Source organism: Alteromonas gracilis (genome assembly GCF_043642145.1).
In the GTDB taxonomy this organism is placed as follows: Bacteria; Pseudomonadota; Gammaproteobacteria; order Enterobacterales; family Alteromonadaceae; genus Alteromonas; species Alteromonas gracilis_B.
The window spans coordinates 899659-955604 of sequence record NZ_JBHZRZ010000001.1; the positions used below are offsets into that span (position 1 = coordinate 899659).

A 55946-nucleotide genomic window follows, 5' to 3' on the forward strand; every position below is an offset into this window, starting at 1 on the left:
ATATCCTGCGTCTCCTCATCTTCACGTAAATCCGCCTCCGCCATATGCGACTGCAATGAACGCTTAAGGAGCTCAGGAATAGATTTGCTATCCATTTCCCAACCCTTCAATAGAATAAACTTTGACACTCTCAAAGATACTATCGACCAGATGGGAATATACTTAACAAATAATTCCTCAATATTTCGAATTAAATGCTAGGCGAAGTAGGGAATAAATTAGAGGCCTTGATAATGTGTGACCAAAGTGCCTTTATGCTCACTTAATGAATATTTTATGACAGCAATTGAAGCGGTGGAAAATAAACTGGTTGTGTAAGATTGGCACAGTTCATCTACTAAATAGCTAACCAATGGCATATGGCTTACCACAAGGAGCTTTTTGATGGGCTTTTTAGAATTAATCGCTGCGTGCAGCAGACCATCAATATAATCGCTTACCAATCTAGGTGAGCCTTCAGGGACGATATCTTCATTACTTTCAACTTTGTCCGCTAAGATATCTAGCGAGACCATATCGTGTGTTTGTTTGGCCCTGCGGTAAGGGCTAACAAGCGCTAAGTCGACCACACCTTTACTGCAATATTGCTTTTTTAACCATAGTGCTGCGGTTTTGGCTTGCTCTCTCCCCAAAGGAGTAAGTTGTCTGCTTTTATCATCGAGTCTAGGCGCTTCTGCTTCACCGTGACGCATAATGAAAAGATAAATGTCGTCGTTGCTACTTTGACCTGACATAACATTGCGCATAGTATTAATGAAATTGTGCTAACGATATCAGAGAGCTGATACTACGCCTAGCGGTAAACCGCGAATAGTGAGAATTTTTGTACATTATTTAAGGTTTATTTACGATTCTCTTTAAAGATGCTCCAGCTGTAAGGTGCCCATGACCAAAAACGAGACAATGTGAACAACACCATCAACTTAGAAAACGCGCACCACGTTACGTTGCCCAATGGATTGGGTGCTATGTTATGTCACACACCAGACACAAGTGAATCATTCGTTTCTCTGGCAGTCAGGGCCGGACACTTTTACGACCCAGCTGATTGTCAAGGGTTAGCCCACCTTCTTGAACACATGCTATTTATGGGTAGTCGACATTTGCCCAAGCCAAACGCAATAAACGGCTTTATTGAGCAACATGGCGGCACAATAAACGCGTGGACAGGGACCGAGTATGCAAATTACCATTTCAGCTGCAGTGGCGATGCCATAGCACAAACATTGCCAGCGTTTGCAGACATGATTCGGCAACCTTTGTTTGAAGAAGACGCACTAAACAATGAAATAAATAGTATTCATGCAGAGTTCGAATTTAAGAAAAAAGATGATCTTCGCCGCCTTTATCAAATTCATAAAGAAACCTGCAACCCTCAGCATCCGTTTGCCAAATTTTCTGTTGGCAACAGCGATACGTTTTCTCAACATGAGTGCACTGAACTAAAACAACGGTTAAAAGCGTTACATCAGACTTATTATTGTGCGGAAAACATGAAACTTTGCATTGCCAGCCCAATGCCTACTCAACAACTAGAGGCGTTGGTATTTCAATGTTTTGGCACACTCCCATCTGGCGAATTGGCTCCAGATGATTGGCCGGAACTCTACACTGAAAATGAGCTTGGCATTCAGATAAACATTCATCCACTTCAAAGTGCGAAGCGAATGATTGTTACTTTCGTACTGCCAGCTCTGCAAAATGACTATGAAACTAAACCGCTAAACTATATTAGTCATTTAATTGGCGATGAAGGTGAAGGAAGTTTACTAGCATATTTGAAAGACAAAGACTGGGCGCTAAATCTTATTGCAGGTTCGGGTATTGAAGGAGATAAATTCAAAGACTTCAACGTTAGCTTTCAGCTCACACAGAAAGGCCTAATGAACAAAAACTCGGTGTTAGAAGCGCTGTTTAGCTATATAGAACTAATTAGAGACGCCTCAAAAGAAGAGTGGCGCTTTCACGAAAAGTCTAAATTAAATGCGTTAGCTCTTGAGTATGAAGAAAATGTCAAACCTCTGGGGCTTGTGACCGAGTATGCGCAGCACCAGTTTATATTTGAAGCGCACGAATTAAATAAGCTGCGCTCTACCATTGGTAGCTATGATAAAGACATCATCGAAAATGCGCTGTCTTTCTTTGTGCCCAGTAATATTCGCCTGAAAGTTATCTCGAAAGACGTGAAAACCACTCAGGTTTGTGCTTTTTATGAAGCCGAATATAGCGTTGAGAACATCGATGAAGCGTTGCTTCAATCACTTGCATCACCAAAGAGAATATCAGCGCTTAACCTCCCCCCGCCTAACCCTTATTTAGCGAATGAATACACACTTATTTTACCAGAGCCTGGCTTTAGCACTCCCAACAAGCTTGAAGACAACAAAGGCTATCGCTTTTGGTTTGCTCAAGATCAGCAATTTCACAGCCCGAAAGGTGACATCTATATATCGTTTGACGCAGCTACATTCTCAGACTCTTTAACATCTGTTGCCGCAAAACGAATTTGGCTAGGCGCTTTGAACGATCACCTTCAGGCAAAATACTATCGTGCAGAAATAGCTGGTCTACATTACCGTATTTATGGACACCAAGCGGGCTTCACACTGCATACCAGAGGCTTTACTAATCAACAAACTTTATTGGCAATTCAACTTCTGGATGCAGTTTTAAAATTCACGCCCGATCAAAGAGCATTCGAACACCACAAAGCACTTCAAACTCAAAGCCTTCACAATGCTTTGTTGAATAAGCCTACGAACCGTCTTTTCTCTCGCTTAAGTGTACTGATTCAGCGAAACACACAAGCCCCTGTTGAGCTGTTGGATATAATAGAAAACATTTCTTATGAAGAAATGCTGAACTGCAGAAATACCGCTTTTGAGCATTACTTCGTAGAAGCATTTATGCATGGCAACTGGGAGAGCGAAGAGGCAAAATCATTTTCGACGACGCTTCGCAATCATTGTATTAACGCAAAAGGTGCTCCGCTTTCTCGTGCGGTATCTAAATTACCAGTGGGCGGGCCGCTTTATCACGAAGTATTGTGTAATCACGATGATTCCGCTGTTGTGCTTTATTTGCAAGCCCCCTCACCTAGCCTCACAGACACAGCGCTTTGCATGGTATTAGAACAAATGTTGGCTGCACCATTTTTTAACTCATTAAGAACAGAGCAGCAGCTAGGTTACATTGTGGGTACAGGTTATGTACCGCACAATCAGCATCCAGGAATGGCGTTTTACGTTCAAAGCCCCCAGCGCAGCCCTAAGCACTTGCTCGACGCTATGACTGGCTTCCTATTCCAACAACTAAACGAAATAGAATTTTATCGTTTCTATTGGCCCACCATTCAGCAAAACCTGATAAAGCAGCTAGAAGAAAGAGACCTAACATTATCAATGAAATCACAGCGGCTATGGGTAAGTTTAGGCACTCAAGACTTAGGATTTAACCGAAATACCATGCTTGCAGAACGCATTAAAGCAATAAGTTTTGAAGAGATTCAAGATTACGCACAGCAGCTTGCTAAACGAGAGCGTTGTGGCGAGCTTGTGCTCTTCTCGCGAGGCAAGTTTGAAACTTTACCCACTCCAGAGAAACGCACAATTAACTGCATTTCCCAATTTAAAAAGGAAATTCCTTACTACTAGGGCTTGCTAACAAGGCAAGCCCTAATTCAGCCAACTACAATGTCGTTATTGTTATGGTGGTAAACCTCCACAGGCAAACTCGCACGCTACTTCACATGTTCTAGATTGACACACAAAACGCTTTGCTTGAAACGAGTGAAATTAACCTACTTCTATAGACTGCGTTAAGATTTTAATCAATCAGCCGATAAGAAATCGTATTCGTAAGCATGGTTGGTTAATAAGTAAACCATCATTCTTGTTATTTCTAAAAAGTCCTTGTAGAGGCTTAGTTAATTCGGCATATTTATTATTCTGGTCGTTAGGGATGCTGCCAGTAAAATAAAAAATAATAAATGGCGTATGCCAAAGGTGTGTAGGTGCGCTCAACCCTAATTTATTCAATATGTCTTCTTGTGTTGGTTTTGTCTGAAGTTTTTGTTTCTTCAGCAAAGGCGATAGAGGTTTCTGATCTTCATTTTACAGAGTTAAATAAGCAGCATGGGCTCTCTGACACTGCCGTATTGGATATCGTTGAAGACAATAAAGGATATATTTGGATAGCAACCTCCAATGGTTTAAATCGCTATTCCGGTTATGAGGTGAAGCAATACCACCCTTCAGATGTTGACCACAACTCACTTCCGTCCGGTTATACTCAAAATCTCTTCTTAGATTCTCATGGTGATTTATGGGTAGGAACACAAGCAGGTCTTGCCAAGTATCAACCTGAAAGCGACAACTTCAAAGTTTTCAATAGAGAAAATAGTGTAATTAAAGTTGATTTTATTACTGGCATCGGAGAGTCATATAATGGTGACATTCTATTCGCTGATCTGAAGTTTCTTTACAAGTTATCTAAAGAGAGCCATCAAATTGAGGTTGTAAAACAGATACATAGAGACCAGAGTTTTATTAAGGTCATTCATGATGAAGCGAACCGCACCTGGTTAGGTTCAAATGAATTTGGGCTTTCGCTTATAGACAAGACTGACGAATCACTTTATTCCGCAACAAAAGTAAATCCATGGGGAATAAACTTGGATGTTCGTTCTCTTCACGACATCAAGGTAATCAACGGTAATTATTGGCTTGCAACTAATGAGGGCATCTATGTCATAGCTGCTTCGGGTAAAATACTTCAGCATTTCAAAAACACATTCACTTCAAAGTCTGATGAAGCACTCAACATCCTGACAATATATGAGAAAGATGAAGACATTTGGATAGGCACTCAAGCAGGCCTATTCATTTTCAGTGATGCAGCAACGTCAGAGATAAATGGCGGCTTCCAGCCAAGGGTCATCTTCCTTGATCACGATAATCAAGAACTGACAGGCTTGCCTACAGCAACAATCATGAACCTAGTAACAGACAGAGTCGGTGGTATCTGGGTTACAACAATAAAGAGCGGTGCATTTAGGTATCACCCAGACTACGCTACGACTAGATATAAATCTGTTTTTAATTCTTCAAACTTATCCGAGGATGACTACTCCTCAATATGGGGCTTTGCAGAAGATTCCGCCAACGACATATATGTTGTTTCTCAACAGAGAGGACTTGGTGTAATTAATAGATCTAGCGGAGAAGTAAAGTTCTCGGAAGCTTTCTCTGCTCTTGCGAACTCAATAACTTACTGGGATGTTGAAATAGATACCAAAGGCACATTCTGGGTTGCATCCTCTAATGGCATCTATGTTTTGAGGCAAGTAGAAGGAAAGCTTCAATTAATAGATCACGTGTTCGAAGGGTTATTTATCGATTTTCTCTACACCAAAGGGGACGAAGTTTGGATCTGGGAGGATACAAAAGGACCGGTAAAATTATCTCTTGGTTATGATTCGTTTAAAGCATCCGTTGAGCCAATAAAAATAGCGATAAACTCATCTCGTCTAGTTCCAATTTATAAAGATAATGATAATCGACTTTGGCTGAGAAGCGAGTCAGGTGTGAGTATATACTCGTTGAAGGACAGAGAGTTAATCAAAAGCCTAGATCAGAACAATGGTTTCGATTCACTCGTTTACGGCGTTTACGAAACATCAAATTCATACTGGTTAACGACTCGTTCGAAAGGAATTTTGGAAGTCGACAAACACTCTCTTGAATTTGTCAAAAGGCAAGTTCGTACAGAAAACTCTGGGCTAATAATATCATCCGTAGGTATCGATAACAGCATTTGGTATGCAGATACTACGGGAGTTCACCAGATCAAACTTCCCGAACTTGAGGAAGTAAGTTCAGTTCCAAATTCAGAGCTCAACTACAACTCTCTAGGCGAGAGTTCAGCTTTCGCATCCTCAGAAAAAACTATCTATTTTGGTGGAATGACTGGTTACAACATAATAACTAGTAAGAAAATTAGCTCAAATGATGATTCGACGAAAACACTTATCCCTGAGGTTTCTGAATTAAAAGTTTTTGGCGTATCTAACAATAGGTCAAACGTAATTCAGAGGGAAAACAGTGGTGAAACAAGTTATTTTTCATCTGCACAAAATATAGGAAGTAAAAAGTCGATTGCTCTAGATTACAATGAGTCTAGATTCAGCATATCTTTCAATTTACTCAACTCTGTTTACCCGCAACACGTTGTTTACCGATATCGGTTACTTGGTTTTGACGACAACTGGATTGATAACGCAGACGACAGAGTTGCTCAATTTAATAATATAAGCTTTGGGAATTACGTTTTCGAGGTACAGGCTAAAGCACCAGGTAAGGCGTGGTCTGATAGTAAAAAACTATCTTTACACATTGCAAGACCACCTTGGCTTCATACCGTTGCTATCGTTTTTTACTGTATTGTCGCATTCGCTATTTTTGCATTCATCGTTCGCCAATATCAGATTAGAAAGGTAAACCAGCTCGCCATCAAAGAGTCGGAAGAACGCCTTAAACTGACTTTATGGAGTTCCGGAGATGAGCTATGGGACTGGGACGTTTATCGCGGGCAAGTATATCGCGCTAATACCTGGGGTACGTTGGACTTCCCTCAGGATGATATACGCACAACAGGCGCGTATGACGCCAATATTCACCCTAACGATATAAACAGAGTTAAAACCGCGCTACGAGAGCACCTGGAAGGTAATAGCGACTTCTACGAATTGGCTTATCGTGCGAAGACTTTTAAAAATCAATGGATTTGGATACTCGATCGCGGCAAGGTGGTAGAAAGAGATCACAACCAACAACCTGTTCGTATGACAGGAACGCTCAAAAACATCCATCACTTGAAAGAAGCAGAAGAGCAGCTCAACTTATTTAAGCGCTCAATTGAAAACATTTCTGAAGGTGTATTCATAACAAATACACAGTTCAAGTTTATTAGCGTAAACAATGCATACTGCGGGTACACCGGTGAGACCCGAGATCAGGCTTTGGCAACGTACATGCATTTCCATCTGTACCCTGATGCTTTCACTGAAGAAATTAAGAAAACGCTTAAATCTAAGGACAACTGGTCGGGTGAAGTAGAAAGCGTGCGCGTTAATGGTGAACGCTATGAAATGGAACTAAATATTGATGCGGTGCACGACGAAGATGGAAAAATTAGCCATTATGTTGGGGTATTCAGCGACATCACATCAAGAAAGAGCACCGAAAAAGAACTGCTAAAACTGGCTAATACAGACCCGTTAACAGAGCTTCCTAATCGTTCATTCTTCCAAGCAAGCCATCAGAATTTGGTAAGGAAAGGTGCTCAGCATACCCTGCTTTGCCTGGACATGGACAACTTTAAGAAAATTAATGACTCGTTAGGCCACCAAACTGGCGACATATTAATAAAACAAATCGCGAAGCGACTTCAACGTATTACAGGTAAAAGCGCGACATGTTACCGATTAGGTGGTGACGAGTTTAGCGTATTAATGGAAGATAACGCAGATATTCACACCGTTACACACTACGCACAAAATTTGCTAGATACTCTATCTCGCCCGTTTATTATCAATAAGCAAGAATTTGTGCTAGGCGCGAGTATAGGTATCGCGTTCTTCCCTGATGATGGCGCCTCGCCTCAGGAAATGCTGAAAAACGCTGATACCGCTATGTACTTTGCCAAAAATAACGGCGGCAATAGTTATCAGTTCTTCAGCGGCGAGATGAATCAAAATGCCGTACGACAACTACAAATCGAAAACCTGATTCGTCAAGGCATTAAAGACGATTTATTCACTGTTTACTACCAGCCAAAAGTTGATATTGCTTCTGGTAAGTTAGTCAGCATGGAAGCCCTTGTACGCTTTGAACACCCTCAAAAAGGCATTGTGAGCCCCGGTCAGTTTATTCCACTTGCTGAGCAAACGGGCCAAATTATTGAAATTGGCGAACAGGTTTTAAGAAAAGCCTGTGCAGATACAAAGCGCTGGGTAAACCAAGGGCTGTTTAGCGGCCGTGTTGCCGTTAACATCTCTGCCAAACAATTCGAACTACCAGACTTAGATGATCGGATTAACAAAATACTAAGTGATATTGGGCTTTCTCCGCTGCACCTAGAGTGTGAGATAACTGAGGGTACGTTAATGGAAAGTCCAGAAAATGGACTTCAAATGATGACGCGCCTACGAGAGAGAGGCATCCATTTAGCATTGGATGATTTCGGTACAGGCTATTCTTCTTTGGCCTATCTAAAACGGTTCCCTCTGAACACGCTTAAAATTGATAAAGCCTTCATCGACGACATTGCAAAGAGTAATGTAGACCGCCACATGGCCGCAGCGATTATAAGCATTGCACATAACCTTGGCCTTAAAGTTGTAGCTGAGGGTGTGGAAGAAGAAGAGCAGCTGGATATTCTGCGTCGTTATGATTGTGAAATGTTACAAGGCTTCCTATATAGCCGCCCGCTTAACGCAGAGCGCTTTGAAAAGCTACTTACTGAAAACCAAAAGCTTCACACCCTGCTTGGCCACTCGAGCTTCTAGTCGCCCTTTCCAAATATAATATCAAAGGGCGCCTTTCTTCCCTTTATTAAAGATACTTCTTTTCAAAGAGACAGCGCCATGCCTCTTGGGCCTTTGTTTATCTAACTTAAGTGCCATTAAAATGACGTCCCCTTCTATTCTAATCTTTCCTGCTGTATCCAGTCCATACAAAAACAACATAAATTATTGATAAATAACATCTTTTAAAAATATATTAAATTTTGGCACGCATCTCGCAAAACCAATATACCGATAAAAAATAAAAACAATCGGTTTTGTTTGTTCGTTCAAAATTATCAGAGGAAATCAACATGTTAAAAGAGTACGCAGTTGCACTAGTACTTTCTACCGCTACCCCTGTGGCAGCCGATAAGCAAGAAGGCGCAAAACAAGCTCCTGAGTCACAAAAGGAGACCGTAACTCAACCACAAACAGTTCGCCCAAAGACGGGTGGTGGTGGCTACGGTATTGGTCTTTAAGAGATACCTTAGAATTCCCAAAAAGAGAGAGCTATGCTCTCTTTTTTTATATCTTCAGTTTGTCTTCCTACACTCAATCATAAAAAGCGCTAAAATCACTCTACGCAGCAATATACAAATTATTGAACCCTACCGCATTGCGCCAGTGTATGTGACGAGATATAGAGAACATAGGAAGTAATACAGGGCCAAAAACGAAACCTGCAAGCGCCCACTTTTTAGCATTCATTCCCCATTTAAATGCTTCTACATAAAAATAAAGAGAGAAGATAACGCTTACTACAAAAAGTGAAATCACACTGCCTCCGTCTTTTTTAATTGCGTGTTTTAATTAGCTTACCCATGTTAACTGTCAAGATGCGCAACTGATAATTGACGCCAACAATTTGACACGTTCATTTTTTTTAACGCGCAGATTTTACCCAAAACAGAACAATAAACCAGCAAAAATAAGCGTTAGACATAAAAAAACCGGGCCAAGCCCGGTTTTTTAACATTTTATAAACTTAGCTATAAAAAGTTTGATCTTCTTCTGCCATTTTCACTAGCACATCAGCAGGTGCGAATTTATCACCAACTGCGGTTGCGTAATGGTTCAAACGCGCAACAACATGCTTAATACCCAGCGTGTCCATATAGCGGAATGGGCCGCCTAAGAATGGAGGGAAACCGATACCGAAAATAGCGCCAATATCACCGTCACGGGCATTGCGGATTACACCTTCATCTAAACAACGTGCCGCTTCGTTAAGCATCATTAATACACAACGCTCAGCCACTTCTTTTTCGCTCAGCTTGGCAGACGGCGACAAACCAAGTAATTCGTAGATTGATTCATCCACTTCCTTACCAGGCTTTTTACCCTCGTAAGAGTAAAAACCTTTTTGGTTTTTCTTACCCTTTCTGCCATCTGCAAGCACTTTGTCAAAAGCACTTGGCGCAGTGAAACGCTCACCAAACGCGTCTACAAGGAATGGGATGATCTTAGTACCAACATCAATGCCCACTTCGTCTAGTAGCTTCACAGGCCCTACTGGGAAGCCAAACTTAACCAGCGACTTGTCGATGTGCTCAATAGGCTCACCGTCAAGAATAAGGTTAGCCGCTTCATTCATGTAAGGTGCTAAAATACGGTTTACGTAGAAACCCGCACCGTCCTTAACAACAACCGGCGTTTTACCTTGCTTCTTAGCAAACTCTACCGTAGATGAAATGACTTGGTCCGACGTTTTATCGTGGGCAATAACTTCGGCCAACGGCATTTTGTCTACTGGCGAGAAATAATGTAGACCAATCACGTTTTCAGGACGTGCTGCTTTAGCTGCAATTTGTGTAATTGGAATAGACGACGTATTAGACGCGAATATGGTGCTTTCTTTGCAATTCTCTTCAATATCCGCCACCATCTTCTGTTTAAGGTCTAGGTCTTCGAAAACCGCTTCAACAACGATATCCGCATCTTGATAACCACTGTAGTCCAATGTACCAGTAAGAAGTGCTAACTGCTTCTGCATTTCGCTATTACGCATGAAACGCTTCTTCACCTTTTTATTTAAGATGTCGTAGCTGTATTTCATTGCGTTAGCAATGCCTTCGGCGCGCACATCTTTAATACGCACAGGCACACCAGCTTTAGTAGAGGTTACATAGGCGATACCACCGCCCATTAGGCCACCACCAAGCACACCAACTTTCTTCATTTTTTCAGGTTTAACACCTTCAACGCCATTTTCTTTCTTCATCTCTGTTGTTGCGAAGAAAATTTGACGAAGCTGGAAAGACTCAGGCGTCATTACTAGTTTTCCAAAGGCGTCGGCTTCAGCTCTAAGCCCTGCCTTCATGCCTTCGTTCATACCCGTTTCAATAACATCAATGATGTAACCTGGCGCTGGGTAGTTACCTTTGGTTTTCGCAAATGTCGCTTCACGTGCTTTTTTGAAAACCATGTTACGGCCTGGACCAGTTTTCTCTAAAACCTTGTCCATCACGCTCTTTTGCGGCGCTTCGCGCTCTGGCTTGCGTTTAAGCGCAAATTGCTCCGCCACTTTAAGCAGAACACTTTGTGGCACTACATCATCAACAATGCCGTACTTTTTAGCTTGCTTGGCACGTGCTGGTGCGCCAGTAAGCATCATTTTCATTGCTTGCTGAATACCAATTAAGCGCGGAAGACGCTGAGTACCACCACTACCTGGTAACAAGCCAAGCTGCACTTCAGGCAGACCTACCTGAGTGCTAGGTGAATCAGTACATACACGGTAGTGACACGCCAGTGCAAGCTCTAAGCCACCTCCTAACGCAGGGCCGTGAATTGCCGCAACGAAAGTCGCCTTCATGTTTTCAATTCTATCGAAAATAGCTTGGCCACCTGCGGCAATGGTCGTCGCATCTTCAGCCGTTTTACACGCCGCTAGCATGGTAATATCAGCACCTGCTACGAATGAGCTCGGCTTGCCACTCGTTAACACAACACCTTTAATGCTGCTGTCACGCTCAATGTCATCAAGCATGGCTGAGATTTCATCGCCAAACTCAGCTTTAAGCGTATTCATGCTCTCGCCAGGTACGTCCATGCTAAGAATCGCAACACCATTATCTTGCTTAGTTAGCGTAAATGCGCCTGATGTTGGCTGAACTTCATTTGTCATTTCTTGTTCCTGACTCATATTATTCTGTCTCCACAATCATTGCGGCACCAAGACCACCCGCAGCACATGCTGTTAGTAGACCTGTACCACCGCCACGGCGATTTAGTTCGTTAAGCATTTGCGTGATCATACGTGTGCCGGTTGCAGCAAACGGGTGACCGTAGGCAATTGAACTACCCATTACATTGAACTTGTCCATGTCAATTTCGCCGGTCGCTTTGTCGCGGCCTAGTTTCTCTTTGGCGAACTTGTCACTTGCGAACATTTTAACGTTTGCTAGGGTCTGGGCTGCGAACGCTTCGTGCATTTCAATTAGCGTTAAGTCATTTAGCGTCATGCCCGCACGGTCTAGCGCGATAGGTGTCGCGTACGACGGCCCCATTAGCATGTCTTCCCACACATCAATTGCCGAGAACGCGTAGCTCTTTATATAACCCAGCGGCGTGTAGCCTAGCTCTTTCGCTCGGCTCTCTGTCATCATAAGCACTGCAGAAGCACCGTCAGTAAGCGGTGTAGCGTTTGCCGCAGTTACCGAGCCGTACTTTTTATCGAATACCGGGCGAAGTTTCGCATAGCCTTCAAGCTTAGAATCGAAACGTACGTTGTTATCGCGCTCAAGAGCACCTTTATACGGTTCTGCGTAAGCGGTCATTACTTCACTAGACAGCTTGCCTGCTTCCCAGCTTTCAGCGGCTAGGCTGTGCGAGCGATGCGCAAGCTTGTCTTGCTCTTCACGAGAAATTTGGTGTGTTTTCGCCATTTGCTCTGCAGTTTGCCCCATCGACAAACCGGTAGAGTACTCTGCTACCGCAGGAGGAACAGGCGCTAGGTCTTTTAAGCTTAAGCGCTTAAAGATATTTAGCTTTTGACCAAGGGTTTTGGTTTTCTGTAAATCAACCAGCGCACGTGCAAGGTTCTTAGATACGCCAATAGGTGACACTGACGTTGAATCTGCACCACCAGCAATACCTACCTGAACCGTACCAGCCATCATGCTTTCAGCGATGTTAACTGTAGACTGGAAACTTGTTGCACACGCGCGAGATACGCTGTAAGCGTCGGTGTGAATATTCATGCCCGTGCCTAGCACGATTTCGCGTGCGATGTTTGGCGCTTCAGGCATTTGCACTACCTGACCATAAACAACCTGATCAACCCACTCTTTTTGAACACCATGGCGAACGAGAAGTTCGTTTACGACCATTTTACCTAAATCTACAGCCGGTACGCCGTGGAAATATGTAGCCATTTTCGCAAACGGAGTACGCAACCCCGCGACAATGGCGATGCGATCACCCTCTCGGGTAGTAACTGATTGTTTTGTTGCCATAATGCACCTAAATTGATGACCAGCTTCTGTGGTAGCTCATCGCCCCGAAAGTGGTCTGACCTGTAATAAACCTGATTTTTACAAACAATGAACAAAATAGCAAATAATGCAGGGTTAAGGACAACATAAATGAAACTAAAGTTTTCATAAATGTTTAAATTTTCCTGCAATGAAAAGAATTAGGCTGAATGACTTACCAGGTATCGCATTTATATTGCTGTTTAACGACTTGAAGAAAGTTAGAATGAACCTTATATGGAAATGAAAGTCTGTTTTGTGTCATTGTGACGAGACGTTGGGTTGGATATTCCATTTTTATTACTCAAACGACCACGATATAAGATTTTAAATGACGATATCGTCCAAATGACACTTCCTGATAACGAGAACTCAAACGGAAATTTTGCATTATGGCAGCAGCGCAATTTCAACAGTTACACGCTTATTTAGACCAACAAATTATTGGTCAGCACGCGTTAACCAAAAGCCTTCTTATCGCTCTTTTGGCCGATGGTCACCTTCTAGTAGAAGGCCCTCCGGGGCTCGCAAAGACACGTGCAATCAATGCACTCGCTAACGGCATTGACGGTGACTTTCATCGCGTTCAGTTCACCCCAGACCTTTTACCTGCCGATTTAACGGGTACTGATATTTACCGCCCTGAGACCGGTGAATTCGTTTTCCAAAAAGGCCCTCTTTTTCACAACTTGGTGTTAGCTGACGAAATCAACCGTGCACCAGCAAAAGTGCAGTCAGCTCTGCTTGAAGCCATGGCAGAGCGCCAAATTACGGTGGGCAGTAAAACCTACCCCCTTCCCCCGCTATTTTTGGTAATGGCTACGCAAAACCCGCTAGAACAGGAAGGCACTTATCCGCTACCTGAAGCGCAGCTAGACCGATTCTTAATGCACGTGGACATCGACTATCCAGGCGCCCAAACCGAACTTGAGATATTGCGCTTAACCCGAGGTGAAGCCCTCTCAGAGCCACCCGTTACGCCCCCAACGCTAACGCAAGACGATATTTTTACGTCGCGTAAAGAAGCCCTGTCCCTTTATATGGCGCCAGAGTTAGAGCAGTATTTAGTTCAACTGATTATGGCCACCCGTCAGCCTGCAAACTTTGACGCAGACTTGGGACAATGGATTGCAATGGGAACAAGCCCTCGAGCAACCATCAGCCTAGATCGCTGTGCACGCGCTCACGCATGGCTTAGCGGCAGAGATTTTGTTGGCCCTGACGATATACAAGCTGTGGTTCACAACGTGCTTCGCCATCGTATTATTCTGTCTTACCAAGCCGAGGCTGAAGGCGTAACCATTAACGACGTACTTGATAAGATTGTTGCAACTGTCGCAGTTCCTTAAGCTATGGTGAATGTACAAGCGCAGCTAAACAAACTGCAAAGCAACGGTGTCTCATTGTCTACCGCGGAGTTACTTCGCTACCAGCAGTTAGCTAAGCTTTTTAGCTTGGCACCCAAACGTATGCCACAAGCCAAACTTGCTGGGAGTTACCTCACTAAGCATAAAGGCCGAGGCATGGAGTTTGACGAGGCACGTCATTATCAACCTGGTGATGATATTCGCGCTATCGATTGGCGCGTGACTGCGCGCACGGGTAAAACTCACACCAAAGTATATCGGGAAGAGCGAGAGCGCCCAGTTTTTCTTTTCTGTGACTACTTACCTTCAATGGCATTTGGCACGCAACTGCTTACCAAAGCAGTGCAGGCCGCACACGTGTCATCGCTTATTAGCTGGTCTGCTGCCGCTCGCGGCGATAAAGTTGGCGCACTGGTATTTAACCAGCAACAACATAAAGAAATTAAACCACTTACTCGAAAAAAAGCCGTGTTGCACGTTTGCCATGAACTCATGGCGCTGCATGAACAAAGCGCGCAGTCTATCGCTGACAACGTCAAAGACGAACAAGCGTTTGCCGATGCGTGCGCACGGGCAAGACGTTTAGCAAGACCGGGGAGCTTGGTTTATCTGGTATCAGACTTTCAGCATTTAAGTGCCCAAGCTATTCAGCACTTAAGTCACTTAACACGACACTGTGAAGTACGGGCTATCGTGATTAACGACCCAATAGAACACGCCTTGCCACAAACACGTTCATTGCAAACCGTCAGCGTTTCTGATGGTCAAAACCAACAGCGCTGGGTGTTAGGCGACAATACCGAACAACAGCAGTATCAAAAATGGCGAAGCCAGCACAACACCGCAATTTATAATACCTTGCGAAAAAACAATATCGCTCGATTCAGTGTTTCAGCGGGTCTTCCCCTAGACGAACAGCTTCAGAGTATGCAACAAGAACAACGGTTGGAGCTTAATTAATGCAGAGTAGTATTCTTTCAACCCATTTTTTATCAAGCTTACTATCCCGTATTGCGCAATCGATGCCGCCGGCAAGTCAAATGCCAGCGCCCACCCAACAGCAAGACCCTCTTGCTCAGCTGCGCGATATACACGTACCTGCGGAGGTCAACATTTGGCCATTAGATTGGGGTTGGTGGGTACTTCTCGCAGTTTTTTTGCTAGCGCTTTTTGGGCTATTTAAGGCCATTACTGCTCACATACGTCACAACAAGGCTCGTAAAGAAGCTTTAGTATTACTTGAAATGATTTCAGCACAACAAAGCAATTGGCCCGTTGCACTAAATTCTATTTTAAAACGCACGGCTATGAGCTATTACCCAACCCAGAAGGTAGCTGGGTTATACGGCAAACAGTGGCAAGCATTCTTAACGTCTGCGCTAAAAAGTAGCGACAACAAACTTGAGAGCGATTTAGCGTTATTAGTAAGTAGTGTTTATCAAGCCACCCCAAGCCCAAGTGATTTTGAAACCTGTAAAGGGGCAGTAAAAAACTGGCTTTTAAAAGCGAAACTACCAAAAAACAAATATGCGCACGACGGGCTCAATGATGAGAAAGTAAAGGAGCCGCATCATGCTTAATTTTGCTTGGTGGTGGGTCTTTTTTGCACTCCCCTTACCTATTATCGTACGCCTGCTTTCTAAAAAAGCACAAGACATGCCCATGGCTGCGCTGCGGGTTCCTAGCTTAAGACCTGGCGATGTGTCAGAGCAAACCCAGTTAAAGCAAACCAAAGTACCGCTACTAGTAAGTAGCTTGATATGGCTGTTGCTGGTAACTGCCGCCGCACGCCCTCAATGGTTGGGAGAGCCTGTTAGCATACCAAACGAAGGCCGAGAAATGATGTTGGCAGTAGACTTATCGGGCAGTATGAAGATAGATGACATGCAGCTAAATGGCCGACAAGTAAACCGCCTAACCATGACTAAATCTGTAGTTTATGATTTTATTCAGCGTCGCGTGGGCGACAGAATTGGCCTTATCTTATTTGCCGATACCGCTTACGTTCAAGCGCCGCTCACCTATGACAGAGATACCGTTTCTACACTTCTCAGCGAAGCTGTCATTGGACTGGTTGGCGAGCAAACGGCCATAGGTGACGCAATAGGTTTAGCGGTGAAACGTTTTGACGAAAGAGAAGAGTCTAATAACGTATTAATTCTTCTTACCGATGGGCAAAATACTGCAGGAAATATTACCCCCGAGCAGGCGAAAGAGTTGGCAATTAGTAAGGGTGTGAAGGTTTACACTATTGGTGTGGGTGCAGATAAAATGCTGATCCAAAGCTTTTTCGGCAGTCGACAAATAAACCCCTCGCAAGAGCTGGATGAAGGTATGTTAACCGACATTGCTAATGCCACGGGGGGGCAATATTTTAGGGCCCGAAATGCACAAGAGCTTCAAGCTATTTATCAACAACTTGATGCGCTTGAGCCTATTGAAGGTGAAACTCGCAAGATGCGCCCGCTGAGCGCCCTTTTTTACTATCCATTAGCGGCCGCCATATTACTGTCTGCCCTTTGGGTGTTTTCTGCGATTTCTCTGTCTTTTTACCGCTGGATAACACAAAGACGAACTCAGTTTTCTGCACAAAGCGCAGATGCAGCTAAGGAGACGAAGTGATGGAATTCGACTTCTTAAACCAATTTCACTTTTTACGCCCTGAATGGTTTACCGCGCTCATTCCCCTGATGTTGCTTGTGGTTTTAATTAGAAAAACCACGGCTAAACAATCAGGCTGGCAATCTGTTATTCCTTCACACCTTTATCAACACATGGTTATTGGAAAAACCGAAATGGGCGTAAAACCTCCAATGTGGATGCTCGCTTTTGTGTGGATTGTAAGTGTGGTAGCACTCGCTGGCCCAACGTGGGAACGCCTGCCGCAGCCAGTCTATCAGCTAAAAATGGGGCATGTAATAGTGATCGACATGTCGCTATCGATGCGCGCTACCGATATGACGCCAGACAGGCTCACTCGCGCCAAATATAAAGCGATAGACCTCGTGAACGCTATTGGTGAAGGCGAAATGGGCTTGGTTGCTTACGCTGGCGATGCGTTTGTCATTAGCCCATTAACGGAAGACGCAGGAAATATCACCGCCCTTATCCCAAGTCTTTCACCGGAAATTATGCCCGTACCAGGCAGCGACCCACTATTAGGCATAGAGAGTGCGTCCGAGCTTCTTACGAATGCAGGATATAACTCAGGCATGATCTACTGGATTACTGACGGTGTAGAGTTAGAACAACAACAAGAACTTCAAGAGTATGTGGCCTCTATTCCTTTTACAGTAAATGCACTTACCGTTGGAACATCTGAAGGCGCGCCTATTCGTCAGCAAAGCGGAGAGCTCTTGAAAGATTTCACCGGAAGTATCGTTATACCCAAGTTAAATGAAGGTGCGGTGAAAGGAGTGGTAAAAACAAGCGGCGGACGCTTTGAGCCCTTTACATCCAACGACGATGATATCAATGCTCTCGCAACAGTATCACTACTTGATAAAAGCGACAGCGAAGAGGACGAAGAAGAGAGCAATGTACAAGGAGACCAGTGGAAAGAAGTCGGCCCTTACTTGTTGCTTGTACTTCTTCCGTTCGCAGCCTTTGCATTTAAACGCGGCTTAGTATTCATTGTGTTTGTTGGCATATTCAGCCCTTCTATGGTTCAAAACGCACATGCCCTGCAAAGCATAGGTGCCTCTCAAGGCGCTCAGGCTTCGCAGAGCAATCGGTTGGCGACAGAGCAGCCATTGATAACAGAACAGCCAGGTAAACCTGACTCACTTTCATGGTGGCAAACGCCATTTATGAATGACAACCAGGAAGCATTGAACAGTTACCAACGGGGTAAATATGAAGACGCCGTAAATCAGTTTAGTGACGACGCGTGGAAAGCATCATCACTTTATAAATCAGGTGACTATGAAAGCGCGTTAGATGCCTTCAAAAATATTCCAGGCCCTGAAAGCTTTTACAATCAAGGGAATGCGTTGGCAAAGCTGGGCAAGCTTGAAGAAGCCATTGAAAAATATGAGCAGGCCTTAAACGAAGTTCCTGATTTTGAAGACGCGAAAGTCAATAAGAAGATTGTTGAGGACTTGCTAAAGCAACAGCAAGAGCAGAATCAAGAGCCAAATCAGGACGAGAATGGTGATGATAGCGATCAAAGTAACTCCCAAGAAAATGCTGAAAATAACCAGCAACAGTCTGGTGAACAGCGCAATCAAGATGGCTCAAATGAGCAAGATAGTCAGCAAAACGATAATGAAGGTCAACAATCAGATCAAAGCCCCAACGACGATCAACAAAATGGTGGTGATAACTCGCAACAATCTGATGACTCACAAATGAGCGACACCAACGAACCATCAGACTCGCAGCAACAAAATACAGAACAAGAACAGTCTGAACAGAGTGATAGTGCTCAACAAAACGGAATACAAAAACAGGAAGACGAACAACAAGAGCAGCAGGAAGCTCAGGCAGTGCAAGGTCAGGAAGCGGAGCTTACTGATGCAGAAAAAGAAGAGTTACAGCGAATGGAAAGTTTAATGCGTCGCGTGCCTGACGACCCAGCATTCTTACTAAAACGAAAAATGCAATTAGAAGCCCAAAAACGTCAGCGTCAACGTATGCCTTCAAACCGGAGTGATTGGTAGATGAGAGCCTTAATACAGTCTACACATATAGTTTTTTTATTAACCCTACTCTTAAGTGCGGCGGCATACGCCGATGTGAATTCACTGGAAGCCACAATTGACAGAAACCCTGTTATGCTGGATGAAGCCATTCGCTTAACGGTTACTGCAGATGGCAGCGCCGACAGAGACGCCTTCGACAGCTCTCCCCTGCTTAAAGACTTTGTCGTTGGCAGAACATCAGTAAGTAGCCAGACGTCAATTGTTAATTTTGACACGAAACGCACTACAGTATGGACCACCACTTTATTCCCACGTAAGGAAGGCACGTTTACCATACCTTCTCTAACTATCGAGGGGAAATCGACCAAGCCTATTCAAGTTGAAGTGATCCCAGTTCAAGAACAAAGCAATGTGGCCCGTGACTATTTCGTCACCACAGAAATAGATTTGAAAGAAGCCTATTTAAATCAACAGCTGCTTTACACGGTTAGGCTTTTTCTTTCTAGCAATATTGAGCGCGGCAGCCTTCAAGCGCCAGAAATGCAAAATGCGGAAATTACACAGTTAGGCGAAGATAAGCAGTACACCGATATTGTAAATGGCAGACGCTATCAAATTATTGAGCGTCAATTTGCCGTTGTGCCTCAAGCGTCTGGCGAGTTCACGCTAAGAGGCCCGATTTTTACTGGCGAAGTGATGGCCGCAAACACTAACCAGCGCTTTGGCTTCTTTAACCGCACCCAGCAAATTAATCGTGTTGGGCCTGACATTACGGTAAACATAAAACCCATTCCTCAAGGAATCGACTACCCTTGGTTGCCCTCTGAAATGGTGCGGGTTGATGAAGAGTGGCCTCAAGGCGATAGTTTTATCGCAGGTGAACCTGTTACGCGTATTGTTACGTTGACCGCTCTTGGTGTAGTAGAAGAACAGCTTCCTGATATTCCTGAGTTTTACCCACCAAACTTTAAGCTATATCCAGACCAATCAAACACAACGACTGTCGAAAAAGACCAAAACTTAATCTCACAGCGCCAAACGTCATTGGCTATAATTCCAACTGAAGCGGGTAATTTTGTGTTGCCTGAAATTACGATTCCTTGGTTCAACACGCTCACCCAGCAAACTGAGTATGCCACTATTCCAGCTCGTTCAATTACGGTAGCTACAGCAAAAGGCGAAACGGAAGCGAAACAAGGGCTTGATCAGTTAACTGTGACAGGCGGCCTACAAGAAGAAGCTCAAAACCAAGCACAGTCGGTGGGTGAACTTGAACAAGAGACAGAGCAGACAGCATTAACACCTGCCGCATTCTCTAGCAACGAACCCACTGCGCTTTACTGGCTTGTAACAAGCATTGTGTGTTTATTGCTTGCCATTACTTCGTTGGGCTGGCTGCTTACATTACGGAAGCTCAAGAACGCAGACATGAATGTAAATGCTCACAGCATCTCGCAACGTACAAGTACTAACAATAATTTAGGTGAAAAGGCTCAATTCCAACACGTTATGACACTTATAAAAGCGAGCGACACACGATCGCTTGCACCTGCGCTTAAACAGTGGATAAACGAACTCACTATGGGTACTGCCCAACTCTCACATTTTGAACAGGTAAACCGCCTAGTAAATGAGCTATATGCGCTGCGCTTTTCATCGAATAAACTTGAAAGCAGCGCTAAAACCAAACAAATGAAGACATTGCTAGATAAACTGTCGATTGAAGTGAAGCAACTTAGAAGTCAGTGGAAAAAAAAGAGCGTAAATGATGGCAACACGCTATCTGACTTGTATCCCGCTCCATAAGTCACATTTATATTGAAATCCATTTAAAAATGCGTGATCAATGCCTTCATGCTGAAAGCAGCAGAGGCGCTGACAAGGAATCGTTGTTTTTTAAAAAAGATGCATATGGTGGCACCTTATTGTAACCGAGGTATTGCATAGCTCTTTGTACTTTTAGTCTATAAAAATAATTAGTTAAAACGCGACGGGGAATTAAATGAAAAAGATTGTATCCATGCTAACGCCAGTTGCGTTAGCTGTAACTGCACTAACCGCTTGCTCTCCGGCAAGCGAAACGACTAAAACTGTTGCAGAACCAATAAAAACCGAACAGCCTGCTGGCCAATCTGAGTCAGAACGTTTGAATGCTTTTTTTGAACGTACGTTTGAAGAAGATTTAAAACGCTCTCCCCTATTTCAAAGTTATCTTGGGATAAAGTGGGATTACGACAAGTGGGACGATATCAGTAATGAAGAAGCAGACGCTCGTGTTGCTATTGCTAAAAATCGCCTAGAGAAACTAGAAAGTTTCGATACCAGCAAATTAAACGAACAAGAAAAATTAAGTTTGCGCTTATACAAACTCGGTATTCAACGCGACTTAGCGAATGATAAATTTAGACATCACCGATACATCGTTCATCAATTTCGTGCCGCCCATACTCAAGTTCCAAGTTTTCTTATCAATATACATAGCGTAAAAAGTATAGAAGACGCTCAGGCTTACATTAGTCGTTTAGATAATGTTCGCACTTATTTCGATCAAGTTATTGCGCAAATGAAAATAAGAGAAGAAGCCGGTGTTTTCCCGCCCGCATGGGCTTATGACCAAATGATTGATGCGTCTAAAAATGTCATTACTGGCGCGCCTTTCGACTCTAGCGATACGCCATCAACCATTTGGGAAGACTTTCAAAACAAGGTGAACAACCTTGATGTAACAGAAGCGGAAAAAAACACATTACTAGGCGAAGCAAAAGCGGCCTTAGTTACGTCGGTGATGCCGTCTTATGAAACGTTTATTGAAGAACTTGCCCATCAGCGCGAAGTAACGCCAGAAGGCGACGGTGTGTGGCGTTTACCAAATGGCGGCAAGTGGTATCAGAACCGCCTTAACTGGTTTACAACTACAGACCTTACCGCTGATGAAGTGCATCAAATTGGTTTGGATAATGTTGAACGCATACACAATGCAATGCGTGACATCATGGAGCAAGTGGACTTCGACGGTACGCTTCAAGAGTTTTTCGTTTTCATGCGTGAAGATGAGCAATTCTATCTACCTTCAACAAATGAAGGCAGACAGCAATATCTTGATATGGCGAAAACAGCGATAGACGAGATGCAAGAGGCTATTGACGAATATTTCGGCATTCTTCCAGAAGCCCCCATGATTGTAAAACGCGTTGAAGCGTTTCGCGAGCAATCTGCTGGCAAAGCGTTCTACCAGAGCCCAGCGCAAGACGGCAGCCGTCCTGGGATTTATTACGCTAACCTATATGATATGAAGGCCATGCCGACTTATCAGTTAGAAGCACTCGCTTATCACGAAGGTATTCCAGGCCACCACATGCAGCGTGCGATTGCACAAGAGCTTGAAGGTGTTCCTCAATTCCAGAAATTTCTAAGCTTCACGGCATATACTGAAGGTTGGGGTTTGTATACCGAAGAACTGGCAAAGGATATGGGCTTTTACGAAGACCCGTATTCTGATTTTGGCCGACTAGCAATGGAACTATGGCGGGCATGTCGACTTGTCGTCGATACCGGAATTCACACGAAAAAATGGTCGCGCGAAGAGGCCGTTGATTATTTGGTACAGAATACCCCGAATCCAGAATACGACGCGCAAAAAGCCATTGAACGATATATTGCCATGCCTGGGCAAGCCACAGCCTATATGATTGGTAAACTCAAAATTATGGAGCTTAGGGAGCACGCGAAGACCGAACTTGGCGACAAGTTTGACTGGAAGGGTTTCCATGATGAAGTGCTGAAATACGGTCCAGTACCACTTTCAATTCTAGAAGAAAATATTAATGCATGGATCGCTGCTCGAAAGGGTGCGTAGCAAGCTTTACTGAGTGCTCTGATCACTAGCATTAAATTTAAAACGCGTCTTTCGGCTAACGAAATGACGCGTTTTTTATGTCATAGTGAAAAAAGTTTAAGTTTTTGGATTTTTTTATGTTTGGGCGAAATAAATCCGATGGCGAGCAGGTCTTATCGGGTATGAAAGCAAAACACCAAAGATATGAAGCGCTTGTAAAAGCCTTTCACGCCGATATTTATCGCTATGCTTATTGGTTAATTAAAGACCAAAGTATCGCTGAAGATGTTGTGCAAGAAACTTTTTTACGCGCTTGGCGATCGTTAGACGCCCTAAATGATGAGAAAGCGGCGAAGTCTTGGTTAATTACCATACTTCGTCGCGAGAATGCCCGTCGATTTGAGAGAAAGCAATTTGATACCGTGGATATCGACGATGTGCATATTCAGGACGATACCCAACATGCTGACGGGGACCTCAAAGATAGAGAGCTGCAGCGATTATTGGGCGGGTTAAGTGTTGAATATCGCGAGCCGCTTATTCTTCAATTGATATTTGGATTCAGTGGAGAAGAGATTGCTAACCAGTTGGGGCTAAACAAAAACACGGTGATGACTCGGCTATTCAGAGCAAGAAACCAGTTGAAAGAGGCATTAGAGAAGCAAAATGAAAAGAGAGGTCGTGTAAATGGATGAATTAGAATTTAGGCGCAGAATTTACGCCGATCCAGAAACGACTGACAGAGATGTTGTAGAAGCAGCCAAGGCAGACGAAGGTAAGCGTAATTTCTGGAACGAACAGAAGCAGCTTGATAAGCAGTTCAAACAAGCTTTAAAAGTAGATGTTCCTGAAGATCTGGCGAGCAAACTAATTTGGCAACAATCTGCTGACGAATTCACGCGTTACAAACGCAGAAGTCGCTGGTACTTGGCAATGGCTGCCTCGGTCGCATTCGCCGTCGGCATCGGGTTAACAATGTGGTATCACCAACCACTTAGCATAGGTGGCCAGGCGCTTGCTCATATGCAATACGCGGAAATGGAGCATGCACATTCGCTTCTACCAGTTGACCTTAATATGGTTAATGCAAAATTAGCGAGTTTTGGCGGTAGCTTCAACAAAATGTTAGACGGCGTTGAAGTAGCGAATTATTGTCACTTAAGTACAGTTAGAAGCCTTCACTTAATTGTTGATACCCCACAAGGGAAAATGTCAGTATTTGTTGTTCCTGAACGAGGCGATATTAGCGTTCCCAGCGAATTTGAAGATAGCCAGTATCGTGGCGAAAGTATTAAAATGCAGCGTGCAAATGTGATGATAGTTGGTGACAAAGGTGCTGATCTGAGTGAGATGAAAAAAGCGGTTTCAGAAAGGATTCAATTTTCAGCCTAACAATTATTGATTTACGTTTTAAATAAGTAATGACCTTTATGTTCTTCCTTTGATCGGCCTATTGTGGCCGATTTTTTTATCCAAAATTAAGGTGAATCTGTGACCAATAAATTTTATAATCTCGACCTGCAATAAAAACACTCGTTTTTTCTCATCTATTTTTCAGCTAATTCGCAGTACAGAGGTGGCAATCACAATGCGCGCTTGGAGTAGTTTTACAAGGGTAACGATTTGCCTGCTATTACTTACAAACTTTTGCTTCTTTACAAGTGCAGAAGGTCAAGATACTACTGAAGCATCGAGACTTGTGAAACTTAGCAATTATAGCCAGCTAGCAGCAGTAACAATTTACAACTGGAATACGTCCAGTGAAGTTACTAACTCAGAAATCATTAACATGCTTGAAAGATTAGGCTTGCAGAATGATCCATTAAGCGAGGGAGTAATTTTTAGGCACCTTCTCGCTACTTACTCCGCGAACGACGCAGATTCACCACGTATTCCACTTTTCGTAAAAGAGCCTTTGTTAGAAAGACATTGGAGAGATCTGAAAGAACTCGATCCGGAACTTTTCGCAGCAGCTAAGGCCTATTACATCTACGCTAGAGCAGTAAACAACTTCGAAGGCTCAGATACTCGGGTAATTTACTCTATACCAGAGCTACGCCGTTTGAAGCTAGAAACTTTAGAAACTGGAAGCCCTGAAGCTACAGCTATTGCGAGTATGTGGCTCGCTATGGAGCTTACCCTAGCAAACCCTATCCAAGCGATTAATGAAATTGAGTACTCTCTTCCGTATCTTCCTCTGTATACGACTGACAAAAACTTACAAAATATACTTTCTGACGTTATCGCACATGATTGGCTTAGAGGGGCTTACTCAGAGCTTTTTATTCCCAGCAGAGCTTTTTTTCACTCGAAGCAAATAATAGAAAAGGAAAGCCAAAATAAAAATAGCATGGTTAGAACATGGGCGTATTTTTCGGCAATAGATGCTTTACTGATCCAGAATAGATATGACGATGCTTTAGCTCTTTCAGACGATGCCATTGAGCACATTTCAGAAGTAGAGTCTGTCCACGAAAAACTATTAACGCTTGTCCAAAGACTTAGAATTATTGTATTTAGTAAAGGGGATGGATATGGAGAGTCTGCCAATCTTCTAATCGAGCAAATTCGTCAACTGGATACAACAAAAGTTAAAATAAAGACTCAAGAATTAACTTCTTACGCAGAAGCCCTCTATGCTGCGATAACACATGATAAAACAAGCTTTGACTCCTATGTAAAACGATATAAAGAAATAGTTATTTCCACGATACCTGGTTCCGGTTTTAAAGAAAAAATCAAACTTAGGTTAGAGCTAGAACTATCGAGATTATACGATGCTAACGGTGACTATCAGCAGTCCTATGCCCACACCAAAGCTTATAACCAGTTATTAGTTGAGAAGAACACAGAACAGTTTAAGTTTTCATCTTCTTCGTTTAATGATGGCATTGCCAAAGACATTGAGTTAGCAAGATACCGACAAAAAGAACTAAGTATGCTTCGAGACGAAAAAGATGGTCTTTCATCTGACAAAGAAGCAATGAAAACCACCATTATCGCCCTTACGGTCACTATCATCATTATTCTTGCGTTTTGGCTATGGCTTACAAAGCGCCAAGGCGACTTGATTATAGAAAAAGACTCGCTTACTGGTGCGTTAACACGTCGCGCAATGATAAATAGTTTGAAAAATTCACTGAAGAACGAAAAAAGGTCCTGTGTTGCACTGCTCGACATTGATAATTTCAAAAAAATTAACGACAAATACGGACACATTACCGGCGATGAGGTCCTCACAGTTTTCACTCAAATAATTAAAAATAGAATAAGAAAATCAGACAAACTGTGTCGATACGGGAATGAGGAATTTCTCATTTGTTTTTCAGACTCCGACCGCAGATCTGCCGAGCGAATCCTTAACGAGCTGAATATGGCGTTATCTGGACAGAAGTTTTGGCGAGCCGCGGACGAGAAGTTTTCTGTTAGCTTTTCTTACGGCCTTATCAACGTTAATGGCGAAACAAACTTCGATAACATCATTAAGGCATGCAACGAGCTTCTCAACAAAGCGAAAAGAGAGGGTAACGCTGGCGCTGCCCCACTCCCACTCTAATTTTACGCCAAACTTTATTTACAATTTGCCGTATAGAAAACATGCAAGGTCGCAGGCTGACATAGAGACTCTATGTCATAGGTGGTAGCATGAAAGAAAAAACATAGGGAATTTATATGGCTACTGGCACAATAATCTCGTTGGGATTGTATTTTGTTGTAATGTTGGGGATAGGTCTTTTTGCCTATCGGCAGACAGATACCAACGTAGAAGGCTATATGCTTGGCGGTCGCCAGCTTGGCCCAGCCGTTACAGCACTATCAGCGGGCGCATCTGATATGAGCGGATGGATGCTCATGGGCTTGCCCGGTGCAATGTACGTTTCAGGCTTATCTGCAGGCTGGATTGCAGTCGGTTTAACATTGGGTGCTTTAGCAAATTATATGTTAGTCGCACCGCGTCTTCGTGTTTACACGGAAGTAGCTAATAACTCCATCACCCTCCCCGATTATTTTGAAAACAGATTTGCCGATAATTCGCGTTTATTACGTGTGATTGCGTCGGTAGTAATTGTTATTTTCTTCACTTTGTATACTTCGTCGGGTGTGGTTGCTGGCGGTAAACTCTTTGAGACTTCATTTGGTTTATCTTATGAAACTGGCCTCTATGTTACTGCAGGGGTGGTCGTTGCCTACACACTAGTGGGCGGTTTTATGGCCGTTAGCATGACCGACTTCGTACAAGGCTGTATTATGTTTGTTTCATTGGTGATGGTTCCTGTTGTTGTCATCAGCGAACTTGGAGGAATTGGCGCTTCAATTGATGCCCTTGAGAATATCAACCCCGCTTTGTTCGATGCATTTATGGATGCGTCCACCAATGAAGCATTAAGTGTGATAGGCATCGTTTCACTGATGTCTTGGGGCTTAGGCTATTTCGGACAGCCGCACATTATCGTTCGCTTTATGGCTATCCGTTCCGTTAAAGATATCCCTACAGCACGTAATATCGGCATGAGCTGGATGATTGTGTCTATCATCGGTGCATTAATGACGGGGCTGTTTGGCCTTGCTTACGTCACAGGAAATGGTAACGAAATCGATCCGGAAACCGTTTTTATCTACTTGTCTCAAATTCTTTTCCACCCGCTTATTGGTGGCTTCCTCCTTGCTGCCATTTTAGCTGCGATCATGAGTACTATCTCGTCTCAGCTGCTAGTAACCTCTAGCTCACTCACTAGCGATTTTTATCAGGCGTTTCTTCGCCGAGACGCATCAGATGGCGAGCTTGTGATTGCGGGCCGTGTCAGCGTAGTGGTTGTCGCACTTGTGGCTATTTACCTCGCTTACGACAGAGACAGCACTATCTTAACCTTGGTAAGTAACGCATGGGCGGGCTTTGGCGCTGCGTTCGGCCCGTTGGTATTATTCAGTTTGTTTAAGCGCGAAATGACGCGCCGCGCCGCTTTAGGCGGAATGGTAGTTGGCGCAGTAACCGTATTGTTGTGGATTTATCTCCCCATCGAGATTGGTGGTCAAAAGCTTGGCGAGTGGATGTACGAAATTGTCCCAGGGTTTATTTTGTCTAGTTTAACTATCATGATTCTTAGTAAATCAGGTTCTCCACGAGAAGGTGTGGTAGATACGTTTGATGCTTTTCAAACGAAGCTAGGTGAAAAATAACGGCATAAACTAAATAAAAAATAAGGCCCCGCTCAGATTTCTAAGCGGGGCCTTTTTGTTTTCTAGTCTTGAAAAAACAGGCCTTATGCTTCAATTGCATGACAGTTTTATTTAAAGGAATAAGATAGCTATTTTAAATAGCAAAATCGCATACTACTTTTCAAAATAAATATGCTATCGTTCTATGCAGAAATATAACCCGCTTATAACTTTTTTATATATAACATAAAATTCGGACTTCAAAATGACTGCTAGTATCCCGTCTGTAACGCATTTGAAACAACTCGAAGCCGAGAGTATCCAAATTTTCCGTGAAGTTGCTGCTGAGTTTGAAAACCCAGTAATGCTTTATTCTGTCGGAAAAGACTCTTCTGTGTTGCTTCACCTTGCCCGTAAAGCATTTGCGCCAGGTAAGATTCCTTTTCCATTGCTTCACGTAGACACCACGTGGAAATTTGGTGAAATGATCAAGTTCCGTGACGAGCAAGCTAAGAAGCACGGTTTTGATCTGCTGGTTCACATCAACGAAGAAGGTGTGAAAGCGGGTGTAGGTCCGTTTACGCATGGTTCAGCAAAACACACTGATATCATGAAAACGCAATCACTTAAGCAGGCTTTGAATAAATATAAGTTCGACGCTGCGTTTGGTGGCGCACGTCGCGACGAAGAAAAGTCTCGAGCTAAAGAGCGTGTTTATTCATTCCGCGACAGCAATCACCGCTGGGACCCAAAAAATCAGCGTCCAGAGCTTTGGAATATTTATAACTCGCAAGTTAACAAAGGCGAGAGCATTCGTGTATTCCCAATGTCTAACTGGACTGAGCTAGATATCTGGCAATATATCTATCTCGAAAACATTGATATTCCACAACTTTACCTTTCTAAGCCTCGCCCTGTGGTTGAGCGTGATGGCGTGTTAATTATGGTCGATGACGACCGTATGCCACTTGAAGAAGGTGAAGTACCAGAGATGCGCTCTGTACGCTTTCGTACTCTTGGTTGCTACCCTCTTACGGGTGCTGTTGAGTCAAAAGCAGCGACATTGCCTGAGGTTATTCAAGAGATGCTTCTTACCAAAACGTCTGAACGTCAAGGTCGCGTTATCGACCATGACAGCGCAGGCTCTATGGAGAAGAAGAAAATGGAAGGGTACTTCTAATGGCCACCGACAACGTTGTTTGGCATAAACACGAAGTGAATAAAACCACCCGCTCAGAGAAACTACGCCAACAACCTCGCGTTTTTTGGCTAACAGGCTTGAGCGGTTCAGGTAAATCGACACTGGCTAACTTGCTAGAGAAAAAGCTTCACGAGCAAAACAAGCACACCTATCTGCTAGACGGCGACAACGTGCGTCACGGTTTGTGTGGCGACTTGGGCTTTAGCGATAAAGACCGAGTTGAAAATATTCGCCGCATCAGTGAAGTGGCCAAGCTATTTGTTGATTCAGGCACCATAGTGCTTACGGCGTTTATCTCTCCTTTTAAAGCGGATCGAGACTACTGCCGAAACTTGTTGGAAGACGGTGAGTTCGTTGAGGTGTTTGTGGATACCCCGCTTGAAGTATGTGAGAAGCGCGACCCTAAAGGATTGTACAAAAAAGCACGCAGCGGTGAGATTAAAGACTTCACAGGCATTGATTCCGCTTATGAGGCCCCTGAAGCGCCAGAAGTTCACTTAACGTATCAGGATGAACCAGCAGAGCAAACCGCTGAGCGTTTGTATGCTTTGCTTCAAAATAAAGGATTGGTGTAATGACACAGCCTATCAACGCACTTGCACAAAAAGTGTTAGCTATCGCTAAAGAAGCGGGCGATAAAATAATGGCGATTTACGAAAAAGATTTCGCCATTTACGAAAAGCAGGATACGAGCCCCCTAACTGAGGCTGACCTTGCAGCGCATAACGTTATTGTAAAAGCCCTTGAAGCGGAATCTGACTTACCAATTCTTTCAGAAGAATCAGCAGATATTGCATGGGATGAGCGTAAAACTTGGTCATCATACTGGCTGGTTGACCCGCTGGACGGCACCAAAGAATTTATTAAGAAAAACGGCGAGTTTACGGTAAACATTGCACTTATCGAAAATGGTAAGCCAACCATGGGTGTGGTTTACGCGCCAGCACTAAACAAAAGCTATGTAGGCATTGTCGGTAACGGTGCGTGGACCGAAGTGAATGGCGAATTTACCGCTATTTCTGCGCGTAAGCACAACGGTGCAGAAGTGTGGAAAGTCGTTGGTAGCCGTTCTCACCAAAGCCCTGAGATTCAAAATTTATTGGCACAGCTTAATGGTGAAACCGAGCTTGTAGCAATGGGCAGTTCACTGAAGCTTTGCTTGGTGGCCGAGGGCGAAGCGCACCTTTACCCTCGTTTAGGCCCAACATCAGAATGGGATACAGGTGCAGCACACGCTGTAGCATTGGCGGCTGGCGCAAACGTCACCGTACTTGACCCTGAGAACCCATTAGATGACAACGCTGACGCTCTTACCTACAACCAAAAAGAGTCTGTGTTAAACCCCTTTTTCCTTGTGAGCGCATAACATGAACAATGAAAACGAATTATTAAGACAGGACATTCTGTCCTACCTTGAGCAACACGAACAGAAAGACATGCTACGTTTCCTTACTTGCGGAAGCGTGGATGATGGTAAAAGCACCCTTATTGGTCGCTTACTTCACGATTCGAAAATGATTTATGAAGACCAACTTGCTGCGATTACCAAAGACAGTAAAAAAGTGGGGACTACTGGTGAGAAAGTTGACCTTGCGCTTCTTGTAGATGGCCTTCAGTCTGAACGTGAACAAGGCATTACGATTGACGTAGCATACCGCTACTTCTCTACTGACAAGCGTAAGTTCATTATTGCTGACACCCCAGGACACGAGCAGTATACGCGTAACATGGTAACGGGCGCGTCTACCTGCGACCTAGCCATCATTTTGGTTGATGCCCGTGGCGGCGTTAAAGTGCAAACGAAACGTCACTCCTTCCTAGTGTCGCTTCTTGGCATTAAGCACGTTATTGTTGCTATCAACAAAATGGATTTGATGGACTATTCAGAAGAGGTGTACAACCAAATTCAGGAAGACTATTTGAAGTTTGCAGAGCAGCTTGATATTCCTGATATCCAATTTGTGCCTATTTCAGCCCTAGAAGGCGACAACGTTGTAGGCAAAAGTGAAAAGACGCCTTGGTTTGACGGCACACCATTAATGGAAATGTTGGAAAACATTGAAATTGGTGAAGATGACAACCTTGAAGATTTCCGCTTCCCGGTGCAATACGTTAACCGCCCTAACCTAGATTTTCGCGGGTTTGCAGGTACGGTAGTTTCTGGCCAAGTTGCGCCAGGTGACGAAATCACTGCGCTGCCTTCAGGTAAAAAGTCTAAAGTTAAGCAAGTGGTTACATTCGAAGGTGACCAAGAGCGAGCCTACGTGCCACAAGCGGTTACTTTAACGTTAGAAGACGAAATCGACATATCTCGTGGCGACATGATTGTTAAGTCTGATAACTTGCCATTGCTTAACACTCAGTTCAAAACGCACCTTGTGTGGATGAGTGAAGAGCCGCTAATGCCAAACAAGCAGTACTTGTTTAAGTTCGCGACTAAATCGACACCTGGGGTTGTTGCTCACATCGATAATCAAATTGATGTGAACACGCTTGAAGAAACGGATGCTATGCATCTTAATCTTAACGAGATTGGTGTGGTTGATGTTAAGTTTACACAACCTGTTGCCTGTGACCCATATAAACGCAACCGCCCAACGGGATCATTCATCGTTATCGATCGTTTAACTAACGGCACGGTAGGTGCAGGTATGATCATCGACGAAATTGCAGGTGATGCTCAACACATATCGCCAAACTTCTCTGAGTTCGAGCTTGAATTCAATGCCCTAGTACGTAAGCACTTCCCGCATTGGAACTCTGTGGATATCAGTAAACTATAAGCAGGACTGGAGCAATATGGATGTGACCCAGTTCATTGTACTGGCAGTTTTTGTTGGTACGATATGCGCGCTGATCTTTACCAATCAGCGCCCTTCCACTGTGTTTTCAGGTGCAGTGTTAGTTTTACTGGTTACTCAGCAGTTATCGTTGGATGACATCTTGCTAAACCTAACAAACAAGGGTCTTATCACCCTTGTTTTGTTGCTTTTAGTAAGTAGTGCAATAGACAAAACGGCGTTAATTAAACGGCTTGGAAGAAAGCTAGTGAGTGCCAATTTCACTCAGTCATACTGGCGACTTTTTTCCTTAACCTTTGTTTCATCGGCGCTTTTAAACAATACGGCTATTGTGGCAAGCTTAATTGGCCCTATTAAACAAAACCAATATCACCCCGCCTCTCGACTGTTAATTCCGCTTTCTTATGCCGCTATTTTAGGCGGTACAGTAACGTTAATTGGCACATCGACCAACCTTATCGTAGACAGTTTTTTACAGGAAAATGGGCATCCTGGCTTCAACTTTTTCGATTTCACCCTATACGGAACGGTAGCCGGACTTAGCTGTGGCTTATTGATGTTTTTGATGCTGCCTTTTTTGCCGCACATCGGCAATAAAATTAACAATTATCAAGAGTATATGGTTGAAGCTAAAGTTGAGCCCGGCTCTGAACTAATAGGTAAAACCGTAGAAAAAAACCACTTGCGTAACTTACCTGAGCTTTTCTTAGTTGAAGTAGTTCGCAAAGGTAATCTAATTTCACCGGTAGGCCCAGACTTGGTGATTTTGGAAAACGACAAGCTCATCTTTTCAGGTAACGTGCAAAAGCTAGATAACTTAAGCCATATTAAAGGGCTTAGCATGTTTGCAGAAACCGACGGTGTACTTCGTGAAAGCTTAACCGAAGTTGTCGTGGCCAATCGGGCGCAGATTATTGGTCAAACCATTAAAAAACTAGGATTTAGAGCCTTGTTTGACGCAGCCGTTGTAGCCATTCGTCGCGACGGTGAACAGCTATCAGGGAAGCTTGGAGAAATAAAGCTGCAAGCTGGGGATTTCCTTTTATTGGCAACTGGACCGGATTTTGCGACGCGTCAAAATTTGAATAAAAACTTTTTTATTTTGTCAGAGCAAAAAATTTCGCGGCCACTTACCAATAAGCAAGAGTGGATCACTCTCGGCGGCTTCCTAACCACCGTTTTATTGGCAGCTGCAGACGTGATCTCATTGGCTATCGGCTTGTTGTTTCTAGCTGCGGTCCTTGTTGGTGTTAAGGTAACAAACAATGGCGAAATGAAGCGCAACCTCCCACTGAACTTGATTATGGTGATTGTTGGCGCATTAAGCTTGGCTACGGCATTAGAAAACTCAGGTGTAATAAGCACGACAACATCTGCACTTATGCCCGTGTTATCTGATACAGACTGGTTTATTGCGCTTGTGGTTATCTATTTACTTACACTCGTTTTAACCGAGTTTGTAACCAATAATGCAGCAGCGGCGTTAGTATTTCCGTTTGCCTATGGGTTGGTGCAAATTATTGGTGCGCCACTTATGCCATTTGCATTAGCAGTAGCATTTGCGGCAAGCGCTAGTTTCATTTCGCCTTTTGGTTATCAAACTAATCTGTTGGTGTATAACGCGGCGAATTATAAGTTTTCCCATTTTATAAAGATGGGGCTGCCTATTTCAGTACTTTACAGTTCTATTGTTCTTACCTTGCTGAAGGTTACATATCTATAAAAAATAGGAGCCTCGGGGAGTTTCCCCCCGCGGCTCCTTTTTCGGTTACGTATTAGAGCCAAAAGCAAACCAACTGACCTATGGGCGGTAAGCAAGTCGTGTAACGTGATAAACAGGTTGTTATAGAGGGATGCGATAGCTTCGCTTTTTTACTCAGCAAAAGTCGCCTTACTTAATAACGCCATTCATTTTCCCTTACAAATATCAACATGTTGTGCTGTACATCACTTATAGCCACAAGTACCCTGAACTTTAATGGTTCATCTGCTTGAGAATAGGCCAAAGTGAGTTTCTGGCAGTTGATCATGGCAATGTTCGCGTAACAACTTATAACGAAAAAGGAGTGTAGGATGCACAACGTATCTAACCCTTTCCAAGCGTGTAACGATATTTTCTTTAAACCAAACGGCGTTTTTAAAGCGGTTGGAGAGAACAACAATTGGAGCTGGATGCCATTTCTATTGATAATGGCTATGTCGTTGGTTTCTCAATATCTCTACGTGAATTTTGTAGATATTGAATGGTTTGCAGAAATGAACGTTGCCGCGCAAGGCGACATGAGCCCTGCAGAAGAAGACCATATAAAAGCATTCTTCACAAGAGAAACGCTGCTTTGGTCATCATTGATTGGCGCCTTTTTTGTTCCCATTATTGCTAGTGCTGCTTATGCAGTATATGTGAACCTTATGACGCGCTCAGACGATAGCCATGTTTATGGGTTCACCGACTGGTATGGCTTTGCATGGTGGATATCTATGCCCTATGTATTGACAGGCTTGGTTGGTTTAGCGCTGCTTTTACTCTCAAGCGATCACCAGGTAACACCAACCATTTTGTCACCAGCTTCTTTAAGCTTTGTTGCAGATATTTCTATGGACTCACCGTGGTACGAGCTAGGGCAAGGGGTTAGACTAGAGCTATTTTGGGGTATTTACCTTGCCACGGTAGGCATTACGCAGTGGACTTCATTTTCACTGAAGAAAGCGGCAATCATTGCTAGCGCGCCGTATATCGTCATTTACGGCATATGGCTTACCGCGTTAGCCATTATCTAGTTTATTTCTTACAGCATGCGCTGTTTCTTTCGAATTGAAAAACAGCGCCGTTGCATCCCTTTCAAACCACACTACGCGAGGCTATCACGCTGGCTATACTACTTAAGCAAGACGACACTATTCCCACAAAGGAAGCTGTTTGGTAGGTTTGCTTCCTAGCCTTAGCGGTCTAAAGTAATCTGTATTTTTGTAAAATGCTTCGTTTTGTTCGTTGTGCCACAAGGGCACACCCAGCAACGGCAAGGGCTTTAAAAGCGGTGTAGACTGAAAAGAGTCTAGTGACTTTACACGTTGCATCATGGCTTCATCTAGCACAGCGCGCTGCCGCCACTTGGTAAGCTTACCAAAACCATGTGGCACAGACACAGCCAACCACTTACCCGTCAAACCGATAAACGGGTTCAACATCATTTCTAAATTAGCATGTCCAAAAACGAACGGTGTAATTTCATTGTGCCAACGTGCTTTATTTGCAACGAAAGCTTGCTCCCACTCGTGAGAGGCGAGCTGTAGTAGAAAAGTTTCAAGCATCTGGCGAGCAGATTTTTGCTGGTCTAAATCATGGTCTAGACAAGGCGCTTCTACAGCAAGGACTACACCACACTCATCGAAATGAGTAATGCGATTTCTACGTGCGGTTCTAGGGTTCACACCATATTGATTAATGTCTGTAATGTGCAACTCGTTTAGCAATGACTTTGTTTTGGGGAATTGTAGCCAAATCAGCGCATTAAATAAGTCGTGCCAGCTTTGCTCACGTGTCGGCACAACGCCATCTTCGCTAATAATCGTTTCGTAGTAACGCTTTTCTTCTTCAGGGAACAGGCTTTGCCCCTTAAATATTGGCCCCTGCCATTGACGGTAATAGTGTGATGCTTTTTCATTAAGTAACTCAGGGCTTGGAAAGTGGCTACAGTTCAGTAACCCTAGTTCACTTAGGAGTTCATTGACTGGGGCACTCGCGTGGTTTAGCAGGTAGTCTTTACAGAAAGGGATTGAGTCTGATTGCATATGAACTATTGGTTCGCCAAGGGGTTTTCTCTATACTTGGCGGGTATTGTAGAGCAAACAGAGACCAACAATGAAAAAAATGTTTTTGCCATTGCTTGTACCTACCCTTCTTGGCGTAAGTGCATGCTCCCCATCAAGCGACAGCGCATCACAAAACCAGTCAGCTAGCAAAGAAATGCCAGCAGCATCAAATTTCGACAGCGTATATAACAGCATTTCAGACAGTGATATCCGCGAGCCGCTCAAAATACTTTCATCAGACGAATTCGAAGGCCGCTTGCCTACTACAGAAGGTGAGAAAAAAACCATCGACTATCTTGTAAGCGAGTTTAAAAAAGCGGGTCTTCAGCCTGGTAATGGCGACAGCTTTTTACAAAAAGTTGCGTTGATGGAGATCACCGCAGACCCAGACATGACGATGGTCATTGGCGATAACAACTTCGTGTATAAAGAAGACATGGTGGCATCGTCAAAACGTGAGCAAAGCTCTGTTGCGCTGGAAAACTCTGAACTTGTTTTCGTGGGTTATGGCGTTAATGCACCAGAGTATGATTGGAACGATTACGAAGGGTTAGATGTTAAAGGCAAAACGGTTGTAATGCTTATTAATGACCCAGGTTTTGAAAACCCTGAAAGTGGTAAGTTTCAAGGCACCACTATGACCTACTACGGTCGTTGGAGCTACAAGTACGAAGAAGCGAGCCGTCAAGGTGCTGCAGGCGCCATTATTGTTCATGAGACAGCGCCAGCCTCTTACGGCTGGTCGGTTGTCGCAAACAGCTGGAGTGGCCCGCAGTACGGTTTAGTGAGTGCTGACAAAGGCGCAAGCCGTGTGGCAGTTGAAGGCTGGCTAACGCTTGATGCAGCGAAAAAAGTATTTGCAGATGCGGGCCTTGATTTTGATAAAGAGAAAGCCAATGCAATGCAAGGGCCTTACAACAAGGCTATGGATATTAAAGCGTCTGTAACCGTTAAAAATACTTTCGAAAAATCTGAGAGTAACAACGTGATTGCAACGCTACCCGGCGCCGAGCTGCCTAACGAACACGTGATTTACACCGCGCACTGGGATCATTTAGGCAAAGACGAGAGCAAAGAAGGCGACCAAATTTACAATGGTGCGCATGACAATGCGACTGGTACAGCGGCTGTATTAGCCATGGCAAACGCTTTCTCAGCGCTAACCCCTGCGCCAAAGCGCTCTATTTCATTTTTAGTGGTTACAGCAGAAGAGCAAGGCTTGTTGGGAAGTAAGTTCTACGCTAGCAACCCTGTTATTCCTATTGAGAACACCGTGGCAAACATCAATATGGATGCCATGAATGTGCTAGGTAAAACCAAAAATGTTGCTGTTGTAGGCATGGGTAAGTCGGAAATGGAAGATTACCTTGAGAGCGCTGCAGCGAAGCAAGGTCGCGTGCTCACTCAAGAGGACAGACCGGAAGCAGGATACTACTACCGCTCAGACCATTTCAGCTTTGCCAAACAAGGCGTACCAGCACTTTACGCAGAAGGTGGTAACGAGCCCGCCGATGCAGAAACCGCAAAGTACAGAAAACGCATGAACGTTATTGTTACGGGTTGCTATCACCAAGTGTGTGATCAGTATCGTGACGACTGGGACTTAAGCGGGATTGTTCAAGACACACAGATGCTTTTTGATGTGGGTGTGGGTGTGGCAAATGCCGACGCATGGCCTAAGTGGGATGAAGCCAGCGAGTTTCAACGCAAAAACTAAAGTGATCAGAAAGCCGCTTAACAGTAGTGGCTTTTAAAGTAATATTAAGATAGGCCTCATATTGAGGCCTTTTTTGTTTTTTTAACGATTCGAGTACGTCAAATAGTGTAAATGAAGGTTCACCGTACAAACAGACTGCCAAATGTCACTTGCGCTTTTTGTTATAAATACCCGTGTATTCAATTTTCAATTAGGATGAAAATGTTAATAAACGGCTATTTTGGGATAAATAGAATAATAATTTCCATTTTCTCATCATAATGTACTTGCAATTTCCAGCCAGACTGGCACATTCAAAGGCACGCGAATAAGAACAACAACAAGTCTTCGCCCACTCGAACGCGAGTACCGACAGAAAAAACTTCAATTTTTTTTCAACAAGTGAACAGAGAGAATCCGTTATATGTGTGGTATTTTCGGTATCCTTGATATCAAAACCGATGTGTCTGAACTCAGAACCCAAGCCCTCGATTTATCTAAACTTTTGCGCCACCGCGGCCCTGATTGGTCAGGTATCTGGAATAATGACAATACCATTCTTTGCCACGAGAGATTGGCGATTGTCGACGTAGATACTGGGGCACAACCTCTAATCAGCCAGAATGATAAGCAAATTCTTGCTGTTAATGGTGAGATTTATAACCACAAGCAGCTTGCTGCTTCTTTAAACGAGCCATACCCATTTAAAACTCGCTCAGATTGTGAAGTCATTCTTCCACTTTTTCAGCAAAAAGGTATCGACTTCATTGATGAGCTAGAAGGTATGTTCGCGTTTATTCTTTATGATGAAGAACAAGACGCTTACCTCATTGCCCGTGACCACATTGGAATTATTCCCCTTTATACGGGTTACGATGAACACGGAAACTTCTACGTATCATCTGAAATGAAAGCGCTCGCCGGCGTATGTAAAACTATCAGTGAATTTCCTCCGGGCCACTACTTGTGGAGCAAAGAAGGAAAGATCACCAAGTACTACAAGCGCGACTGGATGGAATACGACAACGTCAAAGACAACACCAGCGACTTAGAAGAACTTCGTGTCGCTTTTGAGAAAGCAGTGAAATCTCACATGATGTCTGACGTTCCTTACGCGGTGCTATTATCAGGAGGCTTAGACTCTTCGTTAGTATCGGCTGTTGCCGCCCAATATGTGGCAAAGCGCGTGGAAGACGAAGATAAAACCGACGCATGGTGGCCTCGTCTACACAGCTTTGCTGTTGGTCTTGAAGGTGCGCCAGATTTAAAAGCGGCGAAAAAAGTGGCCGACATGATTGGTACCGTACATCATGAAATTCACTTTACGATTCAAGAAGGCTTAGATGCCATCCGTGATGTTATCTACCATTTAGAAACGTATGACACCACAACCATTCGTGCCGCGACGCCAATGTATTTAATGACCCGTAAAATTAAAGCAATGGGCATTAAAATGGTGCTATCGGGTGAAGGTTCTGATGAAATCTTTGGTGGTTATCTTTATTTCCACAAAGCACCAAATGCGAAAGAATTCCACGAAGAAACTGTGCGCAAACTAGACCGCTTGCATATGTTTGACTGTGCTCGCGCTAACAAAGCCACGTCGGCGTGGGGTGTTGAGGCCCGCGTGCCGTTCCTAGACAAAAACTTCATTGACGTGGCAATGCGTTTAAACCCACAAGACAAAATGTGTCTTGATGGCAAGATGGAAAAGTGGATCTTGCGCAAGGCATTTGATAATGGCGAAACCCTTCCGGCAGAAGTACTGTGGCGCCAAAAAGAACAGTTTGGTGACGGAGTTGGTTACTCATGGATTGACTCCATCCGCGATTTCGTAGATAGCGAAGTAACTGACCAACAGCTCGCAACTGCGGAATTCCGCTTCCCGGTAAACACGCCGGATACGAAAGAAGGTTATTACTATCGCACTATTTTTGAAAGCTACTTCCCTCAAGAAAGTGCAGCGCGTTGTGTACCTGGCGGAAAGTCGATTGCGTGTAGCACAGCAGAAGCCCTGGAGTGGGATGAGAGCTTTAAGAACAACGCCGACCCTTCAGGTCGCTCGATGAAAGGCGTGCATGCTGGAGAGTCTTAATTTCCGCAGGTGTTAACTACATAAAAACTAAAAACGCGACTTACGTCGCGTTTTTTATGAAGGTTACTCTTGTGAACTTTCGTTTTGGGGCTTATACCACAGCGCTGAATTGCTTAGTGGTGTCTCTGCTGGTAGTAGTGGATTTTCTAGCGTAAAAATTTTGCGGTCATTTACGCCCAAAGATTCTAAGATAGGAGCGTAAGTTGATTCAAACAGTGCATCAAATGACCCATCTTCTATCGCTCTGTTAAGACCCGTTTCGATAAGATGTGCCAACGTTTTGTTACTTGAACTAACAAAGTAATACATAGCCGTTGGGTAATATAATGCCATAGAAGGCTCAAGAAAAAGGTTATTGCGACGACCTTCTACATCGAGTTCAGCATCTACTTCCATAACAGAACGAGGGAAGAAATCACCTTTTCCCTGCCCAATCATGTCATACGCTTCGCGAAACTCTGGAACGGTAAATACGTTAAACCCATTGGCTTGGAGTATTTTGGTATCTGGCCACTCTTCGCCCTGAACAGGAATAAGCTTACGCATGTCTGTCAACGATAGAACATCATCAAACTTATTTTTTTTAACCGGGTTTAACACAAAAACACGAAGGCCAATTAGCCCTTTTGCAATGGGAACACGAATTGGTTTCAGCTCTTTCTCTCGCTGCGTGTCTGTCATACTCCAAACAACATTCACTTCCCTATTCTCTTTAAGCTGCCGCATAGCCTTTCCGGTAAGCAGTATGCGGTCAGAAGGGCGAAGCTCGTAGTTCACACCGGTTTTATCCAGCGCTAGTTTTAGAAGAGCAATAGGATATTGAGCCCTAGCGTCAGAGTCATCTATAGGTCGCGGATAGGTAATAGTCCATAGCGCCCCCTTTGCAGTTGACGCGATAAGGAAAGAACATAAAGCAATCCCGGCTATAATGGCTTTAAGTAGCAGTTTGAAGCTAAGCATTTTCTTAATGTCCTATCTTAATTCTAGCATGCGGACTGTAATCGCATGTTTTGCAGTTTTGATAACCGCACTGGTAGCAACTATTCAATGCCGATATATTTATGCGTTTGTAAAGATAGCCGCCAGTTACGCTCAATACAAGTGCGAACAGCAAGTTCTGTAGCTCGCTTTTGTTGGCTAATTGGTTGTAAACAAACTTGTTTTCCTTCTAAGTTTGATACGTTTTCAAGTAATGCATCAAGCTCATCAATATGCTTTTGCATAGCAATCGGGTGCTTGATTTCATTGGCTCTTTCCAACGCACTAACCAAAACGTCATACCCGCCTTTCATGTTTATTTTTGGAGAGACGGTGACATATGTACGCTCATCACAGAGCACTTCAAAGGTGCCGCTGGTCTCAATTTGCGTGGTGTATCCGTTGTCGTGTAGCAAGGTCGTTAATGGGCGCAAGTCATACATACACGGCTCACCACCGGTGATAACCACGTGCTTTGCCACATATCCTTGCTGGTTAAACTCAGTCAGCAACGCGTCTTCGCTAGAGATAAAATAGGTTTCCGACTCCTCGCCTTTAGTAATGACGGCTTGCGGCGAAACACTTAAGTCGGGCTTAATTTCCCAAGTATGTTTAGTATCACACCAAGGACAGCCTACAGGGCAACCTTGTAGACGAACAAAGATAGACGGAATACCAGTGTGAGCACCTTCACCCTGGATGGTTTCAAACATCTCATTGATGTTTAATGTGGACATTTCAGACAATTTGACACCCTTTAACGATTGTATGTTGGGATTTTACCAAGGATCACATAAAATTCGGTCATAATTTCTTAAATCTTCTAAAACTATGTCAGAAAACGTTGTTGTTATCTATTCAGGAGGCATGGACTCCTTCACCGTGTTACACAAAGCACTCAAAGCTGGTAAAAAAGTGCATGCACTGAGCTTTAACTACGGACAGCGCCACAAGAAAGAACTCGATTACGCGGCAAACGTGTGTAAATCACTCGGTGTCCCACATAAAATTGTTGATATTAGCGCTATTAACACGCTAATAGGTGGTTCAGCGCTTACCTCGGACATAGAAGTGCCTGAAGGACACTATGAAGAGCCAAGCATGAAACAAACCGTGGTACCTAATCGGAACATGATTTTATTGTCCTTAGCGGTAGGTTATGCGGTTAGTTTAGAGGCTAACGAAGTTTATTACGGCGCTCACTCTGGTGATCATGCAATTTATCCCGACTGTCGTCCTGAATTTGTGCACAAAATGAATGACGTATGCGGTATTGCTAATTATACGCCTGTAACCATTATGACGCCTTACATTGATGACAGCAAAACCGCAATTTTAACCGACGGTCTATCGATGGGGTTAGACTATGGGCAAACCTGGACGTGCTATAACGGCAGAGAAAAAGCGTGCGGAAAATGCGGTGCCTGTGAAGAGCGTCTAGAAGCGTTCAAGGAAAACAACGCTATTGACCCATTAGAGTACGAGTAACCTAGATTCTATAAAGTGCGTAATGATAAACACCTCTTACTTTACATTGTTCGCTTTACGAAAAGCGGACTCAAAGTTTGAGGTGTTTTGCTTCTCTGCAGTTTATGCTACGTCTGACACTACTTTTGGCTTTCAGAAATGAAATAGCTCAATTCTTTAATGCAATGACGCAGTACAGGGTTCAACCGCGTATTTTTTCCATTCATCACAAATAGTTCATGGTTAAAGTTAAATAAGCTTCCCTTTGCGATTGGAACAAGCCCAAGGGCGGCACCTTGTTCTTTTGCCATATAATCTGGCAGTAACCCAACGTACTCTCCTGTCATTATCGCTGACATTGCGGCGTCGTATGAATCAGAGAAAGTTTGAATAGATAATCGAGTTTCATCTTCGATATAGTTAGCCGATGACAAACCCGAAATTCCGATGGCAGGGTAATCGCCAATGTTGACCCCTTCAGGAAGTTCTGTATCACGATATTTTGCTAACGGGTGGGTTGGAGCACAATATAGTCGCCCTTGCGTTTTAATGCCTATTGGGTGAAAAGTCACTGACTCAGGCTTCACCATATCATAGGTTGAAACAACAAGATGGCATTCACCAGAAAGTGCGACGTGCTCCACTTCATTATAAAGACGCGTTTGAATATTTACGTGGATGTCATCAAACTTTTTCATCGTACTTTTAACCGCTTTACTTACGGCTAAATGCATCGACAATGGGAGACCGGCCATTAGCACCAGTGTGATATGACCCGAGTAATCATCGTGGAGCGACTTTAAATTGAAAACAAAGTTGTCAAAGGCATTGAAGATGCGTTTTGTTTCTTGAAAAACAACCTCACCTTCTTTTGTCATTTGAAAGCCACCACGACCGCGATGGCACAACACCAGATCTAATCGTTCTTCCAGCTTCTTTATAGCGGCGCTGATATTTGGTCGTTGCATACGCAACACGGGTTCTGCCGCAGTAAATCCGTTGCAGCTTGCTACCGCGTAGAATACACGCAGTAACTTTATATCTGACTCCTGAAGACGGTTAAGCATATTAGCACCTGTTTATAGGTATAGTTATCGATACTCAAACCTGAACTATATGCAACTAATTGTGCTATTACAACGATATTTTACGGCTTTTCATCTCATTTTTTATTAATTATCTAACTTATGTGCTAACAGAGTCTTAACTTCCGTTGGTAACTTCAGTCAGAATAAAGGCGGGTTTATTGAGTAAGGCACATGAAAAAACGATGTGGGTTATCCGAATTCATACGGAAAACCCACGTAAAACTGAATACACGTCAATTTGAGCTTATTTTTAAGACAAGGTTACAACTTGTTTTCGCAACGCTTCAATATCATCACGTAGCGATGCAGCTTTTTCAAATTCAAGCTCACGCGCATATTCGAACATTTGCTTTTCAAGCTCGGTAATTTGATCCATTAATTCGGTAGCACTTGCTGCTTTTTGTTGCTTTTTCTTCTCTTCAACTTTGCGCAGCCTTACCTTACCTGATGCTGGGTGTGCACTTTCACCTAAATCCATGATGTCGGTAATCGGTTTATTTAGTCGCATCGGAGTAATACCATTCGCTTCGTTATGAGCCATTTGTTTTTCGCGACGACGATTTGTTTCGTCCATGGCTTTTTTCATGGATTTAGTAATGCTATCTGCATACAAAATAGCTTTACCATTTACATGTCGTGCAGCTCGACCGATTGTCTGAATCAGCGAGCGCTCTGCGCGTAAAAAGCCCTCTTTATCCGCATCTAAAATGGCAACTAATGACACTTCAGGCATATCCAAGCCCTCACGCAACAGGTTAATACCAACCAACACGTCGAATTTGCCTAAACGAAGGTCGCGGATAATTTCTATACGCTCAACAGTGTCGATATCTGAGTGTAAATAGCGAACTTTAACGCCATGCTCATTCAAGTATTCGCTTAAGTCTTCAGCCATGCGTTTCGTTAGTGTGGTGATAAGCACCCTCTCATCAAGCTCTACACGCTTTTGAATCTCAGAGAGAACATCATCGACCTGAGTCGCAACAGGGCGAACTTCAATTACTGGGTCTAGCAGGCCTGTAGGCCTAACCACCTGCTCTACTATTTCACCGTCTGTTTTCTTCAGCTCATAGTCGCCAGGCGTTGCAGAAACATAAATAGTCTGAGGACAGATTTGCTCGAACTCTTCGAACTTCAACGGGCGGTTGTCTAACGCCGACGGAAGTCTAAACCCGAATTCAACGAGCGTCTCTTTTCTCGACCTATCACCGCGATACATGGCACCTACTTGGGAGACTGTAACGTGCGATTCATCGATGAACATCAAACCGTCTGCGGGGAAGTAATCTAATAAGGTTGGCGGCGGCTCGCCCGGTGCACGGCCCGATAGGTAGCGTGAGTAATTTTCAATACCAGAACAATACCCAAGTTCCATCATCATCTCGATGTCAAATTGAGTCCGTTGAGAAATTCGCTGTTCTTCAATAAGCTTGTTTGCCTCTTGAAGCTGACTCTTACGTTCGCCTAATTCATCCTTTATGTGCTCAATTGCGTTAAGAATTTTCTCGCGAGGCGTCACGTAGTGAGTTTTCGGGAAAACCGTTGCACGGATAACTGACTTATCAACCGCACCCGTAAGCGGGTCAAACAAGCTGATTTTGTCTATTTCATCGTCGAACAGCTCAACCCTTACCGCTTGCTTTTCAGAGTCGGCTGGGAAAATATCAATAACGTCACCACGAACGCGAAACGTACCACGCTCAAATGCTAAGTCATTGCGCTTATATTGTAATTCGGCAAGACGGCGCAGAATATCTCGCTGATCCATGGTGTCGCCCTGACGCAAATGCAACAGCATTTTCATGTAGGATTCAGGGTCACCCAAACCATAAATAGCAGACACACTTGCTACAATGACTACGTCGCGGCGCTCCATTAGCGCCTTAGTTGCCGATAGTCTCATCTGTTCGATATGATCATTTATAGACGCATCTTTTTCAATAAAAGTATCGGTACTGGGGACATATGCTTCTGGCTGATAATAATCGTAATATGAAACAAAATACTCAACCGCATTGTTAGGGAAGAACTCTTTCATTTCCCCGTACAGCTGAGCGGCCAGCGTTTTGTTGTGAGCAAGAATTAGCGTAGGTCGCTGCACTTCCTTAATGACATTCGCCATCGTAAAGGTTTTACCAGACCCAGTCACACCTAGAAGCGTTTGGCCTGCCAAGCCACTCTCTAGACCATCTACTAAGGCTTCAATTGCCTTTGGTTGGTCGCCTGCTGGCTCATACTTAGAATGAAGCTCAAACCCTCTACTCATTTACCTTACCTTTATTCACCTTAATTCTTGTTTACCTAATTACCCGTTCTTATGCTCTGTGCATGAGAGAAATACGAAGCATAAACAAGAAGTATTAATTTTGCTGAGAATGCAGTGTGTCTGTCTCAAACTGAGCAATTGCTCGTTTGAAAACGATAAAAGAAACACTAGCCATCGCAATATTGGCGATGACGGTTCCCGCAAATAAACCTTTAAGTTCAAATAGAAAACTGCCTGCAACGCTGATAGGTACGAAGAAAACAAATAAGCGGATGACACTTAACACTAATGCCGTCATAGGGCGATGCATGGCATTTAACGACGAGTTAGTCAGAATAATGATGCCCTGCATGCCGTAACCAAGAGGAACTATCATCAAAAACAGCTGTATTAAAACGCTTACTTTAACTTCATTTGCAAAGACGACAGCAATCCAGCTTGAAAGCCCCCACATTACGAGAAAAATAATAAATTGCCATACGAGAACAAACTTCAAAGTAAGCGAGTAGGCCTTCTTTACTCTTTCTACCTGTCCAGCCCCTACGTTTTGGCTAATAAAGGGCGGCAACGTCATTGATAGTGCTAGCACGACGATACTTGCAATTGACTCCATGCGATTACCGACTCCCCATGCAGCAACTGCTTCCGCCCCGTAACCAGCCACAACCGCTGTCATTACGCCTCCAGCTACTGGGGTTAACATATTGGCGCCAGCAGCTGGTAAGCCAATCTTCAATATTTCTCGACTGCTATCGCGCAGCTCTTCAAGTGTTAATAGTCGTGGCAGCATCAACTTGCGGCGAACTGCTAGAATGTAAAGTATCCAAAGCGCCCCTACTATCCAAGCTATAAAGGTAGCCAAAGCCGCACCTTGAATTCCCATTGCGGGTATAGGGCCAAGACCGAAGATAAAGATAGGATCGAGCAAGGCATTAAGGCCGCCGCCTGCTGCCATGACAATACTGGGCGTACGGGTATCACCACAGGCCCGCAACACGCTATTGCCCACCATGGGCATGGCCAGAAATATGCTCGACAAATACCACAATCCCATATAATCGGAGATATACGGCATGAGGTTTTCAGTTGCATTGAGTAATTTGAATATGGGCTCAATGGTAAATAAGCCAATTATTGCCAATGCGCCAACCAGTAACACTGACAACATCAATGAACCCGTTGCATACTGCTGAGATTTGGTTATCTCTTTACTTCCCTGCAATTTACCAATAATTGCTGATGTACCTATGCCTAAACCAATATTAAGGCTTATTACGGTGAAGGTAACCGGGAATGTAAAACTAATTGCGGCTAGCGGGTCAGTTCCTAACAAACTTACGAAGAAGGTATCGATAAGTCCGAAACTCATCATCATTACCATACCTAGAATCATAGGAATGGTCATACGCTTTAACGTTATACCTATATCCCCTTCCAACAAGTCGGAAGTACGTTGTTTAGCGTTATTTTTTATCACTTGAGCTCCGATTACCTTAAAACTCTTTATTTACTGCGCGTTAGTGTAAAAGAGTGAACCCTAATTAGCTACGCGTTATCGATAAACAAAACACTGCATGAGAGAGTTTCAAATAAAATCTCTTTTTTTGAAAAAATAAACGAGATTTATGAATTTGCCCGCAACTCTGCAAAATTGATATTTTTCTATGTAAATAGATATCAAGCCGCTAAATTTGGATCATGACGTTTCTGTTTCTTTAGAGTTTCTTTAGAGTTTCATTTTAAATACCAATATTGTGGATGCGCGTTCGCACTTTAAAGGCGAGCGAGGCGAATAACACGCAACCATAAATGTTAACAAAATGTAAGGCATTGAGAAGTAAGACGGATTCCGTTGAATAGCTTTTGAACATTCGTTGATTTAACACACAAGCTACTTTTTGTTCAAGCGATCTCTTTTGATCGAGATTTTGGATCTTCAAAAACAGCGTAAATCTTTGTATTTAAAGAACTACATCAAAAAAAACACCATTCAACCCTGAGATCAATACACAGCCGATCTAAGGGAAGCATATCTGAAAACTAAGCTATCAACATAGTTATCCACAGATTTAGTGGATAACTACCGCCAGACCATATTCGACGGGATTCTGTGCTCGATTAATTTCTCAGCAGGTAAGTAGTGACTAACCTTTTAATCCTCAGGTACAGGTTACAGATTTATTAAACACTGTATATAGTAACAGTATGGAAGGAATTTTTTATTCTATTTAGTTATACAAATTAACTTTAAGGAAATATAAAGGTTCTTTTAAAAATAATTACCCTTTTATCTAAATTGGGTCTACTTTGTGAGCAAAGGTGCAATAATGCATAGTTATTAACCATCACTTTCATCACATTGACGACAAAATGAGCATAAAACCCGTAAAAAGCTATTTTTTGCGCAGTCAGCACAAATATTTCATTTATATTGTTGACAGTTCCTAAGTACGTCTTTAATATTCGCCTCCGTTGAAGCACAGGTCCCCCTTAGCTCAGTTGGTTAGAGCGACGGACTGTTAATCCGCAGGTCCCCCGTTCGAGTCGGGGAGGGGGAGCCAACTTCAGCAAACAACTTAGGTGTCGATTCCCCCTTAGCTCAGTTGGTTAGAGCGACGGACTGTTAATCCGCAGGTCCCCCGTTCGAGTCGGGGAGGGGGAGCCACTTAGTTGGCTCTTAAATCGCCTCATCCACCTCACTCTATTTTAATTCCTAAAACAACGCGTTTAGACATTAAATAACCCTAATTCAATCAAGTTGTTAAACCCTTTCTAAAAAGGGATAATAGACGCAATCTGTTTTTCTTTTTAATTCGCGGGCATTGTCCGTCAAGATTCCTCGAAGGAATTGCGTTATTCATGACTGAATTTTTACTGCTTTTGATTGGTACAGTACTGGTTAACAACTTTGTGTTGGTTAAGTTTCTTGGCTTATGTCCGTTCATGGGTGTGTCTGGAAAACTAGAAACCGCCATGGGCATGTCTATGGCCACTACATTTGTACTCACCCTTGCCTCTGCGTCAAGTTACTTAGTTGAAACTTATTTGCTTGCTCCTTTGGGTATTGGCTACTTAAGAACCCTTGCTTTTATTCTTGTTATCGCAGTGGTTGTTCAGTTTACAGAAATGGTTGTGCATAAAACTAGCCCTACCTTATATAGGTTGTTAGGTATATTCCTTCCTCTTATCACAACCAACTGTGCAGTACTCGGTGTTGCGCTTTTAAACCTTACCGAGCAGCATAATTTCATGCAGAGCCTTATTTATGGCTTCGGTGCTGCTGTTGGCTTTTCATTAGTTTTGGTTTTGTTTGCTGCCATGCGTGAGCGCCTTGCCGCTGCCGATGTCCCCGTTGCTTTTAAAGGTGCCTCAATAGCCATGATTACTGCGGGTCTAATGTCGCTTGCCTTTATGGGCTTTAGTGGATTGGTGAAAGTATAATGACGATATCATCTGCAATCATATTTGCCGTTATTGCTATTGGTGCCCTTGCGCTTATTTTTGGCCTTGTTCTGGGTTATGCGAGCATTCGCTTTAAAGTAGAGGGCGATCCGCTAGTAGAACAAATTGACGCAGTGCTACCACAAACTCAATGTGGGCAATGTGGCTACCCGGGATGCAAGCCCTACGCAGAGGCTATCGCTGATGGTGATGACATTAATAAATGCCCACCGGGCGGGGAAGCTACTATTAAAAAGCTCGCAGACTTAATGGGGGTTGAGCCTAAGCCTCTTGATGCTGCACACGGCGAAGAAGACGTAAAAAAAGTGGCTTTCATTCGCGAAGATGAATGCATTGGCTGCACTAAGTGCATTCAAGCCTGCCCTGTGGATGCTATTTTAGGTGCAGCAAAGCATATGCACACTGTGATTACTGACGAGTGCACAGGGTGCGACTTATGTGTTGACCCCTGCCCTGTCGACTGCATCGACATGGTGCCAATTGCTCAAACAACTTCTACATGGAAGTGGGATTTTGAATCATCGCCTAAAGGTGATATCCCCATCAAAATGGTGTCGTAACTGTGATGTACCCAAGTTTTGATTCAATTATAGAAACCCTAAATGCGGGAAAGATGTACTCATTTCCAGGTGGCGTGCATCCAGACGATAAAAAAACGCTCTCAAATACGTCGGTAATAAAGAAACCTTCGTTACCCGAACTATTGATTGTTCCATTGAGGCAGCACATCGGTTCAGACGGCATATGCAGTGTAGACGTTGGCGATACTGTGTTGAAAGGGCAAATTCTTTCGCAGAGCTCTTCACCTTTTTCTGTTCCAGTTCATGCACCGACATCTGGCGAAGTCGTAGCCATTGCTCCTCACGTAGTCGCTCATCCAAGCGGTTTAACGGAAATGTGTATATCTATACGTCCTGATGGAAAAGACACGTGGTGCGACTTGTCACCAATAGCGAACTACAGTGAAGTTGATAGCAACAAGCTTATCGAAGCTATTTGCCAAGCGGGTATATCGGGAATGGGTGGCGCAGGCTTCCCGACTCACATTAAAACATCAACCTCAAAACCCATTGAGTTTCTTGTGTTAAATGGTATTGAGTGCGAGCCCTATATTACGTCTGATGACCGCCTTATGCGTGAGCATGCGTGGCAAATACGCCAAGGTCTAGATATTCTCATTCACCTTATTGGGCCCAAAGCGATTATCATCGCGGTGGAAGACAACAAACCCGAAGCCTTTGAAGCATTAAACATCGCGTGCCAAGATAAAAAAGACTACCGCGTGGTAAATGTTGAAACAAAATATCCAGCTGGTGGCGAAAAGCAGTTAATACAAGTTCTCACTGGCCGTGAAGTACCAAGAAATGGCCTGCCTGCTGATGTGGGCGTAATGATGTTCAACGTGGGAACCTGTTACGCTATTGCTGATGCAATATTACACGGCAAGCCGTTAATTGAACGCATTGTTACCGTTACGGGTGAAGCGGTTGAGTCGCCTAGTAACTTCAGAGCGTTGTTGGGTACGCCTGTTTCCCACCTGTTAGAAGAAGCAAATTACAACCCGAAAAAGCAGAAAGCGCCTAAGGTAATTATGGGTGGGCCAATGATGGGCTTCACCCTTTCTGACGCGACAATACCTGTTATTAAAACCACAAACTGCTTATTAGTTCCGTCTAAAAAGGAGTTAGTAGATGACAATGCCGAACGCCCATGCATTCGCTGTAGTGCCTGCGCTGATGCTTGCCCTGCAACTTTACTTCCTCAACAAATGTTCTGGCATGCTAAAGCCAAAGAATACGATAAAGCCGAAGAATACGACCTATTCGACTGCATAGAGTGCGGCGCCTGTGCATACGTTTGCCCCAGTGAAATTCCACTGGTGCACTATTACCGCCAAGCAAAATCTGAAATTCGCTTACAGCGCGATGAAAAGAACAAAGCTGAAAAAGCCAAGCAGCGTTTTGAAGCTCGAAAAGAACGATTAGAGCGCGAAAAGCGCGAGCGTGAAGAGAAACACCGTAAGGCGAAAGAAGCTCGCTTAGCAGCAAATAAGGCTAAAGAACAAAGTGCTGTTGCGGCAGACACCGCAAGTACTGCTAGCAACACCAGCAACAATGGAGCCGCAGAAGCAAAAGACAAAGTCGCCGCTGCGCTTGCACGCGCGAAAGCAAAAAAAGCAGCGTTACAGGCTAAAGCAAGTGGCGAAGGTGTAACCTCAGCGCCTTTACCACAGGATAGCGAGCGTGCCACTCAAGGTGAGCAAGCACCCGCGGCAGATGATAAAAAAGCGCAAGTAGCGGCTGCAATTGCCAGAGCTAAAGCGAAGAAAGCAGCGCAAGCCGCTCAATCGGCACCGACACCTACGGAAAACACTGACGAGCAGTCTGAAGCCTCTCCTTCGTCGCCAGAGGAAGACAAAAAGGCAAAAGTGGCGGCCGCTATCGCTAGAGCCAAAGCGAAAAAGGCAGCGCAAGTAACTCAATCAGAGCAAGTATCAGATGAACAGATAGAGAAAGCGCAACCAGAGCATTCGTCTTCACCTTCATCAGATGAAGATAAGAAAGCCAAAATTGCCGCGGCAATGGCCAGAGCTAAGGCTAAAAAAGCAGCACAAACGACGCAAGCTAAAACTGATGAAGCCCAAAAGCTGGTTAAGATAGAAGCCGAATCTGAATCGAAAGCCGATACACCTGTATCAGAAGAAGATCAGAAAAAAGCGCGAATTGCAGCGGCGGTTGCCAAAGCCAAGGCCAAAAAAGCGGCGCAAGCGCCTTCAGTTAAGCAAAAAGAAGCAAGCTCGCATGACGGCGCTGGCAATACAAATAACGTTGTTAATGAAGCCGTAAACGAGGCAAGTGAAGCTGATAAGAAAAAAGCGCGAATAGCTGCGGCAGTAGCAAAAGCTAAAGCTAAAAAAGCGGCTCAACAAACTGGCGATACTGCAGACAACGGCGATGCGCCATTACCCAATGCCGATGAAAACAACGCGAAAGTAAGCGCTGTTGAGACATCTAACGAAACGCAAGAGGCGCCTGCAAACAGCGAAGCAGACGAGAAGAAAGCGCGAATTGCAGCAGCCATTGCTAAAGCCAAGGCAAAAAAAGCGGCCGCTGAACAAGAGAAAGAGTCATAATGAAGTTAAGTTTATCGAGTTCACCACATCAACGGGTTAAACGCGATACTGGCCAAGTGATGCGTATGGTTATTTACGCCATGATCCCCGGTATGATTGCACAGTCGTTCTTTTTTGGTTGGGGAATGCTTATTCAAGCCGTCATCGCTGTTGTGAGTGCGCTGGTGATTGAAGGCGTGATTTTGTTTTTAAGAAAGCGACCTATTGAACGTACGCTAACCGATTACAGCGCAATATTAACCGGGCTCCTCATTGCTATTAGTATCCCTCCTACGCTGCCTTGGTGGATGACCGTAACCGGTGTTTTCTTCGCAATTGCGGTAGCTAAGCAAGTATATGGCGGACTTGGTTTCAATATTTTCAACCCCGCTATGATAGCTTACGTGGTTCTTCTTATGTCCTTTCCTGCGGCTATGAGCCAATGGCTACCGCCAGCCACTCTTGCTGGCATCTCGCCCAGTTTTCTTGATTCAGTGTCGCTAATTTTCACTGGTTTTACTACCAGCGGTTACGACGTCACTCAGCTTAAGACGATTGCCGACGGCGTAACAATGGCAACACCACTAGACACACTTAAAACCGATTTAACCCAAGGTGTAACCTACTCAGAATCACTCGCTAACCCCATTTTTAACGGGGGCTTTTTCGACGCTGCGGGTACAGGATGGGGCTTTGTTAGTCTTGCGTATTTGCTTGGCGGGCTTTACTTATGGAAAACCCGCGTGATCAGTTGGCACATACCTGGCGGTATGCTTTTAAGCGTGTTTGTGTGTGCGTTACTGCTTCATTTGACCAATGCCGATTACTATGCTTCGCCACTCTTTCACCTGTTTAATGGTGCGGTAATGGTGGGCGCATTTTTTATTGCAACCGACCCTGTTTCAGCGTCGACAACTCCAAAAGGACGTATTATCTTCGGTGCAGCAATTGGTTTCTGGGTAGTGATTATTCGCACGTTTGGCGGCTACCCTGATGCTGTTGCATTTGCTGTTATTATCATGAATACGGCGGTACCGCTTATCGATTATTACACGCGCCCTCGCGTGTATGGCAAGAATGTTGGTCGGGGTAAGCAGTAATGATGAAAGAAAGTTTAGCCAAAAACGGCCTTATGTTAGGCGCTTTCGCTGTTGTAACCACAGCCTTGATAGCGCTAACCTTCTTTGGCACCCAAGACAAAATTGAACAACAAAAACAGCAAAAGCTATTAAGCGTGCTAAATGAAGTGGTGCCCAGTCAATTCCATGATAATGCCCTTTATGCAAACTGCACTGAAGTAGACGCCCTAGAACTTGGTAACAAAAAAAGCCACAAGGTCTATCGGGCTACACTCAACGGGCAGCCTAGTGCATTGGTGTTAGAATCAACGGCCCCAGACGGCTACAGCGGCGACATTGACATTGTGATTGGTGTACAGGTTAGTGACGAGGCAAAAGTAGGTGCGAACGCTAATTTGGCTGACAGCGAAAATCTCAATGATACTGCGTTAACACTCACAGATATGACAGCGCTTGATGAGAGAGCTATCGGCACGAACAACCTGAAAGTCCTTGGTGTGCGCGTTATCGAGCACAAAGAAACCCCTGGGCTTGGTGATAAAATAGAGCTTGCCGTCAGCAATTGGATTACATTATTCAGCGGCAAATCATTTTCAACGGATAATCTTGCGCCATGGCAAGTAAAAAAAGACGGCGGTGAATTCGACCAATTTACAGGCGCCACCATCACGCCAAGAGCGGTAGTAGGTGCGGTGCGTGAGGCTTTGATTTACGCTCAGGCAAATCAATCTGCGCTATTCAGCGCACCTAATACGTGTGCGAATACAGAGGTGGTTGAAACAATCGATGCCGTTAACGTAGATGACGCTCAACCTCATAGTGTAGAGGAGCTATAACGTGACTGACTTTCGCGATCTTTCCTTACAAGGGCTCTGGAAAAACAACCCTGCTTTGGTCCAACTGCTGGGCCTGTGTCCGCTTCTAGCCGTTACCGCTACTTTTATCAATGGTTTGGGGTTAGGGCTTGCCACTATGTTGGTATTAATTGGCAGTAACGTTACCGTTTCACTTGTTAGAAATGTTGTAAGAAACGAAATCCGCATTCCTGTCTTCGTAATGATCATTGCCGCATTTGTGACCATTGTTCAGCTTTTAATGAACGCCTACACTTATGACCTTTATTTAGCGTTAGGTATTTTTATCCCCCTTATTGTAACTAACTGCGCCATTATAGGTCGCGCCGAGGCCTTTGCGTCGAAAAATGGCCCGCTTGCATCTGCTTACGATGGTCTAATGATGGGGTTAGGCTTTACGGCAGTGTTAGTTATTTTAGGCGGTATGCGCGAAGTATTAGGTGCAGGTACGTTGTTAGCAGGAGCAGACAGACTGTTTGGCCCAATGGCAGCAAACTGGACCATAACGCTGTTTAACACTGAAAATCCGTTTTTACTTGCAATATTACCTCCAGGCGCATTTTTAGGCATGGGGCTTCTTATTGCTATTAAAAATAGCATAGATGCGAAGTTAGCCGCGCAGCAAAAAGCGCCTGCGGTTAAGGCAGAGCGTGTGCGCGTCACCGCTGAAAGCTAGGCTCTACCACACTAGGTAGAGCATACAGGTCCCCTATGTGCGCTCTAATGCGCATGGACCTGAACGTTCTAAAACACGCACAGTTAGAAAAGTATATAGAAATGAATGACGTAGCTAAGCCCGTTAAGGCGCTTACCAAGCAGGAAAAAGTACAAGAAATAATGCGAATTTTGGATGACCTCTATCCAGAAATTCCAATTTTTTTGGACCACAAAGACCCATACACGCTACTTATCGCCGTATTACTATCAGCGCAGTGTACTGACGAACGTGTTAACCAAATTACGCCAAAGCTATTTGCTCGCGCAGACAACCCTTACGATATGGTGTTGATGAGTATTGAAGAAATTCAAGATATTATCCGCCCTTGCGGTTTGTCTCCCATGAAGTCTAAGGGCATTTGGCATTTATCCGACATGATTATAAAGCTGCACAATGGTGTTGTGCCAGCAAACTTCGAAGCACTGGAGGCCATGCCAGCAGTAGGCCACAAAACTGCGGCGGTTGTGATGTCTCAGGGCTTTGGCATTCCTGCTTTTCCCGTAGACACTCACATACATCGTTTAATGTTCCGATGGGGGCTGTCAAACGGGAAAAGTGTCGAGCAAACAGAGCGTGACGCAAAACGTCTGTTCCCCAAAGAGAGGTGGAACGATCTGCATCTACAAATTATCCTGTATGGAAGAGAGTACTGCCCTGCCCGCGGGTTCGATTTAAATAAATGCGTCATCACGCGAGAATTCGGCAGAAAAAGTTTTATAAATGAAGTGCTAAAAGAGCAAGAGAAAAAACAAAAATTAGCGCTTAAGAAAAAGCGCAAATAGACATGTAGCGTTCAAAAAACTGCTATTTAAAAAAGGAGTCGAATGACTAATGCCAGTCAGTTAAGCTGACTGGCATTTTTCTTTTTAGCTGGGTACCTACTCGGTTTAAATTTAACACACCGTGGATATAATCTGTCCTCTCGCCGTGGCGGTAACTCGTAGTAAGTGAGTTGGTTAATAAGATTTTCGTACAATACGGGCAGCTTCCCGGGGCTTGTAAGCCCTATAGTCAGAAGGAATGCAACCACTGCGCTTGAACATCCGCTGAAGCTTAGCTGATTAGGCCAGATGCCTTTGCGTAGTGCAGCTTCGGTCATTGCCACTCGTATCAGGTTATAAGCCAGCAGTAATCCCCATAATTCCTGCTCAACCATGTCAGGCCGCTTACTCCGAAGCGTATATTCACTATTCAGTAGCGTCTGCTTCATCTCTCGGTACCCTAATTCAATTTCCCAGCGATGGCTGTATAAGTCTACAATCTCGTCACTGGGATA

General features: G+C 44.0%; 42 protein-coding genes and 2 tRNA genes (1 of these 44 running past the window's edge). 32 read left to right on the top strand and 12 right to left on the bottom strand.

The features are described 5' to 3' along the window. Positions 1-95, bottom strand: the start of a protein-coding gene (locus ACHUFN_RS03895) for a hypothetical protein (RefSeq protein ID WP_394220983.1). 100 nt of this gene lie to the left of the window's left edge; 95 of the gene's 195 nt are visible here — the first part of the coding sequence; the start codon lies at positions 93-95; the stop codon falls past the left edge of the window. Between the two features lie 123 nt (positions 96-218). Continuing rightward, positions 219-734: a phosphohistidine phosphatase SixA gene (gene sixA / locus ACHUFN_RS03900; RefSeq protein WP_394220984.1), complete on the bottom strand. Its 516-nt coding sequence runs from the start codon at positions 732-734 to the stop codon at positions 219-221. Positions 735-905: 171 nt separating this feature from the next. Between sixA and ACHUFN_RS03905 the strand changes: the two genes are divergently transcribed. The 3 genes from ACHUFN_RS03905 to ACHUFN_RS03915 all read left to right on the top strand — a co-directional run bounded on the left by ACHUFN_RS03905 (position 906) and on the right by ACHUFN_RS03915 (position 9045). Continuing rightward, entirely contained in the window at positions 906-3653 is a 2748-nt protein-coding gene (locus ACHUFN_RS03905) for an insulinase family protein (protein ID WP_394220985.1), read from the top strand. A 359-nt stretch (positions 3654-4012) separates the two neighbouring features. Next, complete coding sequence (locus ACHUFN_RS03910; RefSeq protein ID WP_394220986.1) at positions 4013-8566, top strand: EAL domain-containing protein; 4554 nt, start codon at positions 4013-4015, stop codon at positions 8564-8566. A gap of 311 nt (positions 8567-8877) precedes the next feature. Beyond that, complete coding sequence (locus tag ACHUFN_RS03915) at positions 8878-9045, top strand: hypothetical protein (protein ID WP_168532690.1); 168 nt, start codon at positions 8878-8880, stop codon at positions 9043-9045. A gap of 100 nt (positions 9046-9145) precedes the next feature. Here ACHUFN_RS03915 and ACHUFN_RS03920 read toward each other — a convergent pair whose 3' ends face one another. The 3 genes from ACHUFN_RS03920 to fadI all read right to left on the bottom strand — a co-directional run bounded on the left by ACHUFN_RS03920 (position 9146) and on the right by fadI (position 13023). After that, a complete protein-coding gene (locus ACHUFN_RS03920; RefSeq protein ID WP_394220987.1) occupies positions 9146-9343 on the bottom strand; it encodes a hypothetical protein in 198 nt (65 codons plus the stop codon). Between the two features lie 208 nt (positions 9344-9551). Beyond that, positions 9552-11693: a fatty acid oxidation complex subunit alpha FadJ gene (fadJ, locus tag ACHUFN_RS03925; protein WP_394221043.1), complete on the bottom strand. Its 2142-nt coding sequence runs from the start codon at positions 11691-11693 to the stop codon at positions 9552-9554. A gap of 19 nt (positions 11694-11712) precedes the next feature. Continuing rightward, positions 11713-13023, bottom strand: a complete 1311-nt coding sequence (fadI, locus tag ACHUFN_RS03930) for an acetyl-CoA C-acyltransferase FadI (protein ID WP_014948809.1) — start codon at positions 13021-13023, stop codon at positions 11713-11715. 410 nt (positions 13024-13433) lie between these two features. On the opposite strand from fadI, the gene ACHUFN_RS03935 reads away from it, so the two are divergent. From ACHUFN_RS03935 to ACHUFN_RS04015, 17 genes are all read left to right on the top strand, one after another. After that, on the top strand, positions 13434-14390 hold the full coding sequence (locus tag ACHUFN_RS03935; RefSeq protein ID WP_394220988.1) for an AAA family ATPase: 957 nt from the start codon (positions 13434-13436) through the stop codon (positions 14388-14390). Positions 14391-14393: 3 nt separating this feature from the next. Beyond that, on the top strand, positions 14394-15368 hold the full coding sequence (locus ACHUFN_RS03940; RefSeq protein WP_394220989.1) for a DUF58 domain-containing protein: 975 nt from the start codon (positions 14394-14396) through the stop codon (positions 15366-15368). After that, positions 15368-15988: a DUF4381 domain-containing protein gene (locus ACHUFN_RS03945; protein ID WP_394220990.1), complete on the top strand. Its 621-nt coding sequence runs from the start codon at positions 15368-15370 to the stop codon at positions 15986-15988. Before ACHUFN_RS03940 ends, ACHUFN_RS03945 begins: the two co-directional genes overlap by 1 nt. Continuing rightward, complete coding sequence (locus ACHUFN_RS03950) at positions 15981-17030, top strand: vWA domain-containing protein (RefSeq protein WP_394220991.1); 1050 nt, start codon at positions 15981-15983, stop codon at positions 17028-17030. Before ACHUFN_RS03945 ends, ACHUFN_RS03950 begins: the two co-directional genes overlap by 8 nt. Then, positions 17030-19069 (top strand): vWA domain-containing protein, encoded by a 2040-nt coding sequence (locus tag ACHUFN_RS03955; protein ID WP_394221044.1) that lies wholly within the window; start codon positions 17030-17032, stop codon positions 19067-19069. Before ACHUFN_RS03950 ends, ACHUFN_RS03955 begins: the two co-directional genes overlap by 1 nt. Next, complete coding sequence (locus ACHUFN_RS03960; RefSeq protein WP_394220992.1) at positions 19070-20857, top strand: BatD family protein; 1788 nt, start codon at positions 19070-19072, stop codon at positions 20855-20857. It begins immediately after the preceding gene. A gap of 196 nt (positions 20858-21053) precedes the next feature. Continuing rightward, a complete protein-coding gene (locus ACHUFN_RS03965) occupies positions 21054-22907 on the top strand; it encodes a DUF885 domain-containing protein (RefSeq protein WP_394220993.1) in 1854 nt (617 codons plus the stop codon). Between the two features lie 116 nt (positions 22908-23023). Then, the gene (locus ACHUFN_RS03970; RefSeq protein ID WP_394220994.1) at positions 23024-23581 is read left to right on the top strand and encodes a sigma-70 family RNA polymerase sigma factor; all 558 of its coding nucleotides are present in this window, start codon (positions 23024-23026) and stop codon (positions 23579-23581) included. Continuing rightward, positions 23574-24278 (top strand): DUF3379 family protein, encoded by a 705-nt coding sequence (locus ACHUFN_RS03975; RefSeq protein WP_394220995.1) that lies wholly within the window; start codon positions 23574-23576, stop codon positions 24276-24278. The genes ACHUFN_RS03970 and ACHUFN_RS03975 overlap by 8 nt, the downstream gene beginning before the upstream one ends. A gap of 307 nt (positions 24279-24585) precedes the next feature. Further along, a complete protein-coding gene (locus ACHUFN_RS03980; protein ID WP_394220996.1) occupies positions 24586-26442 on the top strand; it encodes a GGDEF domain-containing protein in 1857 nt (618 codons plus the stop codon). Positions 26443-26558: 116 nt separating this feature from the next. Next, positions 26559-28064 (top strand): sodium/proline symporter PutP, encoded by a 1506-nt coding sequence (putP, locus tag ACHUFN_RS03985; RefSeq protein WP_394220997.1) that lies wholly within the window; start codon positions 26559-26561, stop codon positions 28062-28064. A 244-nt stretch (positions 28065-28308) separates the two neighbouring features. After that, positions 28309-29223 (top strand): sulfate adenylyltransferase subunit CysD, encoded by a 915-nt coding sequence (cysD, locus tag ACHUFN_RS03990; protein ID WP_394220998.1) that lies wholly within the window; start codon positions 28309-28311, stop codon positions 29221-29223. Beyond that, positions 29223-29819, top strand: coding sequence for an adenylyl-sulfate kinase (gene cysC / locus ACHUFN_RS03995; protein WP_394220999.1), 597 nt, complete (start codon positions 29223-29225; stop codon positions 29817-29819). Before cysD ends, cysC begins: the two co-directional genes overlap by 1 nt. Beyond that, complete coding sequence (gene cysQ, locus ACHUFN_RS04000) at positions 29819-30610, top strand: 3'(2'),5'-bisphosphate nucleotidase CysQ (protein WP_394221000.1); 792 nt, start codon at positions 29819-29821, stop codon at positions 30608-30610. Before cysC ends, cysQ begins: the two co-directional genes overlap by 1 nt. 1 nt (position 30611) lies before the next feature. Continuing rightward, a complete protein-coding gene (gene cysN, locus ACHUFN_RS04005) occupies positions 30612-32027 on the top strand; it encodes a sulfate adenylyltransferase subunit CysN (protein WP_394221001.1) in 1416 nt (471 codons plus the stop codon). A gap of 16 nt (positions 32028-32043) precedes the next feature. Further along, positions 32044-33768, top strand: a complete 1725-nt coding sequence (locus tag ACHUFN_RS04010) for an SLC13 family permease (RefSeq protein WP_394221002.1) — start codon at positions 32044-32046, stop codon at positions 33766-33768. A 350-nt stretch (positions 33769-34118) separates the two neighbouring features. After that, a complete protein-coding gene (locus tag ACHUFN_RS04015; protein ID WP_394221003.1) occupies positions 34119-34823 on the top strand; it encodes a YIP1 family protein in 705 nt (234 codons plus the stop codon). Positions 34824-34940: 117 nt separating this feature from the next. Here ACHUFN_RS04015 and ACHUFN_RS04020 read toward each other — a convergent pair whose 3' ends face one another. Beyond that, entirely contained in the window at positions 34941-35834 is an 894-nt protein-coding gene (locus tag ACHUFN_RS04020; protein WP_394221004.1) for a DUF3025 domain-containing protein, read from the bottom strand. 70 nt (positions 35835-35904) lie between these two features. Between ACHUFN_RS04020 and ACHUFN_RS04025 the strand changes: the two genes are divergently transcribed. After that, positions 35905-37572: a M28 family metallopeptidase gene (locus ACHUFN_RS04025; RefSeq protein ID WP_394221005.1), complete on the top strand. Its 1668-nt coding sequence runs from the start codon at positions 35905-35907 to the stop codon at positions 37570-37572. Positions 37573-37975: 403 nt separating this feature from the next. Further along, positions 37976-39646, top strand: a complete 1671-nt coding sequence (asnB, locus tag ACHUFN_RS04030) for an asparagine synthase B (protein WP_394221006.1) — start codon at positions 37976-37978, stop codon at positions 39644-39646. A 63-nt stretch (positions 39647-39709) separates the two neighbouring features. On the opposite strand, the gene ACHUFN_RS04035 is transcribed toward asnB, so the two are convergent. Beyond that, positions 39710-40606, bottom strand: coding sequence for a type 2 periplasmic-binding domain-containing protein (locus ACHUFN_RS04035; protein ID WP_394221007.1), 897 nt, complete (start codon positions 40604-40606; stop codon positions 39710-39712). 80 nt (positions 40607-40686) lie between these two features. Then, positions 40687-41361 carry a 7-carboxy-7-deazaguanine synthase QueE gene (gene queE, locus ACHUFN_RS04040; protein ID WP_394221045.1) on the bottom strand — a complete coding sequence of 225 codons (675 nt, stop codon included), beginning with the start codon at positions 41359-41361 and terminating at the stop codon, positions 40687-40689. Positions 41362-41455: 94 nt separating this feature from the next. On the opposite strand from queE, the gene queC reads away from it, so the two are divergent. Continuing rightward, entirely contained in the window at positions 41456-42112 is a 657-nt protein-coding gene (gene queC / locus ACHUFN_RS04045; RefSeq protein WP_394221008.1) for a 7-cyano-7-deazaguanine synthase QueC, read from the top strand. Between the two features lie 119 nt (positions 42113-42231). Here the strand turns inward: queC and ACHUFN_RS04050 are convergent, their stop codons facing one another. From ACHUFN_RS04050 to ACHUFN_RS04060, 3 genes are all read right to left on the bottom strand, one after another. Then, the gene (locus tag ACHUFN_RS04050; RefSeq protein WP_394221009.1) at positions 42232-43158 is read right to left on the bottom strand and encodes a LysR family transcriptional regulator; all 927 of its coding nucleotides are present in this window, start codon (positions 43156-43158) and stop codon (positions 42232-42234) included. A gap of 271 nt (positions 43159-43429) precedes the next feature. Next, positions 43430-45445 carry an excinuclease ABC subunit UvrB gene (gene uvrB, locus ACHUFN_RS04055; RefSeq protein WP_394221010.1) on the bottom strand — a complete coding sequence of 672 codons (2016 nt, stop codon included), beginning with the start codon at positions 45443-45445 and terminating at the stop codon, positions 43430-43432. 94 nt (positions 45446-45539) lie between these two features. Then, a complete protein-coding gene (locus tag ACHUFN_RS04060) occupies positions 45540-46922 on the bottom strand; it encodes an MATE family efflux transporter (RefSeq protein WP_394221011.1) in 1383 nt (460 codons plus the stop codon). 1007 nt (positions 46923-47929) lie between these two features. Between ACHUFN_RS04060 and ACHUFN_RS04065 the strand changes: the two genes are divergently transcribed. The 9 genes from ACHUFN_RS04065 (at position 47930) to ACHUFN_RS04105 (ending at position 55452) form a co-directional block, all read left to right on the top strand. Next, positions 47930-48006, top strand: a tRNA-Asn gene (locus ACHUFN_RS04065). A gap of 27 nt (positions 48007-48033) precedes the next feature. Beyond that, positions 48034-48110, top strand: a tRNA-Asn gene (locus ACHUFN_RS04070). Between the two features lie 194 nt (positions 48111-48304). Then, on the top strand, positions 48305-48886 hold the full coding sequence (gene rsxA, locus ACHUFN_RS04075) for an electron transport complex subunit RsxA (RefSeq protein WP_012517816.1): 582 nt from the start codon (positions 48305-48307) through the stop codon (positions 48884-48886). After that, entirely contained in the window at positions 48886-49467 is a 582-nt protein-coding gene (rsxB, locus tag ACHUFN_RS04080; RefSeq protein WP_394221012.1) for an electron transport complex subunit RsxB, read from the top strand. The genes rsxA and rsxB overlap by 1 nt, the downstream gene beginning before the upstream one ends. A 5-nt stretch (positions 49468-49472) precedes the next feature. Next, entirely contained in the window at positions 49473-52040 is a 2568-nt protein-coding gene (gene rsxC / locus ACHUFN_RS04085; RefSeq protein ID WP_394221046.1) for an electron transport complex subunit RsxC, read from the top strand. Then, positions 52040-53119, top strand: coding sequence for an electron transport complex subunit RsxD (rsxD, locus tag ACHUFN_RS04090; protein ID WP_394221013.1), 1080 nt, complete (start codon positions 52040-52042; stop codon positions 53117-53119). The genes rsxC and rsxD overlap by 1 nt, the downstream gene beginning before the upstream one ends. Beyond that, positions 53119-53934 carry an RnfABCDGE type electron transport complex subunit G gene (locus ACHUFN_RS04095; protein WP_394221014.1) on the top strand — a complete coding sequence of 272 codons (816 nt, stop codon included), beginning with the start codon at positions 53119-53121 and terminating at the stop codon, positions 53932-53934. Before rsxD ends, ACHUFN_RS04095 begins: the two co-directional genes overlap by 1 nt. Position 53935: 1 nt before the next feature. After that, entirely contained in the window at positions 53936-54628 is a 693-nt protein-coding gene (locus tag ACHUFN_RS04100; protein ID WP_394221015.1) for an electron transport complex subunit E, read from the top strand. A 101-nt stretch (positions 54629-54729) separates the two neighbouring features. After that, entirely contained in the window at positions 54730-55452 is a 723-nt protein-coding gene (locus tag ACHUFN_RS04105; protein WP_394221016.1) for an endonuclease III domain-containing protein, read from the top strand. Between the two features lie 56 nt (positions 55453-55508). Here the strand turns inward: ACHUFN_RS04105 and ACHUFN_RS04110 are convergent. Beyond that, a partial coding sequence (locus ACHUFN_RS04110) for a transposase (RefSeq protein ID WP_394221017.1) occupies positions 55509-55946 on the bottom strand: 438 nt, incomplete at its 5' end.

What these genes read in the sequence shown, in the direction of transcription:
- sixA (WP_394220984.1), bottom strand. Translation starts at nt 734, where the DNA reads ATGTCAGGTCAAAGTAGCAACGACGACATTTATCTTTTCATTATGCGT.
- ACHUFN_RS03915 (WP_168532690.1), top strand. Translation starts at nt 8,878, where the DNA reads ATGTTAAAAGAGTACGCAGTTGCACTAGTACTTTCTACCGCTACCCCT.
- fadJ (WP_394221043.1), bottom strand. Translation starts at nt 11,693, where the DNA reads ATGACAAATGAAGTTCAGCCAACATCAGGCGCATTTACGCTAACTAAG.
- fadI (WP_014948809.1), bottom strand. Translation starts at nt 13,023, where the DNA reads ATGGCAACAAAACAATCAGTTACTACCCGAGAGGGTGATCGCATCGCC.
- ACHUFN_RS03935 (WP_394220988.1), top strand. Translation starts at nt 13,434, where the DNA reads ATGGCAGCAGCGCAATTTCAACAGTTACACGCTTATTTAGACCAACAA.
- ACHUFN_RS03940 (WP_394220989.1), top strand. Translation starts at nt 14,394, where the DNA reads ATGGTGAATGTACAAGCGCAGCTAAACAAACTGCAAAGCAACGGTGTC.
- ACHUFN_RS03945 (WP_394220990.1), top strand. Translation starts at nt 15,368, where the DNA reads ATGCAGAGTAGTATTCTTTCAACCCATTTTTTATCAAGCTTACTATCC.
- ACHUFN_RS03950 (WP_394220991.1), top strand. Translation starts at nt 15,981, where the DNA reads ATGCTTAATTTTGCTTGGTGGTGGGTCTTTTTTGCACTCCCCTTACCT.
- ACHUFN_RS03955 (WP_394221044.1), top strand. Translation starts at nt 17,030, where the DNA reads ATGGAATTCGACTTCTTAAACCAATTTCACTTTTTACGCCCTGAATGG.
- ACHUFN_RS03960 (WP_394220992.1), top strand. Translation starts at nt 19,070, where the DNA reads ATGAGAGCCTTAATACAGTCTACACATATAGTTTTTTTATTAACCCTA.
- ACHUFN_RS03965 (WP_394220993.1), top strand. Translation starts at nt 21,054, where the DNA reads ATGAAAAAGATTGTATCCATGCTAACGCCAGTTGCGTTAGCTGTAACT.
- ACHUFN_RS03970 (WP_394220994.1), top strand. Translation starts at nt 23,024, where the DNA reads ATGTTTGGGCGAAATAAATCCGATGGCGAGCAGGTCTTATCGGGTATG.
- ACHUFN_RS03975 (WP_394220995.1), top strand. Translation starts at nt 23,574, where the DNA reads ATGGATGAATTAGAATTTAGGCGCAGAATTTACGCCGATCCAGAAACG.
- putP (WP_394220997.1), top strand. Translation starts at nt 26,559, where the DNA reads ATGGCTACTGGCACAATAATCTCGTTGGGATTGTATTTTGTTGTAATG.
- cysD (WP_394220998.1), top strand. Translation starts at nt 28,309, where the DNA reads ATGACTGCTAGTATCCCGTCTGTAACGCATTTGAAACAACTCGAAGCC.
- cysC (WP_394220999.1), top strand. Translation starts at nt 29,223, where the DNA reads ATGGCCACCGACAACGTTGTTTGGCATAAACACGAAGTGAATAAAACC.
- cysQ (WP_394221000.1), top strand. Translation starts at nt 29,819, where the DNA reads ATGACACAGCCTATCAACGCACTTGCACAAAAAGTGTTAGCTATCGCT.
- cysN (WP_394221001.1), top strand. Translation starts at nt 30,612, where the DNA reads ATGAACAATGAAAACGAATTATTAAGACAGGACATTCTGTCCTACCTT.
- ACHUFN_RS04010 (WP_394221002.1), top strand. Translation starts at nt 32,044, where the DNA reads ATGGATGTGACCCAGTTCATTGTACTGGCAGTTTTTGTTGGTACGATA.
- ACHUFN_RS04015 (WP_394221003.1), top strand. Translation starts at nt 34,119, where the DNA reads ATGCACAACGTATCTAACCCTTTCCAAGCGTGTAACGATATTTTCTTT.
- ACHUFN_RS04020 (WP_394221004.1), bottom strand. Translation starts at nt 35,834, where the DNA reads ATGCAATCAGACTCAATCCCTTTCTGTAAAGACTACCTGCTAAACCAC.
- ACHUFN_RS04025 (WP_394221005.1), top strand. Translation starts at nt 35,905, where the DNA reads ATGAAAAAAATGTTTTTGCCATTGCTTGTACCTACCCTTCTTGGCGTA.
- asnB (WP_394221006.1), top strand. Translation starts at nt 37,976, where the DNA reads ATGTGTGGTATTTTCGGTATCCTTGATATCAAAACCGATGTGTCTGAA.
- ACHUFN_RS04035 (WP_394221007.1), bottom strand. Translation starts at nt 40,606, where the DNA reads ATGCTTAGCTTCAAACTGCTACTTAAAGCCATTATAGCCGGGATTGCT.
- queE (WP_394221045.1), bottom strand. Translation starts at nt 41,361, where the DNA reads ATGTCCACATTAAACATCAATGAGATGTTTGAAACCATCCAGGGTGAA.
- queC (WP_394221008.1), top strand. Translation starts at nt 41,456, where the DNA reads ATGTCAGAAAACGTTGTTGTTATCTATTCAGGAGGCATGGACTCCTTC.
- ACHUFN_RS04050 (WP_394221009.1), bottom strand. Translation starts at nt 43,158, where the DNA reads ATGCTTAACCGTCTTCAGGAGTCAGATATAAAGTTACTGCGTGTATTC.
- uvrB (WP_394221010.1), bottom strand. Translation starts at nt 45,445, where the DNA reads ATGAGTAGAGGGTTTGAGCTTCATTCTAAGTATGAGCCAGCAGGCGAC.
- rsxA (WP_012517816.1), top strand. Translation starts at nt 48,305, where the DNA reads ATGACTGAATTTTTACTGCTTTTGATTGGTACAGTACTGGTTAACAAC.
- rsxB (WP_394221012.1), top strand. Translation starts at nt 48,886, where the DNA reads ATGACGATATCATCTGCAATCATATTTGCCGTTATTGCTATTGGTGCC.
- rsxC (WP_394221046.1), top strand. Translation starts at nt 49,473, where the DNA reads ATGTACCCAAGTTTTGATTCAATTATAGAAACCCTAAATGCGGGAAAG.
- rsxD (WP_394221013.1), top strand. Translation starts at nt 52,040, where the DNA reads ATGAAGTTAAGTTTATCGAGTTCACCACATCAACGGGTTAAACGCGAT.
- ACHUFN_RS04095 (WP_394221014.1), top strand. Translation starts at nt 53,119, where the DNA reads ATGATGAAAGAAAGTTTAGCCAAAAACGGCCTTATGTTAGGCGCTTTC.
- ACHUFN_RS04105 (WP_394221016.1), top strand. Translation starts at nt 54,730, where the DNA reads ATGAATGACGTAGCTAAGCCCGTTAAGGCGCTTACCAAGCAGGAAAAA.